Source organism: Streptomyces sp. NPDC036822, assembly GCF_055609145.1.
On record NZ_JBVJPY010000003.1, the window covers coordinates 1 to 55660 of the forward strand.

Consider the following 55660-nt stretch of genomic DNA (forward strand, 5'->3'; position numbering starts at 1 on the left):
TTTCCCTTTCCGGCGGTTCCGACTCTATCAGATCCTTTCGGGCCTGATTCCCAGTCAGAGGGGGTTGTCCTCGCGGCTGTTGGGCCGTTCCGACGCTCAAACTCTAGCGGATTTCCCGGGCGGCTCATAATCGAGTCGGTCGAAATGAATTTCGGCATGCCGAAATTCGTCCCGGTCGGGAGATCGTGCTGGGTTGAGTTGCCGCATCAGCGGCGGGAGTGGTTGTCGCAGAACCGTTCCGGCCCCGTGACAACTCGGAGAACACTACGGATACGGGCGGGGCGTGTCAACCCTCGCCCGGCGGGGCTCGGACAGCCCGTGCCAGGGGCCCCGTCAGTCCAGGTCGGTGAGCCGGCCGCCCGCGTCGGGCTGGGTGTGTTCCACGCGCCTGAGCAGGCGGATCAGCATCTCGCCGAGGAGGCCGCGCTCCTCGGTCGACAGGTCCTGGAGGAGCTCCTCCTCGAAGTCCGTCGCCATGCGCATCGCCTCGAGCCACTTCGAGCGGCCCTCGTCGGTGAGCTCCACGATCACCCGGACGCGGTTGTTCTCGTCGCGGTCGCGGGTGACCAGACCTTCTCCCGCCATGCGGTCGATGCGATGGGTCATCGCGGCCGGGGTGAGACCGAGGCGCTTGGCCAGCTCGCCGGGCCCGAGGCGGTACGGAGCGCCGGAGAGGACCAGGGTCTTCAGGACCTCCCATTCGGCGTTGCTGATGCCGAGGTCGGCGACCTGGCGGCCGTACGCGACGTTCATCCGGCGGTTCAGCCGGCCCAGGGCGGAGACGACCTTCTCGACCTGGGGGTCGAGGTCGCGGAACTCGCGCTGGTAGGCGGCGATCTGCTCGTCGAGGCTCGGCTCCTGGAGGGACCGCGCGCCGGACTGCTCGGGGGTGTCGGACATGCGGGGAGTATCCCACGGTCGACGTTGGCGTTGAAGTCCTTCGATGTGTACAGTTAAGCATCGAACTTTAGGGTTGAAGTCTTCAGGGTTCAGGCGTACATGCCTGAACCCTCTATCGAAGTGGGTGAGTGTGACCAAGGCGATGGGTGCAGCGATGCGCCGGATCCAGGCGGGGAGCGCGCTGAGCGCGTTCGGGCTCGGCTTCACCGTTCCGTACCTCTATGTGTATGTCGCTCAGGTGCGGGACCTGGGCGCGACCACGGCGGGCATCGTGCTCGCCGTCTTCGCCATGGCCGCACTCGTCGTCCTTCCGTTCAGCGGGCGCGCCATCGACCGGCGCGGGCCCGTCCCCGTCCTTCTGGTCGCCGCCGTGCTGGCCTCGCTCGGTGCGCTGGGCATGGGCCTGGCCGGCAGCGTTTCGGCGGTCGTGGGGGCGGCGGCGCTGCTCGGTGCCGGTACGGCCGTGATGCAGCCGGCGCTCGCGACGATGATCGTCTGGTGCTCGGACCCGGCCGGCCGGACCCGTTCCTTCGCCATGCAGTTCTTCCTGCAGAACCTCGGACTCGGTGTCGGTGGTCTGATCGGCGGCCAGCTCGTCGACGAGAGCAGGCCCGGCAGCTTCCTTCTTCTCTTCTCGATCGAAGCGGCGATGTTCCTGGTGCTCGCCGGGATCGTGCTGACCGTGCGCGTGCCGGGTTCGCCCGCCCTTCAGGGCAGCCGGCCGGCCGCGTCCAAGGGGGGCGGTGTCCGCGCGCTCCTGGGTCACAAGGCCATGGTCCGGCTGTGCGTCCTGGGCTTCGTGCTGTTCTTCGCCTGCTACGGGCAGTTCGAGTCGGGTCTGGCGGCGTACGGGACGGAGGCGGCCGGCATCGAGCCGTCGACGCTGGGGATCGCGCTGGCCGCCAACACGGCGGTCATCGTCGTCGCCCAGTTCGTGGTGCTGCGGTTCGTCGAGCGCCGCAGGCGCAGCCGGGTGATCGCGGCCGTCGGTCTGATCTGGACCGTGGCGTGGGTGATCGCCGGGTACGCGGGCCTCGGGCACGGCAGCCAGGCCATGGCGACCGCGGCGTTCGTCTCCACGTACGCCCTGTTCGGTCTCGGTGAGGCGATGCTGTCGCCGACGGTGGCGCCGCTGGTGGCGGACCTGGCGCCGGAGGCGATGGTCGGGCAGTACAACTCGGCCTTCGCCCTGGTCAAGCAGCTGGCGCTGGCCGTCGGTCCGGCCGTCGGCGGGCCCATGGGGGCCGCGCTGCACGGGCCGTACATCGTGACCTTCGTGCTCTTCTCGCTCGGGATCACCGTCCTGGCGCTGCGTCTGGGCCGGCGGCTCACGCCCGAGCAGGACCAGCCGTCGCTCGCCGCCAAGCCCTCGCGGGTGGTGGCGCGCCACCGGCCCGAGAAGGAGACGCTCGCCGCCTGACGGCTGTGCCGGCCCCCGGTGCGGTCGCGCTCCGCGGGCGGCTCAGTCCGGCAGAGCGAACTCGCACCAGACGGCCTTGCCGCCTCCCGGCGTGCGGCGGCTTCCCCAGGACGAGGCGATCGTCGCGATGATCGAGATTCCGCGGCCCGCCTCGTCCTCCGACTCCGCTCTGCGGCGGCGCGGCAGATGGTCGTCGCCGTCGGTGACCTCGATGATCAGCCGGCGGTCGGTGCGGCGCAGGCGCAGGCGCATCGGCGGGGTGCCGTGCTTCAGGGAGTTCGCCACCAGCTCGCTGGTGGCGAGGACGCCCAGGTCGCGCAGCTCGACGGGGAAGCGCCAGCTGGCGAGGACACCCGAGGCGAAGGCACGCGCGCGGGGAGCGGCCTCGACGCCGCCGAGGAGTTCCAGGCCGGCGTTGTGGAACAGCTCGGCGTCGGGCCCCTTGCGGGCGGGGTGCTGGACGACGAGGACAGCGACGTCGTCGTCGTGCTCGGCGGTGACGCCGAGCGAGCGCAGCAGCCGGTCGCAGACGACCTGCGGGGTGCCGGTGGCGCCGGAGAGGGCGCGCTCCAGGGCGGCGACGCCTTCGTCGATGTCCTCGCGCCGGCGCTCGACCAGACCGTCGGTGTAGAGGACGGCGCTGGAGCCGGGGGGCAGGGCGATGCTGCCGGAGGTGTGCAGCCAGCCGCCGGTGCCGAGCGGGGGCCCCGTGGGGTCCTCGGCGCGCCGGACGGAACCGTCCTCGTCGCGGACGAGGATCGGGAGGTGGCCGGCGGAGGCGTAGACGAGCTTGCCTTCGTTGGGGTCGTGCACGGCGTAGACGCAGGTGGCGATCTGGCTGGCGTCGATCTCGGCGGCGAGGCCGTCGAGGAGCTGGAGCACCTCGTGCGGGGGCAGGTCGAGCCGGGCGTAGGCGCGCACGGCGGTCCTGAGCTGGCCCATGACGGCGGCGGCGCGCACACCGCGCCCCATCACGTCGCCGATGACGAGGGCGGTGCGGCCCGCCCCGAGGGTGATGACGTCGTACCAGTCCCCGCCGACGGCCGCGTCCGTGCCGCCGGGCTGGTACGTGGCGGCGATGCGCAGGTCGTCGGGCTGCTCCAGCTCCTGGGGGAGCAGGGAGCGCTGGAGGGTGACGGCGGTCTCCCGGTGGCGGCGCTCGCTGGCGCGCAGCCGCTCGGCGGCTTCGGCGTGGTCGGTGACGTCGGCGGCGTGCACGAGGACGCCGCCGCCGGTGAAGCGCGGGGACTCGACGGGCAGGCAGGTGACCGTGTACGAGCCGCCGTCCTGGGTCTTGCGGGACTTGACGGTCCGGGGCTTGCCGCTGCGCAGGACCTGGTCCATCAGCGGGAGCAGGCCGAGTTCGTGGGCCTCGGGGCAGGCGTCGGCGACGGTCGCCCCGGCGGGCCGGGGGCCGAAGGCGGCGGCGTAGGCGTCGTTGACGTACGCGATGCGGTGCTCGGGGCCGTGCGCGAGTGCGACCAGGCCGGGGAGCCGGCCGATGACCTCGCGTACGGAGAAGTCCTCGAGCGCGGGCACGTCGGCGGCGTCGGCGGCGAGGTGCTCCAGCTGCGGCCCGTACTCACCGCGGGCCGCGGGCACGGAGCCTTCGGTCCCCCGAGCCGCCGTGCGGCGCTGCGTGCCGGGGAGCCGGGCGCTCCAACGGGTGAAGTTCACGGATCTGTATGCCTCGTGGTGTCGTTGGCCGTGCTGAGTCACTCTGTGCAGGTGTGAGCCCACCTATGGTCACACGTCCAGTGTGACCGACCGCACTGACATCGGTGTCAGCCGGGCTTCGGGCCGTTCTTCGGGGGCGGGGGTGCGGCGGCGAGTTCGAATTCGGCACGCGGGTGTTCGAGCGAGCCGAGCGAGACGATCTCGCGTTTGAACAGGCCGGAGAGGGTCCACTCGGCCAGGACGCGGGCCTTGCGGTTGAAGGTCGGGACGCGGCTCAGGTGGTAGGCGCGGTGCATGAACCATGCGGGGTAGCCCTTGAGCTTACGGCCGTAGATGTGGGCGACGCCTTTGTGGAGGCCGAGGGAGGCGACCGAGCCCGCGTAGGAGTGGGCGTACTCCTTGAGCGGCTGCCCGCGTAGGGAGGCGGCGATGTTCTCGGCCAGGACCTTGGTCTGGCGGACCGCGTGCTGGGCGTTGGGCGCGCATTGCCTGCCGGGTTCGCCGGCCGTGATGTCGGGGACGGCGGCCGCGTCGCCCGCCGCCCAGGCGTGTTCGACGCCCTCGACGGTGAGTTCGGCGGTGCACCTGAGCCGGCCCCGTTCGTCGAGGGGCAGGTCGGTGGCGGAGAGGACGGGGGCGGGTTTGACGCCTGCCGTCCACACGACGGTACGGGTGGGGATCCGGGCGCCGTCGCTGAGTACGGCCACGCGGTCCTCGCAGGATTCGAGCCGGGTGTCGAGGCGTACGTCGATGTTGCGGGCGCGCAGCTCGCGGATCGCGTACGTGCCCATCTCCTCGCCCACTTCGGGCAGGATCCGGTGCGTGGCCTCCACGAGCACCCAGCGAAGGTCCTCGGGCTTGATGTTGTGGTAGTACCGCGCGGTGTAGCGGGCCATGTCCTCCAGCTCGGCGAGGGCCTCGACCCCCGCGTAGCCGCCGCCGACGAAGACGAAGGTGAGGGCGGCGTCGCGCAGGCCCGGGTCCCGGGTGGAGGAGGCGATGTCCATCTGTTCGATGACGTGGTTGCGCAGCCCGATGGCCTCCTCGACGGTCTTGAAGCCGATGGCGTAGTCGGCGAGGCCGGGGACGGGGAGGGTGCGGGAGATCGAGCCGGGCGCGATGACCAGTTCGTCGTAGGAGAGCCGGTCGTGGCCGGTGCCCTCCTCCTCGGTGGCGAGGGTGGAGAGCGTCGCCGTCCGGTTGGCGTGGTCGACGGCGTGGACCTCGCCGATGACGATCCGGCACTTGTCGAGGACGCGCCGCAGCGGGACGACGACGTGGCGCGGCGAGATCGAACCGGCGGCCGCCTCGGGGAGGAACGGCTGGTACGTCATGTACGGGTCGGGAGTGACCACCACGATCTCGACGGCGCCGCTTCTCAGCTCGGCCTTGAGCTGCCGCTGCAGGCGCAGCGCGGTGTACATCCCGACGTAGCCACCGCCGACAACGAGAATGCGCGCAGGTTCGGTCACTGTCCCATGACGCACCGCCGTCCGGGGTTTGTCCACAGGCCCGGCAAATTGTGTGACCGCGGAAGTGCGGGGGCGTGGGGTGGCGCGTGAGGGGGGTACGGCGGGAAGTGTGCAGGTCAGGGCCGACGAGGGGGGTGCGGTGGGGGGTGGGAATCGGGAGAGTTCCGGTCCTTGCTCCGATCGGGGGGCGCACCGTACGGAACTCCCCCTTCTGAATTGACCCCGACTCAACTATGTTCGTACCTCGTCGGGGTATCGGACGGCCGCGCGCGGACCAGAGCGCGGACAGGGTCCGGGACCCCGTGTCAGGGCGGGGAGTCTCCGGGGGGAGACATCATGAGCGGGGGAACGCTTATGCACATGCAGGATGCGTACGGCCAGACCGTCGTCGCGGCGACGGACGGCCATGTCAACGGACGTCCGGGCACGTCGACGGGTATGTCGGGTGTCTCGGCGGCCATGTCGGCCGCCCCCACGGGGGTCGGCCGGGCGGCGCCGCTGCGCGTGGACGCGCAGCGGAACCTGGAGCACGTCCTGCGCGCGGCGCGCGAGGTGTTCGGCGAGCTGGGATACGGCGCGCCGATGGAGGACGTGGCGCGGCGCGCCCGGGTCGGCGTGGGCACGGTCTACCGCCGCTTCCCCAGCAAGGACGTGCTGGTGCGCCGGATAGCCGAGGAGGAGACGGCCCGGCTGACCGATCAGGCACGGACGGCGCTGGGGCAGGAGGACGAGCCGTGGTCCGCGCTCTCCCGGTTCCTGCGGACCTCGGTGGCCTCGGGCGCGGGGCGGCTGCTGCCTCCTCAGGTGCTGAGGGTCGGCGTGGACGAGGGGACCTCCGCCGAGGAGGAGCTCTCGGCGTCCGGCGCGCGGTCCTCGGAGGACGGCGCGCGGGTGCCTCACCAGCGGATCGTCGGGGACCTGCCGTCCCGGGTGATCGCGTCGCGCGCGGTGCCGGCCGCGGAGCAGGACGACGACGCCGGTGCGGCGGAGCTCCTGGAGGTCGTCGGGCGGCTGGTCGACCGGGCGCGCGAGGCGGGTGAGCTGCGGGCCGACGTGACCGTGGCGGACGTCCTCCTGGTGATAGCCACGGCGGCGCCCGCCCTGCCGGACGCGGCGCAGCAGGCGGCGGCCTCGACCCGCCTCCTGGACATCCTGCTGGAGGGTCTGCGGTCGCGGTAGCCGGAGGGGGGTGCGGTCGCGGGAGCGCGGCCCTTCACTCCCCCCTGCTCGCGGCCCGGTGCCGGCGCTCGCCTCGCCACGGACACGCGTGAACGGACGCGCACACGTGCGCGGTTACGCCTCGACGGGGGGAGTCACCCCGGACGAGTGGTAAGTGCGGTTGCGGCTCCGGGGCGCACGCGCTCTGTGTCACGCTTGGCCGGTGTTCGGGTCTGGGCGTGCGTACGGGGGCTTCCGCGATGAGCGGTGACGGACGGGACGAGCCGCTGGGCCAGGGCGGTGCCATGGGTACCGGCCACCCGTCCGTCCGGCAGGTGCCGGGCCAGGGCGGCCCGCAGGGCTCCTCCGGTCCGGCCAGGGGCCCGGCGGGTGCGGCGCCGGTGGACGCTCCGCCGAGCGTGCCGCAGCAGCGCGAACGCGGTGGGCCGGGCGGCGCCGTGGGCGGGCCGGGCGGTGTTCCCGGGGACGGGGGCCGCGAGGCCGAGGCCGCCTACGGCGACGATGCGGACGACGACGGTCTGCTGCCTCCGCCGGTCGAGCTGCCGCCCTCCGACGCCGAGTTGGTCCAGCTCGTGCGGAGCGGCGCCGACAGCGCGTACGAAGAGCTGTTCCGGCGGCACTCCGAGGCCGTGCGGCGCTACGCCCGGACGTGCTGCCGGGACGCGCACACCGCCGACGACCTGACGGCCGAGGTGTTCGCCAGGACGCTCCAGGCGGTACGGGGCGGGGCCGGCCCCGAGTACGCCGTGCGGGCCTATCTGCTGACGACCGTCCGGCGGGTCGCCGCCCACTGGACGAGGACGCAGCGGCGGGAGCACCTGGTCGAGGACTTCGCGGTGTTCGCGGCGCACGCCGCCCGCGGCTCCGAGGTCTCCGACCAGGACACGCTGGACCTGGGCGCGGACGTCCGGGCTATGCACGAGGCCGAGCAGTCCCTGGCCATGCAGGCGTTCAGGTCGCTGCCCGAGCGCTGGCAGGCCGTGCTGTGGCACACCACCGTCGAGGAGGAGTCACCGAGCGAGGTCGCACCGCTCTTCGGGCTGACCGCCAACGCCACGGCCGTCCTGGCCAGCCGGGCCCGGGAGGGCCTGAAGCAGGCCTACCTCCAGGCGCACGTCAGCGAGTCCCTCACCTCCGGCGGGGACTGCGCCCGCTACGCCGACCGGCTCGGCGCCCATGCCCGCGGGGGCTTGCGGACGCGGGCCGAGCGCGGGCTGCGCAAGCACCTGGACGAGTGCGCCAGGTGCCGGCTCGCGGCCGGTGAGCTGGAGCACGTCAACGCCGGGATCCCCGCGCTGCTCCCGGTCGCCGTCATCGGGTGGTTCGCCGCCGGGTACTCGCTCAAGGCCGCGGGCGTGGTGGCCGGCGGTGCGGCCGGTGCCGCCGGGGCCGGTGCGGCGGCCGCCGCCACGGGCGCCGGTTCGTCGGGTTCGGCCGGCACGTCGTCCGCCGCCGTGGCCGAAGGGCTCGGCGCACCCGCGAAGGCGGGGATCGCGGCCGCGGCGGCCGTCGCCGCGGCCGCCGGCCTGGTGTGGGCGCTGTCCGGCGACCCCCAGCCGGTCGCCGGACCCGTCCCCATCCCGCCGACGGTCGCCCCCGCCGTACCGCCGGAGCCCGCGCGCTCGCCGAGGCCGGCGCCCGAGCCACCGCCGCCGCCCGCCCCGGCCGAGACGACCCCGGAGCCGCGGCCGACCCCCGCCCCCACCCGGTCGGTAGCCCCGCCGCGCCCCCGGCCCGCGCCGGAACCCGCGCCGACCCCGACCCCGGCAGCGACCGTTTCGAAGACCGCGCCCCCGCCGCCCGCACCGCCGGTCCTCTACCCGGTCAGCCGACTGGAGTACGGCATCGCCGGCGACGGCACCAAGCCCGAGGTGCGGCTCGGGGACAGCAGCCCGATGTGGCAGCGCGACAGCCTGTGGATGGGCGGTACGCGGTACGCGCACGGGGTGAGCGTGCAAGCGCCCTCCTCGCTGACCATCGACCTCAACCGCCCGTGCGTCGGCTACGACGCGGTCGTCGGCATCGACGACCTGAGCGCCCCTCTCGGCGTCGGCGGTGTCCGCTTCTCCGTCTACGGGGACGGGGAACGGCTCTGGCGTTCCGCCGTGGTCCGGCCGGGCGATCCGGCGGTGCCGGTCCACGTCGGGATCGCCGGACGCGGCACGCTCCGCCTGGTGGTGGAGCCCCAGACGCCGTTCGGCCGGGTCGCGGTCGCGGACTGGGCCCGGTCGCAGATCACCTGCGCGTCATCGGGCGGCCCGGCCCCGTCGGGCGACGCCCCGCGCGACTGACGCCTCGCCCCGGCCTCCCCCACCCCGCCCTTCGTACGCGCCGCCCGCGCCTCACGCCAGGAGTGACCGCCGGGAGGACGGGACCAGGGGGCCCGGGACCGCGCGCTGGCGGGGGGCCGCCGTGCCCGTCCAGCAGGATCCGCGGCGAGCCAGGAGGCGGCGGAGCCAGAGTTCGGTGGAGACGAGGTCGGCGAGGCCGTCCAGCGGGACCGGCTCCCCGTCGGCGGCGGCGATCAGCGCCTCGCGGACCACGCGGGCCTCGATCAGGCCGGCGTCCGCGAGGAGGGGGGCGTCGAAGACGGCGAGGAGGCCGGGGAGCGCGGCCCGCAGGCCGGCGCGGGCGGCGGCGGCCGGGACCGCCGGATTCGGGGCGCCCCAGCCGGACGGCAGGTCGTGGACGCCCGCGCCGGCGAGGACCGTGCGCAGGACGTCCGCCCGGGCGCCGGGCTGGACCCGCAGCGATTCGGGGAGGGTACGGCAGGCCCGTACCACCTGGTTGTCGAGGAACGGCGCGTGCAGCCTCTGGCTGCGGATCTCGGCCGCCTGCTCCAAGACCCTGTGGTCGGCCGCGGCCCGTGCGAGCGCCGCACGCGCGCGTGCCTCCCCCGGGCGCTGCACCGAGGTCGGCAGGGTCGCCGCCCGTTGCAGGCGAACCGATACTTCGGCGAGGGCCTCCCCGGTCAGCCACCGGGCCGCCGGACCGGGCCGCGACCAGGTCAGGGCCGAGAGCGATGCCTCCAGGGGACCGAAGGCGCCCGGCGGGGTCCGGTTCGCCTCCAGGAGCCCGGTCGCCGCCGCCTCCAGGCCGGTGCGGTACGGCGTACGGGCCAGGCGGCGCGCCGCGCGGTAGACGGTCAGGGGGACGAGGAGCGAGCCCGCGGACGTGCCCGTCGCCTTCGCGAGCGCCGTCACCGGACGGACGAGGGATCTGCGCCGCCGGTCCATCAGCAGGTCGGCGAGGCGCGCCGGGTGGGCGTCGAGGACCTGCCGGGCGCCAAGGCCGGTGAAGTGGTCGGCGCTGCCGCCCGCGAGGCGCCGCCGGTGCCGGCCGGCCACCACCAGGGACGGGCCGGGCTCGTCCGTCAGCGGTCCGTCCAGCTCCGCGTACGGCAGCGCCTCCTCGCCCGCCGCGACGACCACGTGGTGCAGCCGCGGGTCGGCGGCGATGGCCCGGGCCCGCTCCAGCTCCTCCTCGCGATGCGCGCTGGTCCGGGTGGCCAGGTCGTTGAAGGTGACGGCGAGCAGCCGCTCCCCCGCGCCGGTGCCGTGGCCGAGGATCGTGCCGGGTACGCCCGGGAGGCCGGCGGCCAGCAGGGCGAGGGTGCCGGACGCGCTGCCTCCGGACAGGTCCGCGCCGATGCCGGGCGCCGGTCCGCCGCCTCGGGCGGCCCGTCGCTCGGCGGGACCCATGCCGGGGACGGGCCCGGGGTCCGGCAGCCGGGTCTCGGGCGCGTGCCGGGGTGCGGTGAGCCGGGCCCGTACCGCCTCGACCAGCGCGTCCCGTACCCCTTCCACCGCCTGCCGTGGCTCGGTCTCCGGCGCGGCGACGGCGAGCGAGGCCACCTGTTCGTAGCCGGTGACCTCGCGCGAGCCCTCGCGCAGGATCAGCGCGTGGCCGGGCGGGACCCGTTTCACGCCTTCGTACGGTGTGGAGTCGCGCAGCGCCTCCGGGGTCTCGGGGCAGGCGAGCAGCGCCGCGAGGTGCCCGATGTCGAGCTGTGCCTCGATGAGGTCGGCGAGCGGCAGGGCGGCGGTGGCGTACGCGGTGCCCTTGGCCCAGGGGGTGTGGAACACCGGCCGCGCGCCGGCCAGATCGCCGGTGACGGTGATCCGGCGGCCGACCTGGACGACGGCGGTGTAGCTGCCCGCCCAGGACGTGAGGTGGCGCAACGCCCCGCCGCGCGCGGCGAAGAGCCCGCTCCGCAGTTCCTCGTCGCTCGCCGCGCAGCACCCCAGGACGGCGAGGCGGCTGTGCGCGTCGACGCCGACGACCCGCACCTCGTCGGGGCGCCAGTCGCCGACCGCCCACAGCGGATCGGGGTCACCCCACAGGAGTTGTGCGCCCACCGGTTGCAGTGTGCGCCCCTCGGACGCCGTCCCGCCGTCCGCGGCGCCGGCCAGGCCGGGGGGACCCGCCGCTCCGGAGAGGCCGTCCGCTCCCGGGAAGCCCGCCGTTCCCGCCGTACCGAAGCTCGCGGCGACACTGCTCCAGCCCACCAGCCATCGCATCGGCGCCTCCACGTCCGTTCGGTGGAGGAACATGCTGCCACGACAACAGCGCACAGGACGGGCCGCGTGGCCGGGTGCGCGAAAGGCGAATGAGCCTCTGGCATTGGCCAGTTGCCCACCGTCGTCATTCGGCCATTCTCGGCGGCGTGTCGGGCCGTCGGCAGTCCGGGAGGCGCCCATCGCCTCCCGGAGCCGTCCGCCGCCCGCGGGGAGGGGGCGGCGGTATCCCCCAGCCCACCGGTTTCTGGCCGGGTGGGCCGACCCACGCAGCACTCATGGAAGCGCTCCCCCTCCGGCCGGGCGAGAGCGCACGGCCGGGCGCACGGCCACACACCCGGAGCACGCTCCCCGGCGGCGCCCCCGGCGCTCTCGGCACCGACCCCTCCGCGCCGTCCGCCCGTCCCGGGTCCGTCCACACAACAATCCCGCCATACGGCACTCCGCCCCTTAACGGTAGGGATGCGGCGAACTACGCTGTGTTTACGAATGCCGCACGCTTATGCCCGGTGTCGCGGCGGCCGTCTGGGTGGTCGAGGGGTGGCGTCATGTCCAGGGAGCAACGCGGGCCGAACGAAAAGCTCGGCACGGTTCTCGCCCTCGCGGGAATCAGCAACGCCGGGCTCGCCCGGCGCGTCAACGACCTCGGGGCGCAGCGGGGGCTGACGCTTCGTTACGACAAGACGTCGGTGGCGCGGTGGGTGTCGAAGGGGATGGTGCCCCAGGGCGCCGCCCCGCATCTGATCGCGGCCGCCATCGGCCAGAAGCTGGGCCGTCCGGTGCCGCTCCACGAGATCGGTCTCGCCGACGCCGACCCGGCGCCCGAAGTGGGCCTGGCCTTCCCCCGCGACGTGGGCGAGGCCGTCCGTTCGGCGACCGAGCTGTACCGGCTGGATCTGGCCGGTCGCCGGGCCGGCGGCGGCGGTATCTGGCAGTCGCTGGCCGGATCCTTCGCGGTGAGCGCGTACGCCACCCCCGCCTCCCGATGGCTGATAACCCCCGCCGACTCGTCCGTGGAGCGGCTGGTGCGCCGGTCGGGGGCCGGTGGGGCGGGCGGGCCCGGTGGGATCGAGGAGGCGCCCGACGCCCCCGAGAACGGGCTCCACGCGCGCGTGGGGCACAGCGATGTCGCCAAGCTCCGGGAGGCCGCGGAGGACGCGCGCCGCTGGGACTCCAAGTACGGCGGGGGCGACTGGCGTTCCTCCATGGTCCCGGAGTGCTTACGCGTCGACGCGGCTCCCCTGCTGCTCGGCTCGTACTCCGACGAGGTGGGCCGGGCCCTGTTCGGCGCCACAGCGGAGCTGACCCGGCTGGCCGGCTGGATGGCCTTCGACACCGGTCAGCAGGAGGCCGCCCAGCGCTACTACATCCAGGCCCTGCGCCTCGCCCGCGCCGCCGCCGACGTGCCCCTCGGGGGTTACGTCCTCGCCTCCATGTCGCTCCAGGCCACCTACCGCGGTTTCGCCGACGAGGGCGTGGACCTCGCCCAGGCCGCCCTCGAGCGCAACCGCGGGCTCGCCACGGCCCGCACCCTGTCCTTCTTCCGGCTCGTCGAGGCCCGGGCGCACGCGAAGGCGAACGACGGGGCGGCGGCCGCCGCGGCGCTCAAGGCGGCCGAGGGATGGCTGGAGCGCTCCCGGGAGGGCGACGCCGACCCGTCCTGGCTGGGCTTCTACTCGTACGACCGGTTCTGCGCCGACGCCGCCGAGTGCTACCGCGACCTCAAGGCCCCCCGTCAGGTCCGCCGCTTCACCGAGCAGGCGCTCTCGCGGCCGACGGAGGAGTACGTCCGTTCGCACGGGCTGCGGCTCGTGGTGTCGGCGGTCGCGGAGCTGGAGTCGGGCAATCTGGACGCCGCCTGCGCGGCGGGCACGCGCGCGGTGGAGGTGGCCGGGCGGATCTCGTCCGCCCGCACCACGGAGTACGTCCGCGATCTGCTGCACCGGCTCGAGCCGTACGGGGACGAGCCGAGGGTCATGGAGCTGCGCGAGCGGGCCCGGCCGCTGCTGATGACACCGGCGTGACGCGTGTCCCACCGGGTTTAGCCGCATTGTCAGTGGGCCAGTGCACTATCGGGGTGGGAGGTGGTGCAGGTGTCCGGGGCGCAGACGTCCGTACGGGACGCACGAGACCCGCGGGACGTCCGGTCCGAGCGGTCCGTGCGGGATGTACGGAATGTGCGGGACGTGGACTGCGACGTGCTCGTGATCGGCGGCGGAATCGTCGGCATGTCGACGGCGTACGCCCTGAGCCGCGCCGCCCCCGGCACCCGTGTCACCGTCCTGGAGAAGGAGCCCGGCCCGGCCCGCCACCAGACGGGACGCAACAGCGGCGTGATCCACAGCGGGATCTATTACCGCCCGGGTTCCCTGAAGGCACGGTTCGCGGTCGCGGGCGCGGCCGAGATGGTCAAGTTCTGCGCGGAGTACGACCTGCCGTACGAGGTCACGGGCAAGCTGATCGTCGCGACCGCGCGCGAGGAGCTGCCCCGCCTGCACGCGCTCGTGCAGCGCGGCCGGGAGAACGGCATCCCGGTGCGGGAGCTGGGCCCGGCGCAGATCTCCGCCTACGAGCCGAGGGTGCGGGGCCTCGCGGCGATCCACGTGGGCACGACGGGGATCTGCGACTACGGCGCGGTGACGGCGCAGCTCGCCGAGTCCTCGGGGGCCCGCGTCCTCTACGGCTCGGAGGTCACGGCGGTCGACCGGCGGCCCTGGGGGGTGGCCGTGCGCACGGCTGCCGGCACGGTGGTGCGCGGGCGGGTCCTGGTGAACTGCGCCGGGCTGCACTGTGACCGGGTGGCCCGGCTCGCGGGCGACGACCCCGAGATGCGGATCGTCCCCTTCCGGGGCGAGTACTACGAACTGGCCGACCCCTCGCTCGTCCGCGGCCTCGTGTATCCGGTTCCCGACCCCGCGTTCCCGTTCCTCGGCGTGCACCTGACCCGGGGGATCGGCGGAGGCGTCCATGTCGGCCCGAACGCCGTGCCGGCGCTCGCCCGGGAGGGGTACGGCTGGTCGGTCGTGCGCCCCGGGGACCTCGCGGGCACGCTCGCGTGGCCGGGCTCATGGGCGATCGCGCGGGAGCACTGGCGGTACGGAGCAGGGGAGCTGCGGCGCTCGCTGTCGAAGCGGGCGTTCACGGAGGCGGTGCGCAGACTGCTGCCGGTCGTGGAGGAGCGGGACCTGCGACGGACCGCCGCGGGCGTCCGCGCCCAGGCGGTGCTTCGGGACGGCACCCTGGTCGACGACTTCCTGATCCGGGAATCGGCGAGGACGGTGCACGTCCTGAACGCCCCCTCCCCGGCGGCGACGGCGTCCCTCCCGATCGGCAGGGAGGTCGCGCAGCGCGCTTTGGCGCTGCTGTAGCGGACGGATCTTCCGCAGCTGGGCGGAGGCGTGGCGCCTACGGGGGCGCCCTTACCGGGCCGCTGCCCTCCCCGGGACCGCTCACCCGGGCCGCTCTGCCGGGTCATCCCCCCGGCCGTTCCCCGCGCCGGGCCGTCGCCGCGGCCCGTCGCCGCGGGCCGCCGGCGAGCGCGGGCGGCCCCGTAGAATTGCCGCATTGTGTCTGAGACCCGTGAAACCGTTCCGCACCCCGCCGACGCGCCCGTCCTCGCCGAGCCGGCCGCCGTCGCGTCCGCCACCGAGCCCGTCGCCGAGGCCGTCGTCGCCCGCCGGGGCAGCCGGATGTTCGCCGCCGGGGAAGGGCCCCTGCCCGATCCCGCCGGGTCGCACCACGAGCGGCGCATCCGCAGCTTCCAGCCCCGGCGCAGCCGCGTCACCGCCGGTCAGGCCGAGGCCATGCTCAAGCGCTGGCCGGACTGGGGCCTGGACATCGACGGCAAGCGGGTCCTCGACCTGAGGGAGATGTTCGGCGGCCTTCCGGTGGTCCTGGAGATCGGCTTCGGCATGGGCGAGGCCACCGCGCGGATGGCCGCCGCCGACCCCGGCACCGGCATCCTCGCCGTGGACGTGCACACCCCCGGCCAGGGCAACCTCCTGGGACTGGCCGACCGGAACGGGCTCGAGAACGTCCGGGTGGCCAACGGCGACGCGATCATCCTCCTGCGCGAGATGCTCACCGCCGACGCCCTCGACGGCTGCCGCGTCTACTTCCCGGACCCATGGCCCAAGAAGCGCCACCACAAGCGGCGCCTCATCCAGCCCGAGTTCCTCACCCTGCTCGCGAGCCGGATGAAGCCCGGCGCCGTCCTGCACTGCGCCACGGACTGGGAGGAGTACGCCGAGCAGATGCTGGAGGTCCTCTCCGCCCACCCCGACTTCGCGAACACCCGGCCCGACGGCGGCTACGCCCCCCGCCCCGACTTCCGCCCCCTCACGCGCTTCGAGGGACAGGGCCTCGACAAGGGGCACGTGGTCCACGACCTGCTCTTCCGGCGCGTGTAGGACCGGGTTTTCCACAGGGCACGGAACTCCCGCGCACGTTGTCGGTGCGGCTCGTTAGGGTCGCTTACGTGTCGAACCCCGTTCCCTCCCCCGTACCCGCCAGGGACACCGAGGAGCCGGCCTTCGCCGGCGTCCCCGGCCGCGCCCAGTGGCGCTACCGGCCCCGGCGCGCCTTCTGGCGCAGCAAGGTCGTCCGGGCCGTCGCCGTGATCACGGTGCTCGCGCTGTGCGCCCTGGTGATCCTCGCGCTGGTGCGGGACGAGACCGGGACGGAGGGTTTCCTCGTCGGGCTCGGTCTGGCCGTGCTGCCCGTGCCGCTCCTGATGGCCGCGTTCCGCTGGCTCGACCGCGTGGAGCCGGGCCCGTGGAAGAACCAGCTGTTCGCCTTCGCCTGGGGCGCGTTCGCGGCCGCGCTCGTCGCGCTGACCGCCAACACCTTCGCGGTCCGCTGGATAGCGACCGCGACCGCCGACCCCACCTCTGCGGACACCCTCGGCGCGACCGTCGTCGCACCGGTCGTGGAGGAGAGCGCCAAGGCCGCCGCGGTCCTGCTGCTCTTCCTCTTCCGCCGGCGTGACTTCACCGGGCTGGTCGACGGGGTCGTCGTCGCGGGTTTCACCGCCACCGGTTTCGCCTTCACCGAGAACATCCTCTATCTCGGCAGGGCCTTCGGGGAGGACCAGGAGTTCGGCTCCTCGGGCCTCGGCTCGGTGACGGCCGGGACCTTCTTCGTGCGGATCGTGATGTCGCCGTTCGCGCATCCGCTGTTCACCGTGCTCACCGGCCTCGGCTTCGGCTTCGCGGCTCTCGCCGCGCGCCGGAGGCGGATCCGCCGGACGCTGCTCCCCCTGGCCGGCCTGCTCCTCGCCATGGGCATGCACGCCCTGTGGAACGGCTCGGCCGTCTTCGGCGGCTGGGGGTTCATCCTCGTGTACGGCATGTTCATGGTGCCGGCGTTCGCGTTGCTGACCTGGCTGGCGATATGGAGCCGGCAGCGGGAGCTGCGCACCATATCCGGGCAGCTCCCGGCCTACGCGGCGGCCGGCTGGCTCTCGCCCGCCGAGCCGCTCGCGCTCTCCTCCATGCGGGCCCGCTCGATGGCCCGCGCCTTCGCCGCACGGACGTACGGCAAGCCGGCGGCGCAGGCGGTCGGGGAGTACGAAGCCTTCGCGACGACTTTGGCGTTTCTACGCCACCAGGCCGAGAGGGGCGCGGCGGAACCGGACTTCGCCGCCCGCGAGCAGGAACTGCTGCACCACCTCTGGCAGCGCAAGGCGGTGGCCTCTCCCGCGCTCACGTACGCGGCGCGGGCCACGGGGCAGGTGTGGGCGCCGCCGCAGTACCTCGACTACAGCGGCTACAACCCCTACCGCAGCTGACGGACACCGGGCCCGCATCCGGCACGGCGGCGTCCGCCGCGCCGGCGAGGACCGACCTGCCGGGTCAGACGTTCAGGCCCTTGTCCCGGAGCCAGGCCGCCGGGTCCACGCCGGATCCGCCCGGGGTGTGGACCTCCAGGTGGAGGTGGGCTCCCGTGACGTTGCCGGTCGCGCCCACGCGGCCGATCGTCTCGCCGGTGCCCACCGACTGGCCGGCGGAGGCGGTCATGGAGGAGAGGTGGCAGTACCAGATCTCCGTACCGTCCTCCAGCTCCAGGACGATGCGGTAGCCGTACGCGCCGGACCAGCCGGCCGAGGTGATGGTGCCGCCGTGGACCGCCTTGACCGGCGTGCCCGTGGGGGCGGCGAGGTCGAGACCCGTGTGGTAGCCCGAGGACCACATCGAGCCGGACTCGCCGAAGGTGGAGGTGATGACGTACGAGGAGGTGGGCAGGGCGTAGCTCGCGGCGAGCTTCGCCAGGCGCTCCGCCTCGGCCTTGGCCGCCGCTTCGGCCTCGGCCTGCTTCTTCGCCTCGGCCGCCGCCTTCTCCGCGGCGCTCGCCTTGGCGGCCGCCTCGGCAGCGGCCTTCTCGGCCGCCGCCTTCTCCGCCGCGGCCTTCTCGGCGGCGTCGGCGGAGGCCTGCTGCTGCTCGGCCTGCTGGAGGATGCGGGCGCGCAGCGCCTCGCCCGCGTCGGCGGTGGACGCGGAGGCGGTCGTGACCTCGGCCGTCCCGGTGCCCTCGGCGGGCAGGGCGAGGGTGGCGGTGAGCGGCTGGAGGTTGCCCGTGCCGGAGCCGTCGGCCGTGTCGCCGGCTCCGTCGGTCCCGTCCGCCAGGAGTTCGCCGACGCCGGGCAGCCCGGAGGCGTCCGGGAGGTCGAGGTCGGGAAGGGATATGGAGACGGCGGGCTTCTCCTGCGCGGTGGCCAGGCCGCCCGCGCCGACGGCGGCGATGACGCCGACGCCGAGGACGGTGGAGGAGCGGGCGAAGCCGGAGCGCTGCTTGACGACGCGGTGACGGCCTCCGGAGCGGGCCTGCTGGCGGAGGGAGTCCTCGGTCGGGTTCCACTCCTCCCAGGTGCCCGCGTCGTGGTCCGTCCCGGCGGCACCCGAGGCACCGAACGCATCGAAGGGGGCTTCGGGGGCAGGGGTGTTGGACGCCACGGAGGCGTGCTCCTTTCCTTCCTTCTCGCCTACCGGGTTAGCTGACGGGTTCGGAGCAGGAAGGTCTCCTACGGGCACGGTCGCACAGGTGCGAAAGCGCCCGATTCACCCCAAGTAGTGGTTCCCCGGTTCCCTTTCAGGATTCGGCGCACGCGCACGGTGCCGTCTCTTGCGACGACTGGGACGACCGCGCTGCGTTATCGAACGTTAATAGACAGGGGGTCCTGATTCCAAGCTGTTCCTATTGATCGTTCACAGGATTGCGGCGTATTGGCCCGACTTGACCCCCCTTCCGTGAAAAGGCGGTGCGCAACTCGAAACTGATGTTAAGTCAACTGTTATCGGAGCGGGACCTTTCGATCACGGATGGTCACGACCGCCCACGTCACGGCACCACGGGCATCGTCCGCCGCCGCACCGGCTGCCCCGACGCCGGACGGCTCACCGCCAGCAGCGCCATGTCGTCCGTCGTCCCGCCGCCGGTGTACCGGCGCACATCGTCGACGAGCGCGTCGAGCAGCTCCTCCGGCCCCGGGAAGATCCTCCCGGCGAGACGCTCCGCGGGGTCGTAGAAGGCTCCTTGGGCGTCGCGCGCCTCCGAGAGGCCGTCCGTGAAGAGGAGCAGCGTGGCGCCCGGCGGGTACGGCGTCGCGTCGGCCCGGTCCGGCCACGCGGCCAGATCGCCCATTCCGAGGGGCAGCGCGGGCTCGGTCGGCGCCAGCATGGTCAGGCCGCCGTCGGCGTACAGCAGCAGCGGCTCCGGGTGCCCGCGGTTGACCACCCGGACGAGCCCGGCACCGCGCGGGATCTCGGCCAGGACGGCGGTGGTGAACCCCTCGGCGGCGTCCAGGCCGGCCCGCCGGGTGCCCTCACGGGCCAGCGCCCGCTCCAGACGCTGGGCGACGCCCTCCAGCGTCGACTCCTGCTCGGCGGCCTCCCGGAAGGCGCCGATGACGACGGCGACGGCCTCGACCGCGTCCAGGCCCTTGCCCCGTACGTCACCGACCACGAGCCGTACGCCGTAGGGGGTGTCCTGGACGGCGAACAGGTCGCCGCCGATGAAGGCGTCCGCCTGCGCGGCCTCGTAGCGGGCGGCGATCTGCAGCCCGCCGATCCGCTCGGCGGGCGTCGGCAGCACGGCCTTCTGCGCCGCCTCTGCGATCACCCGCGCCGACGCCAGTCGCTCGCCACTGCGCCGCACGACCCGGTTGATGAGCAAGGCGAGGGCGGAGACCGTGATGACCGTGAAGGTCTCGGTGAGCGCCGGGACGTCGGTGAGGGTGTCGTTGTAGACGTGCAGCCCGATGGAGGCCAGCACGGCGGCGATGCCGGTGAGCAGGGTCGTCAGCATCGAGAAGAGCGGGGCCGCGATGAGCGGGGCGGCGGAGAACAGCGGGGCGGCGGTGTAGGCGGGCGGTGTCGAGAGGTCGAAGACGATCCCGCCCGCGATGACCAGCGGAGGCAGGGCCCGGATGAACCGGCGGGCGCGCTCGCCACGCGGACGCGGATGCCCGGAGGTCCCGTTCCCCGCCGCTGGCTGCCCCACCTGTGCTCTCCTGCCGGGTCCGTACACGGCGACGGACGGTACCGTGCCCTCCCCAGCCTGCCGGGAGCCGCGCCGGGCGGCGACCTCCACTGCGCCGAGTGGGGGACGGGCGACCGGGAGGCGGGCCCGGGAGGCACGGGCCCGCAGGCGGTGGCCGGGAGCGCCGCCGCTCGACGGCCCCTCGCGGCACGGACCGGGACCGCCGGGCCGGGCGCTCAACCGCCCACCGGGCCGGTGCTTGGCCACCCGCCTGGCCGGTGCTCAGCCGGTCGCCGCCAGACGTCCGCCCCGGGACAGAGCCCTGACCGCCGCCGCGCAGGCGAGTCCGACCCCGCACAGGACCAGCCACAAGCCGGCCGACCGGCCCGTCACGGGGAGCTGGGCGGAGAGTTCGGCGGCGAGCCCGGCGTACGCCTCCGGGTTGTCGGGGTTGCCGTACTGGTTCGGCCACCAGGCCGGAGCGCCGTCGTCGCCGCGCAGTCGGAGGGCGGCGCGGTCCTTGATGCCGCCGAAGTTGAAGCCTTCGAGCTTGGCCCAGTAGCCGTCGTCCATCCACAGGACGGGGGTGTTGCCGACGGTCTGCTGGGCGACGGTGGGTGAGGTGCCGGGCAGGGCTTTGGTGGGCAGGGCTGTGCCGGGCAGAAGCTTGCTCATCAGGAATGCGTCCTTGGAGTGGTACGTGGTACGCCGGAGGGAACCTGGTCACGCGAAGGCGGGACCCGGCTCAGTTCCGGTCCACTCCGAGGGCGAGCAGCAGACTTCCCGGCGCTGGGCCGGGCCCCGCCCTGCCGCGGACACAGCGGGCATGCGGATCCGGCGGGAAGACCTCGTCGGACGCCAGGGGTACGGCTCCCCCCGCGTCCGGCGCCGCGAGCTGCGGGCCGGCGCTCTGCGCGGGCAGGTGGACGTCGATGGGTAACGGGGCAGGCGGGGATTCGGCCACCGTTGACACCCCTAGAGGTTCCGCTCGGCGTAGATCTCCATGGCGTCCCGGACGAGGACCGCCGTGCCCTCGCCGTGCTTGTCGTAGTGGACGGTGAAACGCGGGTCGTCGACGTACATCCGGCCGAGGCCGATCACGTACTCCTTCCCGGGCGTCGTCGTGTGTGACAGCCACTCCACCTGCCGCCGGGCCAGTTCCTGCACCTCGGCGCTGTCGGCGGCGAGGCCGTCCCTGGCCGCCTGCCCGAAGTCGCGGGCGATGCCGGCCTGCTCGTCCATGAACGCCTGCTTCCGCTCGGCGCTGAGCGAGCGCCACCAGCGGTCGCCCTTCTCGTACGCGTCGCGGCCCCAGCGTTCGCTGACCTCCGCCTCGTACCGCGTGTGATCGAATCCGTCGAACACTTCCTCGGCCATGAGTTCTTCTCCGTTCTCGGTCTTGTGGAGAGTGGTCCGCACCGAGGCGATCTGCCGCCCGATGCGTTCGCGCTCCTGCTCCAGCAGGGCGAGGTGGGTCCGCAGGGCGGCGGACGTGTCGCGCTGCCCCGCGAGGACCTCGGCGATGGCGGGGAGCGAGAGCCCCAGCTCGCGCAGCAGCAGAATGCGCTGCAGCCGCACGAGTGCCGCCTGGTCGTAGTACCGGTAACCGTTGGCGCCGATCCGGCTGGGCTCCAGCAGTCCGCGCTCTCCGTAGTGCCTGAGCGTGCGGCTGGTGGTGCCGGCCTTCCTGGCGATCTCTTGGATCGACCACTCCATGCCGAGAACGCTAGATCTTGACGTTGCGTAAAGGTCAAGGCACCACGGAGCGGGAGCCGGGGGACGCCAGCCGAAAAACGGGAAAGCCGGGAAGCAAGGAGCGGGGAAGCCGGAACAGGGAGGAAGCCGGAAAGCGGGGAAACACGACGAAGGCCCGGATCCATTGACTGGATCCGGGCCTTCGTTGCTACTGAGTAGCGGGGACAGGATTTGAACCTGCGACCTCTGGGTTATGAGCCCAGCGAGCTACCGAGCTGCTCCACCCCGCGTCGGTGAATATGACCTTACGGCATGGGTGGCCGATCCGGAAATCCGTTTCCTCAGCAGCCGCAGTCCTCGGCGTCCACGGGTGCCGTCAGCGGGTCCGCGTCCTTCTTCTCCGCGCCTTCCCACGTCTCGTACGCGAAGCCCTCGCGCACCCAGTACTCGAAGCCGCCGAGCATCTCCTTGACCTGGTAGCCGAGCTCGGCGAGGGCGAGGGCCGCGCGGGTGCCGCCGTTGCAGCCGGGGCCCCAGCAGTACGTGACCACGGGCACGGACCTGTCCAGGAGCCGCTCGGCCTGCTCGGGGATGAGGGCGGTCGGCAGGTGGACCGCGCCGGGGACATGGCCCTGGTCCCAGGAGGCGGTGGAGCGCGAGTCGACGACCACGAAGCCGGGGTCCGTGTCGGCGGTGAGGGCGGAGGCGACATCGGAGACGTCGGCGTGGAAGGCGAGACTGGCGGCGAAGTAGGCCGCCGCCACGGCGGGAGAGGCCGGCGGCGTGCGAAGAACCGAATTGACCTGCGTCGTTGTCGTCATGTGTGCAAACGTACGATCGAAGATCAACCGGCTGAAGTGGCGATTCCCGGGACCGACGGCGTTCCGCCGGGGAAAGACGGGCGTTCGCCGGGAGGCGGCGGGGATCTCACGCATCGGGACGGCGGCCACCGTCGCCGAGCGAACGCGGGGCACGCTCCAGGCAGGCTTCGCATGCCGCCGCGAACCGCCGCCGTCCTCCCGGGACGCCCTCCTCTCGGCACGCCGTCGGGAGACGCCGGGAGACGCCGGGAGACGCGGAGAAACGGCGGCGGGAAACGGCGGGAAACGACAAGGGAGACACGGGTGGACGAGACGGACCTCCTCGCACGGCGCTTCGACGCCGACCGCCCGCACCTGCGGGCGGTCGCGTACCGGATGCTCGGCTCGCTGAGCGAGGCGGAGGACGCGGTCCAGGAGGCGTGGTTCAAGCTCCACCGCTCCGACGTCACCGGTGTGCAGAACCTCAGCGGCTGGCTGACCACCGTCGTCGGCCGGGTCTGCCTCGACATGCTGCGCTCGCGCGCCGCCCGCCGCGAGGACCCGCTGGAGCACCACGTCCCCGACCCGGTCGTCGGCCGGGCCGAAGGCGGCGCCGCCGACCCCGAGCAGGCGGCGCTGCTCACCGACTCGGTCGGGCTCGCCCTCCTGGTGGTGCTGGAGACCCTGGCGCCGGCCGAACGGCTGGCGTTCGTCCTGCACGACATGTTCGCCGTCTCCTTCGACGAGATCGCCCCCATCGTGGGCCGCACCCCCGCCGCGACCCGGCAGCTCGCCAGCCGCGCCCGCCGCAGGGTGCGGTCCGCGGCCCCGGCGCCCGGCCCGGACGTGGCACGGCAGCGCGAGGTCGTCGACGCGTTCCTCGCGGCGTCGCGGAGCGGCGACTTCGACGGGCTGCTCGCTGTCCTCGACCCCGACGTGGTCCTGCGCGCGGACGGCGGCACCCTGCGCGCGGCGGCCTCGAAGCTCGTCCACGGCGCCGAGGCGGTCATCGGCCAGGCCCTCGCCTTCTCCCGCTTCCGCCACACCGCCCGGCCCGTCCTCGTCAACGGCGCTCCCGGCGTCGTCTCGATGGCCGACGGCCGCCCCGCCGCGCTCATGGCGTTCGCGATCGTCGGCGACCGGATCGTCGAGATCCACATCCTGGCGGACCCGGAGCGGCTGGAGCGGCTGGTCCTCGGGGACGCCGAGGACGCCTGAGGCCCCTCGGAGCCCCTCCCATGCCCCCGGGAGCCCCGCGAGCCGCCCCTCAGCGCGGGCCCGGCCCCCACCGCCTCCGCTGCCCGCCCGCGCCCAGGTCGCCCGGCGGCCTAGGCCACCTTCTCCAGGAATGCGAGCACCCGCTCGACGAGCAGCGCCGTCGCCGCCTCGTCGTACCCGGACAGGCTGCTGTCCGCGAACAGATGCCGGTCGCCCGGGTAGAGGAACAGCTCCGCGTCGACGACGCTCTCCACCAGGGCGCGGGCGGCGTCGAGGTCCCCCTCGGCGACGAAGAACCGGTCCGCGTCCATCCCGTGCACCTGGACGGGCACCCCCTCCGGCCAGGATTCCCCGAACTCGCCGACGGGGACGCACGCGTCGAACAACAGGGCTCCGGCCGCACCCGGCCGCGTCTGCGCCAGCTGCTGGGCGGGCAGCACGCCGAGCGAGAACCCGGCGTACACCACTCCCTCGGGCGTCCCCTCTGCTGCGCGCACTCCCCGCGCCACGATCTCCCCGAACCCGACCTCCTGGGCGTACCCGACACCGGCTTCGAGCGTGTCGAACGTCCTCCCGTCGTACATGTCGGGGACCCGCACGCCGTGTCCGGCCCGCCGCAGCTCCTCGGCGAAGGCGCGGACGCCCTCGGTCAGCCCCTGCGCGTGGTGGAACAACAGCACCTCGGCCATGGCCGTCCTCCTCCCGTCCGGCCCCCACGGCCCGGACACACCCCGATCATCGCGCGAGCCACTGACAACGGGCCGCCGGCGCCCCGGGGACGCGCTCCGGGCCGAAATCCCCGCGCAGGGAGCGGTGTTGCCCCTCCGGGACCCGTCCGCCCGTGCGAGGTGGCGCGGGCCGCACACGGGTTCCGTGCGTCGACCTCGCAGAGGTGACGCGCTCACGCCGGCCCGCGAACGCCGAAGCGCCCCGCCCGGTCGGAACCGGTCGGGGCGCTTCACAGCAGGTCAGGGGCCGAAGCCCTACCCGCCGTCGGTAGGCCGTGTGGGACTCGAACCCACAACCAACGGATTAAAAGTCCGCTGCTCTGCCAATTGAGCTAACGGCCCTCACCACAAGGGCACCCCCGCAGCATAGCCGGATCACGCCCCGCAGCCGATCGGGTATCGGTACGGGCGGGTCCCGGCCCACCGAAGTGGGCCGGGACACAGGAGGTCAGCCCGTGCGGTGACCGGCGAGTCGGCGATCAGGTCCAGCGAACCGGCGTGGTCGTAGAAAGTCACCTTGCCGTCCACGACCGGCACCACGAACAGGTTCGGCACCGTCCGACCGGCCGTGAAGTTCGGGTTCGCGGTGAACAGAGAGGCCCCCTTCCCACCCGTCACGCGGGTGGGAAGGGGGCCTTCACTCGGCGTCAGCCCGGCTCAGCGCCGGCCCGGCCTGCGGCCGGAGGCCGTGTCAGCCGTTGCGCTTCCAGCGCGGCTTGTCGTCACGGCGGCCGAAGGAGCCGCTGCTCGAACCGGTGCCGCGGTGGTCGCCGCCCCGGTGGTCGTCACGACGGCCCTGCGGACGGTCGCCGCCCGAACGGAAGCCGCCGGAGGGGCGGTCGTCGCGACGGTCGCGGTTGAAGGGACGGTCGCTGCCACGGTGGCCGCCCGCGGGGCGGTCGTCACGGCGGTCGAAGGAACGGCCGCCACGGTCGTCACGGTTGAAGCCGCCCGACGGACGGTCGTCACGGTTGAAGCCGCCCGACGGACGGTCGTCACGACGGAAGCCACCGGACGGACGGTCGTTGTCCCGACGGAAGCCGCCACGGTCGCCACCGCGGTCGTCACGGCGGTCGAAGGAACGGCCGCCACGGTCGTCACGGTTGAAGCCGCCCGACGGACGGTCGTCACGACGGAAGCCACCGGACGGACGGTCGTTGTCCCGACGGAAGCCACCGGACGGACGGTCGTTGTCCCGACGGAAACCGCCGGACGGACGGTCGTTGTCCCGACGGAAGCCACCGGAGGGGCGGTCGTTGTCCCGACGGAAGCCACCACGGTCACCGCCGCGGTCGTCACGGCGGTCGTCACGGCGGAACCCGCCACGGTCACCACCGCGGTCGCCACCACGGTCACGGCGCTCGTAGTTGCCCCGCTCGTCGCGGAAGGCCGGGCGCTCCTCGCGACGCTCCTCGGCGACCTGAGCGGCCGCCACTGCGGCGACCTCGGCCTCGGCGGCCTCCGTCACCTCGGCGACCGCGGCCTCCGGGTCCTCGCCCCGCTCGCGCGCGGAACGGGCGACCAGACGGTCGGCCTCCTCGCGGAGCTCGACGGCCCGGCGGGTCAGGCGCTCCAGCTGCTTGGTCAGCTCGGCGACCTCGCGCTCGGCCTGCTTGGCGGCGTTGTTCGCCGAGTCGGCCTGGACCTCGGTCAGCGAACGGGCGCCGGTGATCTCGGCGACCTCCGGGTCGAAGGCGCCGGCGCTCTGGATGATGTGGCGCGAGGCGTCGACGCCCGCGTCCTCCATCAGGCGGAAGATCTGGCGACGCTGGTGCGGCAGGGACAGCGACACGACGACGCCGGACTTGCCGGCGCGGGCGGTACGGCCCGAGCGGTGCAGGTAGTCCTTGTGGTCGCCGGCCGGGTCCACGTTCAGGACCAGGTCGATGCCGTCGACGTGGATGCCGCGGGCGGCCACGTCCGTGGCGACGAGCGCGTTGACGTAGCCCTTCTTGAAGTCCTCGAGGACTCGGGTACGCGCGCCCTGGGTCATGCCGCCGTGCAGCGCGTCGGCCTTGACGCCCGACTCGCACAGCTGCTCGGCGATGCGGTCGGCGCCCAGCTGGGTGCGGACGAAGATGATCGTGCGGCCCTTGCGGGCGGCGATGGCGGCCGTGACCGGCGCCTTGTCCTTCGGCTTCACGACGAGGACGTGGTGGGTCATGGTGGTGACGTTGCCCTGGGCGCTGTCGACCTCGTGCGTGACCGGGTTGTTCAGGTAGCGCTTGACCAGCGTGCCGATCTCGTTCTCCATGGTGGCGGAGAAGAGCATGCGCTGACCGCCGACCGGGATCTGGTCGAACAGCTCGGTGACCTCGGGCAGGAAGCCCAGGTCGGACATCTGGTCGGCCTCGTCGAGGACCGCGACCTGGACGTTCTCCAGGGAGCAGGCGCCACGGTTGATGATGTCGCGCAGCCGGCCCGGGGTGGCGACGAGGACGTCGACACCGCGCTCCAGGGCGTAGATCTGGTTGCCCATGGACGTACCGCCGCAGACGACCTTGATCTTCAGGCCGAGCACGTCGCCGTAGGGCTGGAGGGCGTCCGCGACCTGCATCGCGAGCTCACGGGTCGGGGTGAGGATGACCGCGCGGGGCTTCTTCTTCTCGGTGTGGCCGCCGGCCAGCTGCGCCAGGGTCGGCAGACCGAAGGAGAGGGTCTTGCCGGAGCCGGTGCGGCCGCGGCCGAGGATGTCCTTGCCGGCCAGGGCGTCCGGGATGGTCGCCGCCTGGATCGGGAAGGGGGTGGTCACGCCGTTCTGCGCGAGCTTGCGCACGACGCCCTCGGGGAGGCCGAGGTCGGCGAACGTGATGGTGGGCTCGGAGGACTCGGCCTCGGGGGACTCGAGCTCGGCAGCCTCGGTCACGACGGTCTCGGTGGTCTCGACGACCTCGAGGACCTCGACGATCTCGTCGTTCTCGGGCATGACGGCGTGGTCAGAACTGAAAATGGACATGCGAAATGCGAAACCTTCCGGAGTCTCGGCACGCGCCCGTCAACTCCGTGAATTCGCAAATCGACCGCCTCAATGCGGTCAGCCACGGCTAGGGAGAGTACGCGCCACGCGGCGCTCTTCTGTTTCGGCGCCGGGCAATGGGATCAAACGATCTATAACCATACGCACCCTCCCCGCCTTGACGCAAACCGGGTTCCGTCACACCGGTCCGACCTGCGGTGATGCCTCCGGCTCCACCGGTCCGCCGGGCCTGTCGGCGGCCCTCATGGCGCCCATGTGCGTGTCCGCGCCGGGCGTGGAGGTCGGCGGATCCGTCGGCTCCGGAGTCGGCTCCACGGTGGGCTCGGAGGTCGGCGGCGGCTCCTGCGTCTCCGACGGCGGCGGATCGACCGGAGGCGTGCTCTCCTCGCCCGGCGCGCTCGGCCCGCCGGCACCACCGGCCTCGCCGGCGCCACCCGCCCCACCCGGCTCCTGGGACGGCTTCGGCTTCCCTCCCGGCCCCGCGACCCCGCCCGCCGGGGGCTTGCCCGACGCCGAGGGCGATCCGCTCGGCACGGGGGACTCCTCGCCCGCCCCGTCGGCGTCCGCCCCGCCCCCGCCCGTCTCGGCGTACCCCTCCCCGGCGTAACCGCCCGGCCCCCCGGCGACGGCGTCCGACTCGGTCGCCACGCCCTGCTTTCCCGCGGACTTGCCGGGCGCCGGTTTCGCGCCCTCGTCACTCACACTCATACAGCCGCTCAGACCGGCACAGGCGGCGACCGCCAACGCGGTGGCGGCCCATCTCACACGGGTGGGCACATGGCGCACGGACGGCACCTCCAGGACACAAGGGACACACGACACAAGCCGGTCGATGACGACAGGACGGGAAAGCGTTTCGCTGCCCAACTCCTCTTGCGCCGCGAGGGACACGCCCCCGCACGACAAACCCCCGGCCCCGGAGTCGCCTCCGGGACCGGGGGCCGCCCGGCCGAGCGGGGACAGCTCAGCCCGTGAGGCCCAGGAGGGAGCCGACACGCCCGAGGCCCGCGGCCGCACCGGTGGTGGTGCCGGTGCCGGTGGCGGTGGACTGGGTGCTCGTGGTGGTGGTGTCGGCGCTGTCGGCGGTGCTCTCGCCGTTGAGGAGCGGGACGGTGCGCAGGACGTCGTCCAGAGTCAGGACCTCGCTGATGTCGATCAGGTCCCCGACGCCGTGGACGGTGTCGGTGTCGGCGTGGGCGGTGCCCGACATGCCGAGGACGGCCACGACGGCGATGGTGGCGCCCGCGAGGGTGCGCTTGAAGGTGTTGTTCATGCCTCGCAGAACACGCGGGCCCGGCCGGTGGTCACCGCCCGGCGGCGAGCGCCACTCCAATGCCACTCGTTTTCGCCCGGGAAGCAGTTCCGCGGGCGGTTCCGGGAGCAGTTCCGCCCGGCAGCCCGCAAAAGAGCGCCCGTCACCGACAATGGCGGTGTGCTGGAGATGACACGCGACACGTTCGAAGAGCTGGTGGCCCAGGCCCTGGACACGATCCCGCCGGAGCTCACGCGGGTCATGGACAACGTGGCCGTGTTCGTGGAGGACGAACCCGACCCGTCGGACCCGGAGCTCCTCGGCCTGTACGAGGGCACGCCCCTCACGGAGCGCGGCGAGTGGTACGCCGGCGTCCTGCCGGACCGCATCTCCATCTACATGGGCCCCACCCTGCGCTACTGCCGGACCGCGGAGGACGTGGTCCACGAGGTCGCCGTGACCGTGGTCCACGAGATCGCCCACCACTTCGGGATCGACGACGAGCGGCTCCACGCCCTCGGCTGGGGCTGACCCGAGCGGGCCCGCCGACGGCGCCGGGAAACCGTTTTGGCGATAGCCGCCGCCATCCCATATGCTTCTCACGTCCCCGACGCGCTGCGAAGCGCCCAGGTGGGCCCTTAGCCCTCATCGTCTAGTGGCCCAGGACGCCGCCCTTTCAAGGCGGTAGCACGGGTTCGAATCCCGTTGGGGGCACGCAACAACGTGTGCGAGACTTGTTCTCGCACATTGCAAGGTCCTGTGGAGCAGTTGGTTAGCTCGCCACCCTGTCAAGGTGGAGGTCGCGGGTTCAAGTCCCGTCAGGATCGCTGAGGTCGGAAACGACCTCGTGGCTGGGTAGCTCAGTTGGTACGAGCGATCGCCTGAAAAGCGATAGGTCGCCGGTTCGACCCCGGCCCCAGCCACAGAGAGAAGGCCCCGTTCGAAAGAACGGGGCCTTCTGCGTGTGCGGACGAAGGCCCGTACGGAGCGGGGCGCCGGCCCCCGTGGGGGCCCGGCCCGGGCCCCCGGCGCCCTCACGCCTCCGCGCCCCTCACGCCTTCTCCCGCTCGCCGCCGCGCGCCCCGCGCCGGCCCCGGACCGCGAGCACCACCGCCACCGCCGCGACCACCACCGCCAGCAGCGCCCAGTCCGGCACCGACCGGCCCACCGACGCCACCCGCTCCTCCACCGCGAACGAGTCGTCCACCGACAGCAGACCCGGGAGGGCCGTCGTCCCGTCGAAGACGAGGAAGAGCGCCCCGAGCAGCACGAAGAAGAGGCCCGACGCCAGGGACGTCGAGTGCGTCCGGAACCGGCCGACGCGGACCGGGCGGCCGCGCAGCCAGCGCCTGCGGCCCAGCTCGTACCGCTCCCAGCACAGCGCGAGCACGAACAGCGGCACCGCCATGCCCAGCGCGTACACCGCGAGCAGCAGGCCGCCGTACGCCGGGCTGCCGCTCAGCGCCGCCACCGTCAGGACGCTCCCGAGGATCGGGCCGGCGCAGAACCCGGCGAGCCCGTAGACCAGGCCCAGGGCGTAGACGGAGACCGCCGTCAGCGGCCGGATCCGGCCGCCGATCTCGGCGATGCGGCGGGAGGCGAACCCCATGCCGAGGAGCTGGACCACGCCGAGGCCGATGATCAGCCAGCCGCCGAGGGCCACGAGCAGGTCCCGGTGGCCGTAGAACAGCCGCCCGGCGAAGGACCCCGCCGCGCCCAGCGGGACGAGGGTGGTGGCCAGACCGGCGTAGAAGACGCCCGTACGGGCGAGCAGTCGCCTCGGCGAGTCGATCGAGTACGCGAAGAAGGCCGGGAGGAGCAGGGCGCTGCACGGGCTGAGGAGGGCCAGCAGTCCGCCGAGGAAGGCCGCCAGATAGCCGATGTCGCCGGTCACCGGGTCGCGCCGGGGTGCGGCCCGCCCGAAGGCGCCGGGGGCGCGGCCGGGGTGGTCGGCCTCGCCGTCCTCTCCGCCGTCGCCGTTCCCTCCGCCGTGACCCTCTTCGCCGACCGGGCGGCCGCGTCGATGGCGTCGGTGAAGGTCTCCATCGGCTGGGCGCCCGCGATCGGCCGCCCGTTGATCAGGAACGACGGCGTCGAGGTCGCGCCCAGGGAGTACCCCTGCTCCTGGTCCTCGGCCACCGCCGCACGGGCCGCCGCGCTGTCCGTGTCCCGGGCGAAGCGGGCCTGGTCCGGGACGCCGGCCTCCTTCGCCAGGGCAGCCAGCCGGTCCGGACCGAAGCCCTTCTCCTTGGCGCCCTCGGCGTAGGCCGCCCGGTGGAACTCCCAGAACCTGCCCTGCCGCCCCGCCGCCCACGAGGCGCGGGCCGCCGCCTCCGACTCCTCGCCGAAGATCGGGAAGTTGCGCCACTCGATGCGCAGGGTGCCGTTCGCGACGTACTTCCGCATCAGCTCTGGTTCGGTGTCCCGGGCGAACTTCCCGCAGTAGCCGCACTTGAAGTCGGCGTACTCGATCAGCACCACGCGCGCGTCGGCCCGCCCGAGGGCCAGCCGGTCGGCCGGGTCGCGGCGGGCGTACGCCTCCAGCTCGGGGTAGACGCCCGCGGTCGGGTCGGCGGAGACCTCGGCGACCGACGAGGAGCCGCCCGATCCCGGCGAGGAGGGCTTGGTCGCGGTGTACGAGACGAGTCCGAGCAGCGCGGCGGCGAGCGCGACCCCGGAGACGATCATGACCGGCCTGGCCGGGGAGGAGACCGCCTCGGACGACGGCCCGGACGGCCTGGAGGAGGCCCGGGACGGGGACTTCGGGGTGGACTTGGGCATGCGGAAACGCTCCTGGACGGAAGAGGGACGGGCGGCGGAGATGACCGGCCCGTCTAGACCCGCAGGATCGACAGCTCCATGGGAGACGGCGGTACGAGCTCCGGCGGCGCCGGGCCCGACGGCAGGTCCCGTGCGTCCTGGTCCGCGCACCAGCCGCCGTCGGCCGGCCGCGCCCGGGTCAGGGCGGGCAGCAGGTCACCGAACCCGGTCGGACGCGGCGGGGTGACGGGACGGGCGCTGCCGTCGGCCGAGGGCCCCTGGTCGCAGCCCGGCACTGAGGTCCCGGCGCCCACGGCCACGACGGCGGCCGCCCTGACCGCGTCCCCCGGCTCCGTACGCGCGCCGCCCCCGGACATCAGCATCCCCAGCACCACGCCCAGCAGCGCGGCGAACGCCGCCGACGCGCGGGCGGTGCGGAGCATCGGGGAACCTCTCGGATGCGGATGGGGGCGACGTGCCCGAAATATTACGCACCGGCCCGCGCCGCTCTGCCCGCCCGGCCCGGCCCGGTAAATCGGTTCGCCGGTTCTCGGCCACAGGTGCGATCCTGGAGTCCGTATGTCTACTTCCTTCGCCGCCCTCCAGTCCCTGCTGGCCGAGGTCTCGCTGCGGGACGCCCACCGGCTCGGCCGCCGCCTCGAGGGCGCCCGCCGCATCCGCAAGCCCGAGGCCCGTCAGGCCGTCCTGGACGAGATCGCCGCCGAGGCCGGCAAGGCCAAGGAGCGCGTCGACGGGCGGGCCGCCCGCGTGCCCGCGGTCACCTACCCCGAGCAGCTGCCCGTCTCGCAGAGGAAGGACGTGATCCTCGAGGCGATACGCGACCACCAGGTCGTGATCGTCGCCGGTGAGACGGGCTCCGGGAAGACCACGCAGATCCCGAAGATCTGTCTGGAACTCGGCCGCGGCGTCCGCGGGATGATCGGCCACACGCAGCCGCGCCGGATCGCCGCCCGCACGGTCGCCGAGCGGGTCGCCGAGGAGCTGCGGACCCCGCTGGGCGAGGCGGTCGGCTGGAAGGTCCGTTTCACCGATCAGGTGAACCCGGACGCGACCTTCGTGAAGCTGATGACCGACGGCATCCTGCTCGCCGAGATCCAGACGGACCGCGAGCTGCGCGCCTACGACACGATCATCATCGACGAGGCCCACGAGCGGTCCCTCAACATCGACTTCCTGCTCGGCTATCTGGCCCAGCTGCTGCCCAAGCGCCCCGACCTCAAGGTCGTCATCACCTCCGCCACCATCGACCCCGAGCGCTTCTCCCGCCACTTCGGCGACGCGCCGATCGTCGAGGTCAGCGGGCGGACGTATCCCGTCGAGGTCCGCTACCGGCCCCTGCTCGAAGAGGACTCCGAGGAGTCGGACCGGGACCAGATCACCGCCATCTGCGACGCCGTCGACGAGCTGCAGGCGGAGGGGCCGGGCGACGTGCTCGTCTTCCTCTCCGGCGAACGCGAGATCCGGGACACCGCGGACGCGCTGCTGAAGAAGCAGCTGCGCAACACCGAGGTCCTCCCCCTCTACGCCCGCCTGAGCCATGCCGAGCAGCACCGGGTCTTCCAGGCCCACTCCGGCCGCCGGATCGTCCTCGCCACCAACGTGGCCGAGACGTCCCTGACGGTCCCCGGCATCAAGTACGTGATCGACCCGGGCACCGCCCGCATCTCCCGCTACAGCCACCGCACCAAGGTCCAGCGGCTGCCCATCGAGCCGGTCAGCCAGGCCAGCGCCAACCAGCGCAAGGGCCGCTGCGGCCGTACGTCCGACGGCATCTGCATCCGGCTCTACTCCGAGGACGACTTCCTCTCCCGCCCGGAGTTCACGGACGCCGAGATCCTCCGGACGAACCTGGCCTCCGTCATCCTCCAGATGACCGCCGCCGGCCTCGGCGAGATCGAGAAGTTCCCCTTCATCGATCCCCCGGACCACCGCAACATCCGCGACGGCGTGCAGCTGCTCCAGGAGCTGGGCGCGCTGAACCCCGCGGAGAAGGACCCGAAGAAGCGCCTGACCCAGCAGGGCCGCAAGCTCTCCCAGCTCCCCGTCGACCCCCGCCTGGCGCGGATGGTCCTGGAGGCCGACAAGAACGGCTGCGTACGGGAGGTCATGGTGATCGCGGCCGCGCTCTCCATCCAGGACCCGCGCGAGCGCCCCGCCGAGAAGCAGGCGCAGGCCGACCAGCAGCACGCCCGCTTCAAGGACGAGACCAGCGACTTCCTCTCCTACCTCAACCTCTGGCGGTACATCCGCGAGCAGCAGAAGGAGCGCGGTTCGTCGTCGTTCCGCCGGATGTGCAAGCAGGAGTACCTCAACTTCCTGCGCATCCGCGAGTGGCAGGACATCTACGCACAGCTGCGTACGGTCGCCAAGCAGATGGGCCTGCACGTCGAGGAGCCCGCGGCGGACGCCGGCGTGCCCGAGCAGGCCGTCCACACCTCGCTGCTGGCCGGTCTGCTGTCCCACATCGGGCTGAAGGACGTGAAGGAGGGCGCGAAGAACGAGTACCTGGGCGCCCGCAGCGCCAAGTTCGCGATCTTCCCCGGCTCGGCACTCTTCAAGAAGCCCCCGCGCTTCGTGATGTCCGCCGAGCTGGTGGAGACCTCACGCCTGTGGGCCCGGGTCAACGCGAGGATCGAGCCCGAGTGGATCGAGCCGCTCGCCCAGCACCTGGTCAAGAGGACGTACAGCGAGCCGCACTGGGAGAAGGACCAGGCGGCGGTCATGGCGATCGAGAAGGTCACGCTCTACGGCGTGCCGATCGTGACGGACCGCAAGGTGAACTACGGGCGGATCGACCCCGAGGCCTCCCGCGACCTGTTCATCCGCAACGCGCTCGTCGAGGGCGACTGGCGCACCCACCACAAGTTCTTCGCCGACAACCGCCGTCTCCTCACCGAGGTGGAGGAGCTGGAGCACCGCGCCCGGCGCCGGGACATCCTCGTCGACGACGAGACGCTGTTCGACTTCTACGACCAGCGGGTGCCCGAACACGTGGTGTCCGGGGCGCACTTCGACTCCTGGTGGAAGCACAAGCGCCACGAGGAACCGGAGTTCCTCGACTTCGAGCGCGAGATGCTTATCAACGAGAAGGCCGCCGGGGTCACCAAGGACGACTACCCCGACTCCTGGCGGCAGGGTCCGCTGAAGTTCCGGGTGACGTACCAGTTCGAGCCGGGCGCGGACGCGGACGGTGTCACCGTGCACATTCCGCTCCACGTGCTCAACCAGGTGACGGACGAGGGCTTCGACTGGCAGATCCCGGGCCTGCGGGCCGAGGTGGTCACGGAGCTGATCCGGTCCCTCCCCAAGCCGATCCGCCGCAACTACGTCCCCGCGCCGAACTTCGCGACCCGTTTCCTGGACACCGCCGTCCCGCTCCAGGAGCCGCTGCCGGTCACCCTCGCCAGGGAGCTGCAGCGGATGGTCGGCGTCCCCGTCACGGCGGATGACTTCGACCTGTCGCGGATCCCCGACCACCTGAAGATCACCTTCCGGATCGTCGACGAGCGGCGGCGCAAGCTGGCCGAGAGCAAGGACCTGGAGTCCCTGAAGCTCCAGCTGCGCCCGAAGGCCCGCCAGGCGCTCTCCAAGGCCGCCGCGGCCGCAACGAGCGGCCCGGACGGCTCCGGGCAGTCCCTGGAGCGCACGGGGCTCACGGACTGGACGATCGGCACGCTTGCCAAGGTCTTCGAGACCCGGCGGGCCGGCCAGCCGGTCAAGGCGTACCCGGCGCTCGTGGACGAGGGCGACACCGTCGCCGTGCGCCTCTTCGACACAGAGGCGGAGCAGGCGCCGGCGATGTGGCGGGGGACGCGCAGGCTGATCCTGCTGAACATTCCGGTGAACCCGGCGAAGTTCGCCTCGGAGAGGCTGACCAACCAGCAGAAGCTGGCCCTGTCCCGGAACCCGCACGGCTCGATCCAGACGCTCTTCGACGACTGCGCGACCGCCGCCGCGGACCGGCTGATCGCGGACCACGGCGGGCCGGTCTGGGACGAGGAGTCCTTCCGGAAGCTGTACGACAAGGTCCGCGCGGACCTCGTCGACATGACGGTCCGGACGGTGGACCAGGTCCAGCAGATCCTGGCGGCCTGGCAGGCCTGCGAGCGGCGCCTGAAGGCCACGAACAGCCTGGCCCTGATGCGGAACCTGGCCGACGTGCGCGAGCAGCTGGCCTGGCTGGTGCCGGCGGGATTCGTCACGAAGACGGGCCTGCGGCGGCTGCCGGACCTGATGCGCTATCTGGTGGCGGTGGACCGCCGGCTCCAGCAGATGCCGACCGGCGTGCAGCGGGACACCACCCGCATGGAGAAGGTCCACGAGATGCAGGACGAGTACGCCTGGCTGCTCGAACAGCTCCCGCGGGGGCGGCCGGTGCCGCAGGAGGTCACGGACATCCGCTGGATGATCGAGGAGCTCCGGGTCAGCTACTTCGCGCACGCGCTGGGCACGGCCCACCCGGTCTCCGACAAGCGGATCGTGAAGGCGATCGACGCGGCGGCGCCGTGACGGGACGCTCGCCCGGCGTGAGTTCGACCTGACCCTCTGACCTGCTGTACAGTCTCTCTCGCAGCCCAAGCAGTACGGAGCTGCGAGCAAGGTCCTGTGGAGCAGTTTGGAGTGCTCGCCACCCTGTCAAGGTGGAGGCCGCGGGTTCAAATCCCGTCAGGACCGCCGTATTCGAGGCCCGAGTCGTCAGACTCGGGCCTCAGTCGTGCGTCCGGCGTATTGACGGCGTCACGTGTGCACGGGTACCCCAGACATCAGGGAATCGGGGGCCCACACCGGAGGTGGTCGCGCATGGCCGCGGCGTCCGCAGCACGTGAGTCGAGACACGAGACACGCGCGCTGCTGCGCGCCCATCTGGCGGCCGCGTCCCGCTACGGCCACATCACGCGCCACTGCCCCGTCTGCCATCGCCTCCTGCGGCTCGCCATGGACGCCCAGGAGCCCCTGGAGGGCCTGGAGGCCGAGCCGGCCACCGAGGACGAAAGTCCCACCACCCCGTGACGAACGGCGGGTTGAGCGTCCCTCAGGGAGTGGCAGGCTGTTCCTTGGCAAGAGTCGCCCCGTGTGACGGGTGTCACTGCATGAGTTTTCGAAACCCCTGCACTTACACCCTCCCTACACCCACCCGATTTTATATGTGCAATTGCACCACCTCTCGCCCACCCGGGCGCGGACACAAAAAAGATCGCGCTGGACCCGGCGGAGTCCAGCGCGATCGATGACGAAGAGCCTGTTGGGGCAGGCGCCAGTCGGCAGAGCTAGGGGTGGGCGGTCCAGGTTGGGGGACCCGGAAGTGCCCGGTGAAGCGGGGTGTTGCGGGTACCTCAGGCCTCGCTGCGCTGCTGCGGAATACCCGCCAGCAGTGCGCGGACCTCAGCCTCGCGGTACCGGCGGTGTCCACCCAGCGTGCGGATGGACGTGAGCTTGCCGGCCTTCGCCCAACGGGTAACCGTCTTCGGGTCCACACGGAACATCGTGGCAACCTCGGCGGGGGTCAGCAGCGGCTCGGCATCAGGGGTGCGAGCGGTCATGAGCGGCCTCCTCGGGAGAACCGAACCTTCTCGGTTCTTTCCTCTAAATTCTGCACCTTGACCCGCGTTGCCCGAAATGGCGGACGCGAGCCGAGTCGGTTATAGGACGAACGGCTTGTCCTCGGCACTACAACTACACCATCCGTCCAGCCACGTCGGCCAAACCGATGGAATTGCCCTCGCAGGTGTTCATCAGCGGCGGAAGTCGATGGACCATGCCATAACGGACAGTCACGCCACTGTGACGATCAGTCACAGAGCGATCAGGAGTCCTCAGACCCCCCATAGAGTGCAATGCTGAGCGTTCCGCCCATAGATGGACGGAAGGAACCCTCCCCGGACTCCTTGTCCTATTTTGGCACGAGGGTGGGCGATGGGCGCAAGGGCGCGGTAAGTGCTGTCCGTCACGCTTGAGCCAAAGGCCCGGATCGGGACCTACGTCCCGATGCCCGGCGAACCGGCACCCCGAGCCGCTTGAAGATCATTTACCAGGCGGGTGCCTCCTGTCGACGATCAGTTCGCGAACCGCAGGTTCCGGATCTCCCGCCACCGCTCCGCCAGCCGCCCGTACGCCTCGCTCGCACCCGCGCCGTCGCCGTCCCGCAGCGCCGCGATCCCCTCGGCGACGTCCGCCACCGACCGGTCGTCCGCCAGGCGCTCCGCCGGCACGGCGTGCACCAGGCCGCCGTAGTCCAGCTCGACCAGGGAGCGCGGGTGGAACTCCTCCAGCCAGCGGCCCACCTCGACCAGACCCTCGGCCAGCGGTCCCTCCTCGGCCGACTCCCGCAGCGCCCGCAGCGTCCGCGCGAGCCGGCGCCGCGCCTGCACCATCGGCGTGCGGTAGCGCAGGACGGGCGGCTCGGCCCCCGCCCCGTCCACCGCGCCCGGCCTCCCCGGCGCGTACTCCCGCTCCTCGTCGGCGAAGAGGGTGAACCAGCGCACCGGCACCTGCCACACCGCCGATCGGATCCACGGCCGCGCGTCCGGGTTCCGCTCCCGCCACCGCTCGTGGTCCGCCGCCACCTGCCCGCGCACCACCGGCGGCACCATCGCGTCCAGCACCGGCCCGGGCAGCTCCCAGCCCGCCGCCAGCGCCTCCAGGGCCAGCCAGCCCCGCAGCCGGGTGCGCCACGGGCAGATCACGACCACACCGTCCAGGAGCGCCACGAACGCGTCCCGGCTCTCGTGGACCGGCACGGGCACCGGCGGCACCGGCACCAGGTCCGCCAGCGAACGCCGCAGTTCGTCCTGTGCCGTCGGGACGTCCACCCGGCGCGCGTACCGCGCCCACTCCCCTCTCTCCGGCTCGGCGAAGGCCGCCAGCGGCTCGTACACGCGCAGATAGGAGGCGTACGGGACGAGGACCGAAGAAGCGACCGACATGTCGCAAATCCTTCCACGGAGGTACTCCGGGAGTGGGTGATCCTGAGCACTGCGCCCGATCTACGCATGCGTAGGACTTACTCTCTTGCCGAACCGGTCCTCCCCACCCACAGGAGGACCTCCCCATCGCCGCTTCTTACTTGGGAGTCACCACCGTGACCGATGTGACCGGCGTTCCTGACGTTCCCGCTGACGTGCTGCACACCCTGTTCCAGTCGGAGCAGGGCGGCCACGAGCAAGTCGTGCTGTGCCAGGACCGCGCCTCCGGCCTCAAGGCTGTCATCGCCATCCACTCCACCGCCCTGGGCCCGGCCCTCGGCGGCACCCGGTTCTACCCGTACGCCACCGAGGCGGAGGCCGTCGCCGACGCGCTCAACCTCTCCCGGGGGATGTCGTACAAGAACGCCATGGCCGGCCTCGACCACGGCGGCGGCAAGGCCGTGATCATCGGCGACCCGGAGAGGATCAAGACGGAGGAGCTGCTGCTCGCCTACGGGCGGATGGTGGCCTCCCTCGGCGGCCGGTACGTCACGGCCTGCGACGTCGGCACCTACGTCGCGGACATGGACGTCGTGGCCCGCGCCAACCGGTGGACCACCGGCCGCTCCCCCGAGAACGGCGGCGCCGGGGACTCCTCGGTCCTCACGGCCTTCGGCGTCTTCCAGGGCATGCGCGCCTCCGCGCAGACCCTGTGGGGCGACCCCACCCTGCGCGGCCGCAAGGTCGGCGTCGCGGGCGTCGGCAAGGTCGGCCACTACCTCGTCGAGCACCTCCTGCAGGACGGCGCCGAGGTCGTCGTCACGGACGTCCGCGAGGAGTCCGTGCGCCGCATCACCGACAAGTACCCGCAGGTCTCGGTCGTCGCCGACACCGACGCGCTGATCCGTCTCGAGGGCCTGGACATCTACGCCCCCTGCGCGCTCGGCGGCGCCCTGAACGACGACACCGTGCCGGTCCTGACCGCGAAGATCGTCTGCGGCGCGGCCAACAACCAGCTCGCGCACCCCGGTGTCGAGAAGGACGTCTCGGACCGCGGGATCCTCTACGCGCCCGACTACGTCGTGAACGCCGGCGGCGTGATCCAGGTCGCCGACGAGCTGCACGGCTTCGACTTCGACCGGTGCAAGGCGAAGGCCTCGAAGATCTTCGACACCACGCTGGCCATATTCGCACGTGCGAAGGCGGACGGCATCCCGCCGGCCGCGGCCGCCGACCGCATCGCCGAGCAGCGCATGGCCGAGGCTCGCCGCGGCTGATTCTTGACAGGGCCGGCCCGCCGACCGCTCTTTGGACGTTCGTCCAGAGCGAGACATGACTCACCCCGGTCGGCGGGTCGGCTCGCCAGAAGAGGTTAAAATCGCGATTGACCAGCGAGGACAGGGCACCTCGATGGTTCTGTACCGAGGCATGTGATGCGTGCGGCGTACCGTATGGCCACGGAAGCAGGTACCGTTGAAGCCCTACGGACCGGTCTCTCTTACGAGAGTCCGATCCGAACCATGAACGCGTGTCAAGACTCTGGGGCCGTCGAGCCCCGTCACCGAGGGGGTCGAGCCATGGGGCGCGGCCGGGCAAAGGCCAAGCAGACGAAGGTCGCCCGCCAGCTGAAGTACAGCAGCGGCGGGACTGACTTGTCGCGTCTGGCCAGCGAGCTGGGCGCTTCGACTTCGAGCCAGCCGCCGAATGGCGAGCCGTTCGAGGACGACGACGAAGAAGACGACCCGTACGCACAGTACGCGGATCTCTACAACACGGACGACGAGGACGAGGACGACCAGTCCGGTCCCGGCGCATCGTCCCAGCGTCGCGCTTGACCTCTTTAACGAGAGAAACCCGGTCCGGGATCACCCGGACCGGGTTTCTGTGCTGCGTGGACACATGAGCCGTACGGGGCCTCCCGTACGGGACACGCCCGGCCGGACAGCGGTACGGGCGGCCCGGAGACGACTCCGGACCGCCCGTGGCCGTTCTACTTGGCGTAGTCCCCGACCAGCTCGGCGCCCGCCGTGCGGTCGCCGCGCTCGGTGATCTCGCCCGCGACCCAGGCCTCGACGCCGCGGTCCTGGAGCGCGGTCAGGGCCACGTCCACGGACTCGGCCGGGACGACGGCCATCATGCCGACGCCCATGTTCAGCGTCTTCTCCAGCTCCAGGCGCTCCACCCCGCCGGCCTTGCCGACCAGGTCGAAGACGGCGCCCGGCGTCCAAGTCGAGCGGTCGACCGTGGCGTGCAGGCCGTCCGGGATCACCCGCGCCAGGTTGGCGGCCAGGCCGCCTCCGGTGATGTGGCTGAAGGCGTGCACCTCGGCGGTCCGGGTGAGCGCCAGGCAGTCCAGGGAGTAGATCTTCGTCGGCTCCAGGAGCTCCTCGCCCAGGGTCCGGCCGAGCTCGTCGACCCGCTGGTCCAGGGTCATCCCGGCGCGGTCGAAGACCACGTGGCGGACGAGCGAGTACCCGTTGGAGTGAAGGCCGGACGACGCCATGGCGATCACGGCGTCACCCGTACGGATGCGATCGGGGCCGAGCAGCCGGTCCGCCTCCACCACGCCCGTACCCGCGCCGGCGACGTCGAAGTCGTCCGGGCCGAGCAGGCCGGGGTGTTCGGCGGTCTCCCCGCCGACCAGGGCGCAGCCGGCCAGGACGCAGCCCTCGGCGATGCCCTTGACGATGGCGGCGACCCGCTCGGGGTGGACCTTGCCGACGCAGATGTAGTCGGTCATGAAGAGCGGCTCGGCGCCGCAGACGACGATGTCGTCCATGACCATCGCGACCAGGTCGTGCCCGATCGTGTCGTACACGCCGAGCTGGCGGGCGATGTCGACCTTCGTCCCGACGCCGTCGGTGGCGGAGGCGAGCAGCGGACGCTCGTAGCGCTTGAGGGCGGAGGCGTCGAAGAGGCCGGCGAAGCCGCCCAGGCCGCCGAGGACCTCGGGGCGCTGCGTCTTCTTCACCCACTCCTTCATGAGTTCGACGGCGCGGTCGCCCGCTTCGATGTCGACGCCCGCGCTCGCGTAGCTGGCACCGGTGGTCTGAGACATGGGTTCAGAGCTTTCGTGTCGTACTGCGGGGGTGTGCAGCGGGCCCTACGGGCGACGCAGCGCGTCGGCGGCCGCGGTGGCGGCGGGGCCGGCGGCCAGTTCGGTCTCCAGGAGCTGCTTGCCGAGCAGCTCCGGGTCCGGAAGCTCCATCGGGTACTCGCCGTCGAAGCAGGCACGGCAGAGATTCGGCTTCTGGATGGTGGTCGCCTCGATCATCCCGTCGAGGGAGATGTACGAGAGGGAGTCCGCGCCGAGCGACGTGCCGATCTCCTCGACCGACATGCCGTTGGCGATCAGCTCCGCACGGGTCGCGAAGTCGATGCCGAAGAAGCACGGCCACTTCACGGGCGGGGAGGAGATCCGGATGTGGACCTCGGCGGCGCCCGCCTCGCGGAGCATCCGGACCAGGGCGCGCTGGGTGTTGCCGCGGACGATCGAGTCGTCGACGACCACGAGCTTCTTCCCCTTGATGACTTCCTTGAGGGGGTTCAGCTTCAGCCGGATGCCCAGCTGGCGGATGGTCTGGGAGGGCTGGATGAAGGTGCGGCCGACGTAGGCGTTCTTCACCAGGCCCGCGCCGAAGGGGATGCCGCTGGCCTCGGCGTAGCCGATCGCGGCGGGAGTGCCGGATTCCGGCGTCGCTATGACGAGATCCGCCTCGACCGGGGCCTCCTTGGCGAGGCGCCGTCCCATCTCCACACGGGAGAGGTAGACGTTCCGTCCGGCGATGTCGGTGTCCGGGCGGGCGAGATAGACGTACTCGAAGACACAGCCCTTGGGCTTCGCTTCCGCGAATCGCGAGGTGCGGATGCCGTTCTCGTCGATCGCGATCATCTCGCCGGGCTCGACCTCGCGGACGTAGCTGGCGCCGCAGATGTCGAGGGCGGCGGACTCGGAGGCGACGACCCAGCCGCGCTCGAGACGGCCGAGGACCAGCGGGCGGATGCCCTGCGGGTCACGGGCCGCGTAGAGCGTGTGCTCGTCCATGTAGACGAGGGAGAAGGCGCCCCGGACCTCGGGAAGGATCTTCGCGGAGGCCTGCTCGATGGTGAGCGGCTTGCCGTCCTCGTCGACCTGGGCGGCGAGGAGCGCCGTGAGCAGGTCGGTGTCGTTGGTCGCCGCCACACGGGTGGTGCGGCCCTCCTGCTTCGGAAGGTCGGCGACCATCTCGGCGAGCTGCGCCGTGTTCACCAGGTTGCCGTTGTGGCCGAGCGCGATGGAGCCCCGGGCGGTCGCCCGGAACGTCGGCTGCGCGTTCTCCCACACGGAGGCACCGGTGGTCGAGTAGCGGGCGTGACCGACCGCGATGTGACCTTGGAGGGAACCGAGAGAGGTCTCGTCGAAGACCTGGGACACCAGGCCCATGTCCTTGAAGACGAGGATCTGGGAGCCGTTGCTTACCGCGATACCCGCGGATTCCTGGCCCCGATGCTGGAGGGCGTAGAGCCCGAAGTACGTGAGCTTTGCGACCTCTTCACCCGGAGCCCAGACACCGAAGACGCCGCAAGCGTCCTGGGGGCCCTTCTCGCCGGGAAGCAGATCGTGATTGAGTCGACCGTCACCACGTGGCACGTCTCCGAGTGTAGGCGAGATCGACCACTGGTCCGAATTGGCGAAATCCGCGGGGTGCGGTATTGGTGCGATCGCACGAGCTGATCCACAGGCTGGTGCGGTACGGGCGCGGACGGGGCCGGGGGCCAAGGGGCAGACGGGTTCGGCCCCCGTGGCGCGTACCGGCCAGCAGGGCCCTACCCGCCGGTAATGCGGATGCCGGAGCGGCCGGGATGTGACGCAGTTCGCAGTGGAGCTGCACCTTCGATGCGTCCCAGGGACCGGGACATCGTTGACAGGTGCACGAGCTCTGGGCCAGGCTCCTGCCCCATGCAGCCCCTGCGTGACCGCTCGGTCACCCTCGTCGCGCGCCGACACGTGGACCTCGTCCGTGTCGCCAGCGCGATCTGTCGCTGCCTCTGAACGACCTCCGCGCCTGAATCCCGCCTTCCGCCCGGTGTACCGACGTACCCCGTGACGCCCGCACGCCGCTCCTGAGTCGGCGCCGGGCCCTGCCCCGGTGTCCGCCGGGCCGGACGGGACGACTCGGCGCCCGCACCCGGCACAGGGCCGCCGGTCCTGGTCCCGCCCGCGCCCCCGCGGCGGGCCGTCTCCGCGCACCGGCACCCCCGCCGCGCCGGCTCCCCACCGTGCCCGCTTATCCGTACCCGCCGGGCTTCACGCAGCCGCCCCCTGCCCCCGGGCCCAGCGCTCCACCCAACCCCACCACCCTGCACACCCGCACCGCGCGCCCGCGCGCCTCCGAGGAGTCTCCATGCCCACTCCCCAGACCCCCTTCTCCCGCCGCGCCTTCGGCGGGGCCGCCGTCGGGGCCGCCACCGCCACCGCGATCGGAGCGGGGGCACCCGTCGCGGCCGCCGCCGGCGGCGAGGAGCGCCCCTTCAGGGCAGCGACCGGGCGGAAGCCCTCCAGACGGCCGAACATCCTCTTCATCCTGGGCGACGACCTCGGCTGGGCCGACCTCTCCTCGTACGGATCACCCCACATCCGCACCCCCCACCTCGACCGCCTCGCCCGCCAGGGCGTCCGCTTCACCGACTCCTACTCCGGATCCGCGACCTGCTCGCCGACCCGCTTCAGCCTCTACACCGGCCGCTACCCCGGCCGTACACGAGGCGGCCTCGCCGAGCCCATCGCCGACCGGTCCGTCGGCCTCGAACCCACCCACCCCACCCTCGCCTCCCGGCTGCGCGAGGCCGGCTACGCCACCGCCCTCATCGGCAAGTGGCACTGCGGCTACCTCCCCGACTACTCCCCCACCCGCTCCGGCTGGGACGAGTTCTTCGGCAACTTCGGCGGTGCCCTGGAGTACTACTCCAAGCTCGGCCTCGGCGGCGAGTACGACCTCTACGAAGGCGACGCCCCGTACAAGGACCTGCGCTACTACACCCGCGTCCTGACCGAGCGCGCCGCCGAGTACGTGACCCGCGACCACGGCGAGCGGCCCTGGCTGCTCAACCTGAACTACACCACCCCCCACTGGCCCTGGATCGCCGACGGCGACGAGGAGGCGAGCGCCGAGATCGTCCGGCGCATCAAGGCGGGCGACCGCAGCGCCCTGTGGCACCAGGACGGCGGCTCGATCGAGAAGTACAGGGAGATGGTCGAGGACCTCGACCGGTCGGTCGGGGAGGTCCTCAAGGCCCTGAAGCGGTCGGGGCAGGAGCGCGACACCCTCGTCTTCTTCGCCAGCGACAACGGCGGCGAGCGCTTCTCCTACAACTGGCCGCTCGCGGGGAACAAGGGCTCCCTCCAGGAGGGCGGCATCCGTGTGCCCTCGGTCCTCCGCTGGCCGGCCCGGATCGATGGCGGCCAGGTCAGCGACCTGCCCGTCTTCACCCCCGACTGGACCGCGACCCTCCTGGAGCTGGGCGGGGCCCGGCCCCACCCTGCCTACCCCCTGGACGGCACGAGCCTCGCCGGGCACCTGCTGAGGGGCGAGGAGATCGGCGAGCGCGACCTCTTCTGGCGGGTGCGGGGCGAGCGGGCCCTGCGCCGCGGCGAGTGGAAGTACTACCGCGGCAAGAACGGCCGCGACCAGCTCTTCCACCTCACCGAGGACGCCCGCGAACAGGCCGACCGGGCGCCGTACGAGAAGGAACTCCTCGCCGACCTCCGTGCCGCCTGGGAACGGACGGACGCCGGCCTGCTCCCGTACCAGGAGTAGAAGCCTCGGCCCGGGGCTCGGCGGACCTACGGCCGAGCGGGCGGCGCGGCGGGACTAGGACTTCGCGGGGGCGGCGGGCTTCGCCGTCGCCGCGAAGCCCTTGCCGTCGGCGGTGGTGAGGGTGAGCCCGCGGTGGCGCAGCTCGTACGTCGCCGAGCCGCCGAACACCTCGTACAGCTCGGTCTCCAGCTTCATCTGCGGGCCCGTGCACATCATGCGGGTGGTCGTGACGTCCCCGAACGTGACCGTCTTGCCGGAGATCTTCGCGGTCGTGGTGAACCGGTTGCAGCCCAGGCTGCCCCGGACCTTGCCGTCCTTGTCGATCACGAAGTGCGCCTTGCCCTCGGAGCCCTTGGGAACGGAGGACGCGGTGTCGCCGGCGAGGAGGGAGTCGACGGTCCAGGTCGTGCCGTTGAGGGCGGCGGGCGGCTCGGAGGTCAGCGTGAGGACGGTCCCGCCGTCCGACGAGCTGAGGGTGAGCCGGTCGCCGTCGAGCTTGGCCTTCAGCGGGCCGGCGAACGCCTTCTGGAGTCCTGCCTCGAAGGCTCCCCGCTCACCGGGACAGGCCATCTCGGTGCCCACGCCCTGCTTGACGGTGACCTTGTCGCCCTCGACCGCCACCTCGGCTCCGAAGCCGTTGCACCCGCTGTTCCCCTTGGCCTGGCCGTCCTTGGCGATCTCGACGTGGGCGCCGGCGGGGGCGCGGGTCTCCTTGCCCGCCACCGTCATGGAGTCGAAGGCCCAGTGGACGCCGGTGACCGGGACGTCGGGGGCGACCGTGCCGGCGCCGGGGTCCGAACCGGACTTCTCGGTGCCGCACGCCGAGAGCACGACGAGCGAGGCCAGAACGGCAGTGGCTGCGGTGGTACGTGTCTTCAGCATGGAGATGTGACGGACGGGCGGTAGGAACGGTTCCGCCCAGCGCGCCGCGCTGGGCCGTCCGGGTCTCCCCGGCGAGGAAGCGGGCGGGCCGGGCAGGCCGGCTCCCGGCAGCCACAGCCCCGGGCCGGCCGGTCCCCCACCTCCGCCGTCCGGCCGGCCCCGGCCCGTTCAGCCCAGGATCGGCAGCAGACCGGACAGGTCCGCCCGTTCGCCGCTCGCGGCGACCTTCCCCTCGTCCCGGGCCCGCGCCCAGGTCGTACGGCCGGTGGCCAGACGGATCCAGGTGAGCGGGTCCGTCTCCACCACGTTGGGCGGGGTGCCCCGGGTGTGCCGGGGGCCCTCCACGCACTGGACGACCGCGTGGGGCGGGACGCGCACCTCGACCGCGCCGCCCGGCGCCTTCACCGCCAGCGCGTCGGCGAGCAGACGCACGCAGGCGGCGAGCGCCTGCCGGTCGAACGGGACGGCGAGCCCGGTCGCCGCGTTCAGGTCGTCGGTGTGCACGACGAGTTCGAGGGCCCGGGTGACCAGGAAGTCCGCCAGCCGCATCGCCCCGAACCGCGTCGGGACGAGCCGCTCGTCGTCGGCCCCGGCGATCCGCTCCTCGTACAGCGCCTGTGTCCGCTCGTACAGCCCGGAAAGGTCGGCGGTGTCGACCGCCCGGGTGTCCTCGTCGATCCGCGCGGCGGCCGTCACCGTGACCGACGGCCAGTCGAGCAGGGCGAGTTCCCGCTTGGCCGGCTCAGGCTCGCCGAGGTACCGGGAGACGGAGCCGAGCACCATCGTGAGGTGGGCGGCCAGGTCGCGTACGGTCCACTCCCCCAGCCGGGTCGGCCCGTCGAGCCGCTCGGGCGGCAGCGCCGTCACCGCCTCGCGTACGTTCCGGAACTGCGCGAGCACGGCGGCCCGGGTCCTGGCGGAGTCGTAGCTGCGGGTGCGCTTTCTGGCCGGTGGCATGGGAGCGAGCCTAGTCGGAGACTTGGGAGGGAGGGCTTCCAGCACACCTACGCGTACGAGAGGGGTCGAACAGCCATGGCTGAACACCCTGACAGCGCCCTGGTCCGCCGGGGTTTCGAGGCGTGGTCCCGAGGAGACATGGAGACCGTCGGTTCGCTGATGACGTCGGACTGTACGCACCACTCGCCGGGCGAGAGCCAGATCTCCGGGCACTTCAAGGGCCGGGACAACGTCCTCGACATGTACCGGAAGATGTTCGAACTCACCGGCGGCAAGATGCGGGTGGAGGTGGACTGCGTCTCCGTCGACGGCCGCGGCCACGCCGTCGCGGCGAACAAGTTCTACGCCGAGCGCGGCGACCGGGGCATCGAGCTGAAGGGCGCGCTGATCTTCACCATCGTCGGCGGGAAGATCAGCGACATCGACGAGTGCGTCGAGGACATCGACGAGTCCGACGCCTTCTGGGGCCAGGCCGGATAGGTCGGTACGTCGGTACGTCGGTACGTCCGCCGGTACGCGACGGGAAAGCCCCCGCCCGGGACCCGAGGGTCCGGACGGGGGCTCCCGTGTCACGGGACTCGGGCGCCGCTAGGCGAGCAGGCCCGGGATCGTCGCCTCGTGCGCCGTGCGCAGCGCGCCCAGCGCGATGCTGAACTCGCCCTGCACGTCGATCTCGTCACCGTCCACGACACCGATCCGGGTGGCGGGCAGGCCCCGCGCGCCGCACATGTCGGTGAAGCGGAGCTCCTCGCTGCGCGGGACGGCGACGACCGCACGGCCCGCCGACTCGCTGAAGAGGAAGGTGAAGGCGTCCAGGCCGTCCGGGACGACCAGGCGCGCGCCGGTGCCGCCGCGCAGGCAGGACTCGACGACCGCCTGGACCAGTCCGCCGTCGGACAGGTCGTGCGCCGCGTCGATCATGCCGTCGCGGGAGGCGGAGATCAGGATCTCGCCGAGCAGCTTCTCCCGGTCGAGGTCCACGGCCGGGGGCAGACCGCCGAGGTGCTGGTGGACGACCTCGGACCAGGCCGAGCCGCCGAACTCCTCGCGCGTGTCGCCGAGCAGGTAGAGGAGCTGGCCCTCTTCCGCGAAGGCGATCGGCGTGCGGCGGTTGACGTCGTCGATCACACCGAGCACGGCCACGACCGGCGTCGGGTGGATGGCGATGTCACCGGTCTGGTTGTACAGCGAGACGTTGCCGCCGGTCACCGGGGTGCCCAGCTGCAGACAGCCGTCCGCGAGACCGCGGGTGGCCTCGGCGAACTGCCACATCACGGCCGGGTCCTCGGGCGAACCGAAGTTCAGGCAGTCCGAGATCGCCAGCGGCTTGGCGCCGGAGGCGGCGACGTTGCGGTACGCCTCCGCCAGCGCGAGCTGCGCGCCCGTGTACGGGTCGAGCTTGGCGTAGCGGCCGTTGCCGTCGGTCGCCATGGCGACACCGAGGTTGGTCTCGGCGTCGATCCGGACCATGCCCGCGTCCTCGGGCTGCGCCAGGACGGTGTTGCCCTGCACGAACCGGTCGTACTGGTCCGTGATCCACGACTTCGACGCCTGGTTCGGGGAGGAGACCAGCTTCAGGACCTGGTCCTTCAGCTCCTCACCGGTCTGCGGCCGGGGCAGCTTGCCCGCGTCGTCGGCCTGGAGCTCGTCCTGCCACTCCGGGCGCGCGTACGGCCGGTGGTAGGTCGGGCCCTCGTGGGCGACGGAGCGCGGCGGCACGTCGACGATCTGCTCGCCGTGCCAGAAGATCTCCAGGCGCTCGCCCTCGGTCACCTCACCGATGACGGTGGCGATGACGTCCCACTTCTCGCAGATCTCCAGGAAGCGGTCGACGTGCTCGGGCTCGACGATCGCGCACATGCGCTCCTGCGACTCGCTCATGAGGATCTCCTCGGGCGAGAGGGTCGCGTCGCGCAGGTGGACCCGGTCCAGCTCGACCCGCATGCCGCCGGAGCCGGCGCTCGCGAGTTCGCTGGTCGCGCAGGAGAGTCCGGCGCCACCCAGGTCCTGGATGCCGGCGACCAGCTTCTCCTTGAAGATCTCCAGGGTGCACTCGATGAGGAGCTTCTCCTGGAAGGGGTCGCCGACCTGGACGGCGGGGCGCTTCGTCGGCTTGGTGTCGTCGAAGGTCTCCGACGCGAGGACCGAGACACCGCCGATGCCGTCGCCGCCGGTACGGGCGCCGTAGAGGATCACCTTGTTGCCGGGGCCGGAAGCCTTGGCGAGGTGGATGTCCTCGTGCTTCATCACACCGATGCAGCCGGCGTTGACCAGTGGGTTGCCCTGGTAGCACGCGTCGAAGACGACCTCGCCGCCGATGTTCGGCAGTCCCAGGCAGTTGCCGTAGCCGCCGATGCCCGCGACGACCCCGGGGAGCACGCGCTTGGTGTCGGGGTGGTCGGCCGCACCGAAGCGCAGCGGGTCGACGACCGCGACCGGGCGGGCGCCCATGGCCAGGATGTCGCGGACGATGCCGCCGACGCCGGTGGCCGCGCCCTGGTAGGGCTCGATGTACGACGGGTGGTTGTGCGACTCGACCTTGAAGGTGACCGCATACCCCTGGCCGACGTCGACGACGCCCGCGTTCTCGCCGATGCCGACGAGCATGGCGTCGTTCTCGGGGGTCTTCTCGCCGAACTGCTTCAGGTGGACCTTGCTGCTCTTGTACGAGCAGTGCTCGGACCACATGACGGAGTACATGGCGAGCTCGGCACCGGTGGGACGGCGGCCGAGGATCTCGCGGATGCGCGCGTACTCGTCCTCCTTGAGGCCGAGCTCCTTCCACGGCTGCTCGCTGTCGGGCGTCTCGCCCGCGTGCTTGACGGTGTCGAGAGTCATGCGTTGACCAGCTTCTTCAAGATCGAGGTGAAGAATCCGAGGCCGTCGGTACGACCCGTACCCATCAGCGGCTCGACGGCGTGCTCGGGGTGCGGCATGAGGCCGACCACGTTGCCGGCGGCGTTCGTGACGCCCGCGATGTCACGGAGCGAGCCGTTGGGGTTCACGTCCAGGTAGCGGAAGGCGACCCGCCCCTCGGCCTCCAGCTCGTCGAGCACCCGTTCGTCGGCGACGTACCGGCCGTCCATGTTCTTGAGCGGGACCTGGATCTCCTGGCCCTGCTCGTAGTCCGCGGTCCAGGCGGTGTCCGCGTTCTCCACCCGCAGCCTCTGGTCGCGGCAGATGAAGTGCAGGTGGTTGTTGCGCAGCATCGCGCCCGGCAGCAGATGGGCCTCGGTGAGGATCTGGAAGCCGTTGCAGATACCGAGGACGGGCATGCCCGCCTTCGCCTGCTCGATGATCGTCTCCATGACCGGCGAGAAGCGGGAGATGGCTCCGGCCCGCAGGTAGTCGCCGTAGGAGAAGCCGCCGGCCAGGACCACGGCGTCGACCTGCTTGAGGTCCTTGTCGCGGTGCCAGAGCGAGACGGGCTCGGCGCCCGCCAGACGGGCGGCCCGCAGCGCGTCCTGGTCGTCGAGCGTTCCGGGGAACGTGACGACGCCGATGCGTGTGGTCACGACGTGACCTCGGCGGAGACCTCGGACTCGACCTTGACGACGAAGTCCTCGATCACGGTGTTGGCAAGGAAGGTTTCGGCCATCTCATGGATGCGGGCGAGGGCGGCGTCATCGACCGGCCCCTCCACCTCCAGCTCGAAGCGCTTCCCCTGGCGGACGTCGGCGATCCCGGCGAACCCGAGGCGGGGCAGTGCACGCTGCACCGCCTGTCCCTGCGGGTCGAGGATCTCCGGCTTGAGCATGACGTCGACTACGACGCGTGCCACTGGCACTCCCGGTGGTGTGTTGCGTGGGCGGTTCCCTCAGCGTACCTGCCTCCAAATTCTACGCGGGTAGAAAACTGGAGGACCCTACAAACGCCACAAAGACCTGCACCAAAAATTCAAGAGAAATATCGCCCCGCCCATTGCGCCGGGACACGCTGATGCAATTGCCTGGGCTTCACAATACGAGGCCCGGCGCTGTACAAAGGAATACAGAGGAAAGCAGCATTGCACCGGGGTAGCCGTTAAGTCGGTATCACCGCACGTCAGAGACGCCTCAGAGCCCTCTGACACCGCGGCGGACCGCAGGAAAGGACCGATATCCGTGGCTCAGCGAGTAGTGGTCACTCTCTCCGACGACATCGACGGCGGAGAAGCGGCGGAAACGGTTGCGTTCGGCCTGGACGGGAAGACGTACGAGATCGACCTGAATCCCGCCAATGCAAAGAAACTGCGCAAGGCGCTGGCTCCCTACCTCGCCGCGGGCCGGAAGCGGCCGGGGCGGGCGGCCGGCACGGGCACGGCGACCGTCACTTCGTACAAGCACACCGCGCTCGAGCCCGACCCGGCGGCGGTCCGCGCCTGGGCCCAGTCCAACAAGATGGACGTGCCCGCCCGCGGCCGGATTCCGAAGCGGGTCTACGAAGCCTTCCGCGAGGCCAGTTGAGCCGCCCCACTGACGCGCCGTCGGCCACCGAGTTGCACGGCACCCCCGCTGATCGGCTAGAGTCTGGAGCACGCCGAGGGGCGAGGCCGCAGGGCCGGACCTCACGCAGCGTGCGGGTGTAGTTCAGTAGTAGAACATCCCCCTTCCAGGGGGAAGGCGCAGTGTGCAATTCCTGTCACCCGCTCTGCATCGCTTGACCGATCACCTCGTTGGTCGTCGACCTGAAACGGGTCGAGAGCCGCGAGATGGATCAGGTAGAGTAGTGCTCGCACCGCCCGGTGAAAGCCGAGCGGCAGCAATGCGGACGTGGCTCAGTTGGTAGAGCATCACCTTGCCAAGGTGAGGGTCGCGAGTTCGAATCTCGTCGTCCGCTCCATACGAAGAAGCCCCCGGTCGAACCGACCGGGGGCTTCTTCGTGTTCCGGTGCCGGAGAGGCCGAGGGGCCGATCGGATGCGGAGGCCCGGTCAAGGGCGGGGGCCGACGGGGCCGGGAGCCGATCGAAGGCGGAGACCCGGTCAGGGGCAGGGCGGCGATCGGGTCCGGCGGCCCGGTCGGTGGCAGGGGTTACCCCGGTGCGGCGTCCCTGACATTTGTCATGGACGCCGGTGACACCCCGCACTGCCGACCGCCCCCGTCCGGCGGAAGGCTGGAGCCATGACCCACGTGATCGAGGCCGAGGACCTCCGCCGGACCTACTCCGGCGGCTTCGACGCCGTCAACGGCATCTCCTTCGCCGTCCACCAGGGCGAGGTCTTCGCCCTGCTCGGGACCAACGGAGCCGGCAAGACCTCCACCGTCGAGCTGCTGGAAGGACTCGCCGCACCCAGCGGCGGCACCGTCCGCGTCCTCGGCCACGACCCGTACCGCGAACGGACCGCCGTCCGCCCCCGGATCGGCGTCATGCTCCAGGAAGGCGGCTTCCCGTCCGACCTGACCGTGGCCGAAACCGTACGCATGTGGGCGGGCTGCACCACCGGCGCCCGGCCCACCGGCGAAGCCCTCGACATGGTCGGCCTCGGCGCCCGGGACCGGGTGCGGATCAAACAGCTCTCCGGCGGTGAACGGCGCCGCCTCGACCTGGCGCTCGCCCTCCTCGGCCGGCCCGAGGTCCTCTTCCTCGACGAGCCGACCACCGGCCTCGACGCCGAAGGCCGGCGCGACACCTGGCAGCTGGTGCGGGAGCTGCGGGACGGCGGTACGACCGTGGTCCTGACCACGCACTACCTCGAAGAGGCCGAGACCCTGGCCGACCGGCTCGCGATCATGCACCAGGGCCGGATCGTCCTCTCCGGCACCCCCGCCGAGGTCACCGCCGCCCGCCCCTCCCGCATCCGGTTCACCCTCCCCGAAGGCGTCCCGGCCGCGCGGCTGCCCCTCGGACTGCGGGCAGCCGCCGACGGCCGCCGGGTGGAGATCCGTACGCACGAACTCCAGGACGCGCTCACCGAGCTGCTGGCCTGGGCCCACGACGCCGACGTACGCCTGGAGGCGCTCGACGCCCGTTCCGCCTCGCTGGAGGAGGCGTTCCTGGAGATCGCCTCCGGCCACGCCGCCCCCGACACGACGACCGCCACGCACGCGACCGACCTGGAAGGTGCCCGATGACCGCCTCCGTCACCCGGCTCACCGCCCTCGGGCGCGCCGAACTCACCCTCCTCGGGCGGAACAAGAACAACCTCTTCATCGCCCTGCTGATGCCGCTGCTGATGATCTTCGTGCTGCGGTCGTCGGTCACGCAGCTGGGCGACGACCTGCCCATGGGCGTCGCCGGAGCCACCCTCGTCGGCGGTACCGGCCTCGTCCTGATGCTCGTCGTCTACATGGGCCTGGTCTCCGCCTACGTCGCCCGGCGCGAGGAACTGGTCCTCAAGCGGCTGCGCACCGGCGAGGCGAGCGACCGGGAGATCCTCGCCGGCGCCGCGCTCCCCTCCACCGCCATCGCGCTGGCCCAGTGCGCCGTGCTGACGGTCGGCGGGGTCGCCGTCCTCGACGTGGCGGCGCCCGAGCGGCCCGACCTGCTGCTCGTCGGGCTCCTCGCAGGCGTCGGGCTGCTCGCCGGACTGGCCGCCGCCACCACGGCCATCACCCGCAACGTCGAGAGCGCAGGCCTCACCACCCTGCCCTTCTTCCTCGTCTCGGCGATGGGCTCGGGGCTGATGGTCCCGCGCGAGGTCCTGCCCGACACGGTCGCCGACGTCTGCGCGCTGCTGCCGCTGAGCGGCGTCATGGAGTTCGTCCGCGCCGGCTGGTTCGGCGGCGTCGGCGCCGGGGACCTGTTGACCGCCGCCCTCACCACGCTGGCCTGGGGCGCCGTCACCGTGTTTGCTGTCCAGCGGTGGTTCCGCTGGGAACCGCGACGCTAGGAACGATCGCGAACGACGCGAGGAACGGGGGTCGGCCGGGTGTCCAGGCTGACGGGGTGGTGGGTCGGCCGCAGCAGCGCGGCCAAGGTCGAGCTCTACACACGGTGGACCTTCCACTTCTTCGCGCTGCTGGAGATCGCCGCCATCGGCGGCGTGCCGCTCGCGCAGAAGGAACGCAGCCCCCTCGGTCTGCCCCTGGCACTCGCCCTCGGGCTGCTGGTCTGCGTGCACGCCGTCCTGACCGCCGTGCTCAGCTCCCGGGCGCTCGACTGGATCGCGGGCCGGCGCGAGCGGCCCGTCCGGCTGGCGACGGCGGTCGTGGCCCTCACCGCGGCCGGTGCGCTGACGGCGATCGTGCTGCGCGCCACGGGTGTCCTCGCGGACGGATCGGTCGCCGCGAGCATCGTCACCGGGACGATCACCTTCAGCCTGGGCGCCCTGGTCCTGTGCATGGACCGGGTCCGGCACATGCTGTACGTGGCACCGCTCGCCGCGCTCACCACCGGCGCCGTGGTCGCCGTGACGGGCATCGGGCCGGCGGAGGCCGCCGGCTACGCGGTCGGCATCCTGTTCAGCGGCGGGGGGCTCGTGGCCGCCTGCGGATTCTCCGGCTGGCTGATGAAGGTGGTCTGGGAACTGGAGCGGTCCAGGGAGCTGAAGGCCCGGCTCGCCGTCGCCGAGGAGCGGCTCCGCTTCGGCCGCGACCTCCACGACGTCATGGGCCGCAACCTCTCGGTGATCGCGCTGAAGAGCGAACTCGCCGTCCAGCTCGCCCGCCGCGAACGCCCCGAGGCCGTCGACCAGATGATCGAGGTGCAGCGCATCGCCCGGGAGTCCCAGCGCGAGGTCCGCGATGTCGTGCGCGGCTACCGGGAGGCCGATCTGCGGGTCGAGCTGGAGGGCGCGCGCGGAGTGCTGAACGCCGCCGGGATCACCTGCGCGGTGGACTCGGTGGAGCTGGAGCTGCCGGCCGAGGTGCGGTCGGCACTCGGCTGGGTGGTCCGGGAGACCACGACGAACGTCCTGCGGCACGGCGACCCGTCGCGCTGCACGATCACCCTGCGGGGAGAGGAGGGTTCGGTGCTGCTCACCGTCGAGAACGACGGCGTGAAGGACGGTGTCGACGGTGGCGTGGACGGGGCGCGGGAGGTGCCGGGGCCACGGGTCGGCGGCTCCGGGCTCGCCGGGCTGCGGGAACGGCTCTCGGCGGTGGCCGGCTCCTTGGAGGCCGGTCCGGCGGGAGGCGGCACGTACCGCGTGCGGGCGCGGGTTCCGCTTCCCGGGGCCGGTCCGGTGTCCGGGACCCATGCTTCGGCGCCCGGGGACGGTTCGCTGTCCGGGGCCGGGGCCGGGGTCGATGGCGGGGCCGGTTCCGATGCCGGTCTCGTATCCGCACGCCCGCGGGCCGAGAGGGAGGCGTCGTGACCGTACGGGTCCTGCTCGCCGACGACGAGCATCTGATCCGGGGCGCGCTCGCCGCCCTGCTCGCCCTGGAGGACGACCTCGTCGTCGTCGCCCAGGCCGCCACCGGCCCCGAGGCCCTGGCGATGGTCCGCGCGCACCGGCCCGATGTCGCGGTCCTCGATCTGGAGATGCCGGGCGCCGACGGTGTGAAGGTCGCCACATCCGTACGGGACGAGGTCCCCGAGTGCCGGACCATGATCGTGACCGGTCACGGCCGCCCCGGGCACCTCAAGCGGGCCCTCGCCGCCGGGGTGCGGGGCTTCGTCCCGAAGACCGTCAGCGCCCAGCGGCTGGCGGAGATCATCCGTACCGTGCACGCCGGAAACCGTTACGTGGACCCGGAGTTGGCGGCCGACGCGATCTCCGCCGGGGACTCCCCGCTGACCGCGCGGGAGGCCGAGGTCCTGGAGCTCGCGGCGGACGGGGCGCCGGTCGCGGAGATCGCCGAGCGGGCCTCGCTCTCGCAGGGAACCGTCCGGAACTACCTCTCCTCGGCCGCCACGAAGCTGGGCGCCGAGAACCGTCATACGGCGGTGCGTCTCGCCCGGGAGAAAGGTTGGGTATAGTTGGCTCCGCGCTACGGCGCATGCGGACGTGGCTCAGTTGGTAGAGCATCACCTTGCCAAGGTGAGGGTCGCGAGTTCGAATCTCGTCGTCCGCTCCATACGAGGAAGCCCCCGGTCGATCCGACCGGGGGCTTCCTCGTGTTCCGGCACCGGCGTGCCGGTCAGTGCCAGGGGGTGCCGGTGAGCAGCTC

At 72.3% G+C, this 55660-nt stretch carries 47 protein-coding genes, 9 tRNA genes and 1 riboswitch (1 of these 57 cut by a window edge); of the genes, 28 read left to right on the plus strand and 28 right to left on the minus strand.

Translation table 11 applies throughout. The features are described 5' to 3' along the window. Positions 1 to 333: 333 nt before the first annotated feature. The gene (locus tag ACZ68P_RS07505; RefSeq protein ID WP_471003922.1) at positions 334 to 900 is read right to left on the minus strand and encodes a MarR family winged helix-turn-helix transcriptional regulator; all 567 of its coding nucleotides are present in this window, start codon (positions 898 to 900) and stop codon (positions 334 to 336) included. A 142-nt stretch (positions 901 to 1042) separates the two neighbouring features. Between ACZ68P_RS07505 and ACZ68P_RS07510 the strand changes: the two genes are divergently transcribed. Next, positions 1043 to 2320, plus strand: coding sequence for an MFS transporter (locus ACZ68P_RS07510; protein WP_471004871.1), 1278 nt, complete (start codon positions 1043 to 1045; stop codon positions 2318 to 2320). A 42-nt stretch (positions 2321 to 2362) separates the two neighbouring features. Here ACZ68P_RS07510 and ACZ68P_RS07515 read toward each other — a convergent pair whose 3' ends face one another. Beyond that, the gene (locus tag ACZ68P_RS07515) at positions 2363 to 3997 is read right to left on the minus strand and encodes an ATP-binding SpoIIE family protein phosphatase (protein WP_471003924.1); all 1635 of its coding nucleotides are present in this window, start codon (positions 3995 to 3997) and stop codon (positions 2363 to 2365) included. Positions 3998 to 4104: 107 nt separating this feature from the next. Beyond that, the gene (locus tag ACZ68P_RS07520) at positions 4105 to 5469 is read right to left on the minus strand and encodes an NAD(P)/FAD-dependent oxidoreductase (protein WP_471003927.1); all 1365 of its coding nucleotides are present in this window, start codon (positions 5467 to 5469) and stop codon (positions 4105 to 4107) included. Positions 5470 to 5823: 354 nt separating this feature from the next. Between ACZ68P_RS07520 and ACZ68P_RS07525 the strand changes: the two genes are divergently transcribed. After that, on the plus strand, positions 5824 to 6648 hold the full coding sequence (locus tag ACZ68P_RS07525) for a TetR/AcrR family transcriptional regulator (protein WP_471003929.1): 825 nt from the start codon (positions 5824 to 5826) through the stop codon (positions 6646 to 6648). A 239-nt stretch (positions 6649 to 6887) separates the two neighbouring features. Then, the gene (locus ACZ68P_RS07530) at positions 6888 to 8939 is read left to right on the plus strand and encodes a sigma-70 family RNA polymerase sigma factor (RefSeq protein ID WP_471003931.1); all 2052 of its coding nucleotides are present in this window, start codon (positions 6888 to 6890) and stop codon (positions 8937 to 8939) included. Between the two features lie 51 nt (positions 8940 to 8990). Here ACZ68P_RS07530 and ACZ68P_RS07535 read toward each other — a convergent pair whose 3' ends face one another. After that, a complete protein-coding gene (locus tag ACZ68P_RS07535; protein ID WP_471004873.1) occupies positions 8991 to 11168 on the minus strand; it encodes an asparagine synthase-related protein in 2178 nt (725 codons plus the stop codon). Between the two features lie 545 nt (positions 11169 to 11713). On the opposite strand from ACZ68P_RS07535, the gene ACZ68P_RS07540 reads away from it, so the two are divergent. The 4 genes from ACZ68P_RS07540 (at position 11714) to ACZ68P_RS07555 (ending at position 16953) form a co-directional block, all read left to right on the plus strand. Beyond that, entirely contained in the window at positions 11714 to 13189 is a 1476-nt protein-coding gene (locus tag ACZ68P_RS07540) for an MFS transporter (RefSeq protein ID WP_471003932.1), read from the plus strand. 204 nt (positions 13190 to 13393) lie between these two features. Next, positions 13394 to 14533 (plus strand): L-2-hydroxyglutarate oxidase, encoded by a 1140-nt coding sequence (gene lhgO, locus ACZ68P_RS07545; RefSeq protein WP_471004875.1) that lies wholly within the window; start codon positions 13394 to 13396, stop codon positions 14531 to 14533. Positions 14534 to 14854: 321 nt separating this feature from the next. Further along, positions 14855 to 15574, plus strand: coding sequence for a tRNA (guanosine(46)-N7)-methyltransferase TrmB (gene trmB / locus ACZ68P_RS07550; RefSeq protein WP_471004877.1), 720 nt, complete (start codon positions 14855 to 14857; stop codon positions 15572 to 15574). Between the two features lie 68 nt (positions 15575 to 15642). After that, on the plus strand, positions 15643 to 16953 hold the full coding sequence (locus ACZ68P_RS07555) for a PrsW family intramembrane metalloprotease (protein ID WP_471003934.1): 1311 nt from the start codon (positions 15643 to 15645) through the stop codon (positions 16951 to 16953). A gap of 64 nt (positions 16954 to 17017) precedes the next feature. Here the strand turns inward: ACZ68P_RS07555 and ACZ68P_RS07560 are convergent, their stop codons facing one another. From ACZ68P_RS07560 to ACZ68P_RS07585, 6 genes are all read right to left on the minus strand, one after another. After that, the gene (locus ACZ68P_RS07560) at positions 17018 to 18115 is read right to left on the minus strand and encodes a M23 family metallopeptidase (RefSeq protein ID WP_471003936.1); all 1098 of its coding nucleotides are present in this window, start codon (positions 18113 to 18115) and stop codon (positions 17018 to 17020) included. 11 nt (positions 18116 to 18126) lie between these two features. Next, positions 18127 to 18274, minus strand: a riboswitch (cyclic di-AMP (ydaO/yuaA leader). A gap of 226 nt (positions 18275 to 18500) precedes the next feature. Further along, positions 18501 to 19661 (minus strand): PP2C family protein-serine/threonine phosphatase, encoded by a 1161-nt coding sequence (locus ACZ68P_RS07565; RefSeq protein ID WP_471003938.1) that lies wholly within the window; start codon positions 19659 to 19661, stop codon positions 18501 to 18503. Positions 19662 to 19922: 261 nt separating this feature from the next. Continuing rightward, complete coding sequence (locus tag ACZ68P_RS07570; RefSeq protein ID WP_471003940.1) at positions 19923 to 20315, minus strand: hypothetical protein; 393 nt, start codon at positions 20313 to 20315, stop codon at positions 19923 to 19925. A gap of 300 nt (positions 20316 to 20615) precedes the next feature. Then, the gene (locus ACZ68P_RS07575; RefSeq protein ID WP_471003942.1) at positions 20616 to 21356 is read right to left on the minus strand and encodes a MerR family transcriptional regulator; all 741 of its coding nucleotides are present in this window, start codon (positions 21354 to 21356) and stop codon (positions 20616 to 20618) included. Between the two features lie 195 nt (positions 21357 to 21551). Beyond that, a tRNA-Met gene (locus ACZ68P_RS07580) sits at positions 21552 to 21625 on the minus strand. Between the two features lie 51 nt (positions 21626 to 21676). After that, on the minus strand, positions 21677 to 22156 hold the full coding sequence (locus ACZ68P_RS07585; protein WP_471003944.1) for a rhodanese-like domain-containing protein: 480 nt from the start codon (positions 22154 to 22156) through the stop codon (positions 21677 to 21679). A gap of 303 nt (positions 22157 to 22459) precedes the next feature. Between ACZ68P_RS07585 and sigJ the strand changes: the two genes are divergently transcribed. Next, a complete protein-coding gene (gene sigJ, locus ACZ68P_RS07590; RefSeq protein WP_471003946.1) occupies positions 22460 to 23353 on the plus strand; it encodes an RNA polymerase sigma factor SigJ in 894 nt (297 codons plus the stop codon). Between the two features lie 110 nt (positions 23354 to 23463). Here sigJ and ACZ68P_RS07595 read toward each other — a convergent pair whose 3' ends face one another. The 5 genes from ACZ68P_RS07595 to ACZ68P_RS07615 all read right to left on the minus strand — a co-directional run bounded on the left by ACZ68P_RS07595 (position 23464) and on the right by ACZ68P_RS07615 (position 28331). Beyond that, positions 23464 to 24042 (minus strand): dienelactone hydrolase family protein, encoded by a 579-nt coding sequence (locus ACZ68P_RS07595; protein ID WP_471003948.1) that lies wholly within the window; start codon positions 24040 to 24042, stop codon positions 23464 to 23466. A gap of 308 nt (positions 24043 to 24350) precedes the next feature. After that, a tRNA-Lys gene (locus tag ACZ68P_RS07600) sits at positions 24351 to 24423 on the minus strand. Positions 24424 to 24772: 349 nt separating this feature from the next. After that, the gene (locus ACZ68P_RS07605) at positions 24773 to 27037 is read right to left on the minus strand and encodes a DEAD/DEAH box helicase (protein WP_471003950.1); all 2265 of its coding nucleotides are present in this window, start codon (positions 27035 to 27037) and stop codon (positions 24773 to 24775) included. A 198-nt stretch (positions 27038 to 27235) separates the two neighbouring features. Then, a complete protein-coding gene (locus tag ACZ68P_RS07610) occupies positions 27236 to 27766 on the minus strand; it encodes a hypothetical protein (RefSeq protein ID WP_471003952.1) in 531 nt (176 codons plus the stop codon). A gap of 256 nt (positions 27767 to 28022) precedes the next feature. Further along, the gene (locus ACZ68P_RS07615) at positions 28023 to 28331 is read right to left on the minus strand and encodes a hypothetical protein (RefSeq protein ID WP_471003954.1); all 309 of its coding nucleotides are present in this window, start codon (positions 28329 to 28331) and stop codon (positions 28023 to 28025) included. Positions 28332 to 28490: 159 nt separating this feature from the next. Here ACZ68P_RS07615 and ACZ68P_RS07620 point away from each other — a divergent pair, with 159 nt between their 5' ends. From ACZ68P_RS07620 to ACZ68P_RS07635, 4 genes are all read left to right on the plus strand, one after another. Then, positions 28491 to 28841 (plus strand): metallopeptidase family protein, encoded by a 351-nt coding sequence (locus tag ACZ68P_RS07620; protein ID WP_471003956.1) that lies wholly within the window; start codon positions 28491 to 28493, stop codon positions 28839 to 28841. Positions 28842 to 28951: 110 nt separating this feature from the next. Then, positions 28952 to 29024 (plus strand) — tRNA-Glu (locus ACZ68P_RS07625). Positions 29025 to 29063: 39 nt separating this feature from the next. Then, positions 29064 to 29137 (plus strand) — tRNA-Asp (locus tag ACZ68P_RS07630). A gap of 22 nt (positions 29138 to 29159) precedes the next feature. After that, a tRNA-Phe gene (locus ACZ68P_RS07635) sits at positions 29160 to 29233 on the plus strand. A gap of 128 nt (positions 29234 to 29361) precedes the next feature. On the opposite strand, the gene ACZ68P_RS07640 is transcribed toward ACZ68P_RS07635, so the two are convergent. Genes ACZ68P_RS07640 through ACZ68P_RS07650 form a run of 3 tightly spaced genes read right to left on the minus strand, consistent with a single transcriptional unit; the run spans position 29362 to position 31513 of the window. After that, positions 29362 to 30204 (minus strand): cytochrome c biogenesis CcdA family protein, encoded by an 843-nt coding sequence (locus ACZ68P_RS07640; protein ID WP_471003958.1) that lies wholly within the window; start codon positions 30202 to 30204, stop codon positions 29362 to 29364. Next, positions 30201 to 31091 carry a DsbA family protein gene (locus tag ACZ68P_RS07645; protein ID WP_471003960.1) on the minus strand — a complete coding sequence of 297 codons (891 nt, stop codon included), beginning with the start codon at positions 31089 to 31091 and terminating at the stop codon, positions 30201 to 30203. The genes ACZ68P_RS07640 and ACZ68P_RS07645 overlap by 4 nt, the downstream gene beginning before the upstream one ends. 53 nt (positions 31092 to 31144) lie before the next feature. Continuing rightward, the gene (locus ACZ68P_RS07650) at positions 31145 to 31513 is read right to left on the minus strand and encodes a hypothetical protein (protein ID WP_471003962.1); all 369 of its coding nucleotides are present in this window, start codon (positions 31511 to 31513) and stop codon (positions 31145 to 31147) included. Positions 31514 to 31649: 136 nt separating this feature from the next. Here ACZ68P_RS07650 and hrpA point away from each other — a divergent pair, with 136 nt between their 5' ends. The 3 genes from hrpA (at position 31650) to ACZ68P_RS07665 (ending at position 36101) form a co-directional block, all read left to right on the plus strand. After that, positions 31650 to 35600, plus strand: coding sequence for an ATP-dependent RNA helicase HrpA (gene hrpA, locus ACZ68P_RS07655; protein ID WP_471003964.1), 3951 nt, complete (start codon positions 31650 to 31652; stop codon positions 35598 to 35600). A 90-nt stretch (positions 35601 to 35690) separates the two neighbouring features. Next, positions 35691 to 35765: transfer RNA gene (locus tag ACZ68P_RS07660), tRNA-Asp, on the plus strand. Between the two features lie 126 nt (positions 35766 to 35891). Then, positions 35892 to 36101, plus strand: a complete 210-nt coding sequence (locus ACZ68P_RS07665; protein WP_471003966.1) for a DUF6274 family protein — start codon at positions 35892 to 35894, stop codon at positions 36099 to 36101. A 323-nt stretch (positions 36102 to 36424) separates the two neighbouring features. Here the strand turns inward: ACZ68P_RS07665 and bldC are convergent, their stop codons facing one another. Together bldC and ACZ68P_RS07675 are read right to left on the minus strand one after the other, a co-directional pair. Next, positions 36425 to 36631: a developmental transcriptional regulator BldC gene (gene bldC, locus ACZ68P_RS07670; protein WP_003949541.1), complete on the minus strand. Its 207-nt coding sequence runs from the start codon at positions 36629 to 36631 to the stop codon at positions 36425 to 36427. A 513-nt stretch (positions 36632 to 37144) separates the two neighbouring features. Then, complete coding sequence (locus tag ACZ68P_RS07675; RefSeq protein ID WP_471003968.1) at positions 37145 to 38014, minus strand: DUF8083 family protein; 870 nt, start codon at positions 38012 to 38014, stop codon at positions 37145 to 37147. A gap of 155 nt (positions 38015 to 38169) precedes the next feature. On the opposite strand from ACZ68P_RS07675, the gene ACZ68P_RS07680 reads away from it, so the two are divergent. Both ACZ68P_RS07680 and ACZ68P_RS07685 read left to right on the plus strand, forming a co-directional pair. Next, positions 38170 to 39270 (plus strand): Leu/Phe/Val dehydrogenase, encoded by a 1101-nt coding sequence (locus ACZ68P_RS07680; RefSeq protein WP_471003969.1) that lies wholly within the window; start codon positions 38170 to 38172, stop codon positions 39268 to 39270. Positions 39271 to 39570: 300 nt separating this feature from the next. Then, the gene (locus tag ACZ68P_RS07685; RefSeq protein WP_365713569.1) at positions 39571 to 39828 is read left to right on the plus strand and encodes a DUF3073 domain-containing protein; all 258 of its coding nucleotides are present in this window, start codon (positions 39571 to 39573) and stop codon (positions 39826 to 39828) included. A 155-nt stretch (positions 39829 to 39983) separates the two neighbouring features. On the opposite strand, the gene purM is transcribed toward ACZ68P_RS07685, so the two are convergent. Together purM and purF are read right to left on the minus strand one after the other, a co-directional pair. After that, on the minus strand, positions 39984 to 41051 hold the full coding sequence (gene purM / locus ACZ68P_RS07690) for a phosphoribosylformylglycinamidine cyclo-ligase (RefSeq protein WP_471003971.1): 1068 nt from the start codon (positions 41049 to 41051) through the stop codon (positions 39984 to 39986). A 45-nt stretch (positions 41052 to 41096) separates the two neighbouring features. Continuing rightward, positions 41097 to 42623 (minus strand): amidophosphoribosyltransferase, encoded by a 1527-nt coding sequence (gene purF, locus ACZ68P_RS07695; RefSeq protein WP_471003973.1) that lies wholly within the window; start codon positions 42621 to 42623, stop codon positions 41097 to 41099. Positions 42624 to 42932: 309 nt separating this feature from the next. Here purF and ACZ68P_RS07700 point away from each other — a divergent pair, with 309 nt between their 5' ends. Together ACZ68P_RS07700 and ACZ68P_RS07705 are read left to right on the plus strand one after the other, a co-directional pair. Beyond that, complete coding sequence (locus ACZ68P_RS07700; RefSeq protein WP_365713563.1) at positions 42933 to 43025, plus strand: putative leader peptide; 93 nt, start codon at positions 42933 to 42935, stop codon at positions 43023 to 43025. 352 nt (positions 43026 to 43377) lie between these two features. Continuing rightward, the gene (locus ACZ68P_RS07705; protein ID WP_471003974.1) at positions 43378 to 44790 is read left to right on the plus strand and encodes a sulfatase family protein; all 1413 of its coding nucleotides are present in this window, start codon (positions 43378 to 43380) and stop codon (positions 44788 to 44790) included. A gap of 54 nt (positions 44791 to 44844) precedes the next feature. On the opposite strand, the gene ACZ68P_RS07710 is transcribed toward ACZ68P_RS07705, so the two are convergent. After that, complete coding sequence (locus ACZ68P_RS07710; protein ID WP_471003976.1) at positions 44845 to 45672, minus strand: META domain-containing protein; 828 nt, start codon at positions 45670 to 45672, stop codon at positions 44845 to 44847. Between the two features lie 168 nt (positions 45673 to 45840). Beyond that, a complete protein-coding gene (locus ACZ68P_RS07715) occupies positions 45841 to 46629 on the minus strand; it encodes a maleylpyruvate isomerase family mycothiol-dependent enzyme (protein ID WP_471003978.1) in 789 nt (262 codons plus the stop codon). Between the two features lie 75 nt (positions 46630 to 46704). Between ACZ68P_RS07715 and ACZ68P_RS07720 the strand changes: the two genes are divergently transcribed. Beyond that, positions 46705 to 47109, plus strand: a complete 405-nt coding sequence (locus ACZ68P_RS07720; RefSeq protein ID WP_471003980.1) for a nuclear transport factor 2 family protein — start codon at positions 46705 to 46707, stop codon at positions 47107 to 47109. 108 nt (positions 47110 to 47217) lie between these two features. Here ACZ68P_RS07720 and purL read toward each other — a convergent pair whose 3' ends face one another. The 3 genes from purL to purS are packed head-to-tail and all read right to left on the minus strand — an operon-like array spanning position 47218 to position 50410. After that, on the minus strand, positions 47218 to 49467 hold the full coding sequence (purL, locus tag ACZ68P_RS07725) for a phosphoribosylformylglycinamidine synthase subunit PurL (RefSeq protein WP_471003982.1): 2250 nt from the start codon (positions 49465 to 49467) through the stop codon (positions 47218 to 47220). Then, positions 49464 to 50144, minus strand: a complete 681-nt coding sequence (gene purQ, locus ACZ68P_RS07730) for a phosphoribosylformylglycinamidine synthase subunit PurQ (RefSeq protein WP_471003984.1) — start codon at positions 50142 to 50144, stop codon at positions 49464 to 49466. Before purQ ends, purL begins: the two co-directional genes overlap by 4 nt. Continuing rightward, positions 50141 to 50410 (minus strand): phosphoribosylformylglycinamidine synthase subunit PurS, encoded by a 270-nt coding sequence (gene purS, locus ACZ68P_RS07735; protein ID WP_365713549.1) that lies wholly within the window; start codon positions 50408 to 50410, stop codon positions 50141 to 50143. The genes purQ and purS overlap by 4 nt, the downstream gene beginning before the upstream one ends. Positions 50411 to 50732: 322 nt before the next feature. Here purS and ACZ68P_RS07740 point away from each other — a divergent pair, with 322 nt between their 5' ends. From ACZ68P_RS07740 to ACZ68P_RS07775, 8 genes are all read left to right on the plus strand, one after another. Beyond that, entirely contained in the window at positions 50733 to 51074 is a 342-nt protein-coding gene (locus tag ACZ68P_RS07740; RefSeq protein ID WP_471003986.1) for a histone-like nucleoid-structuring protein Lsr2, read from the plus strand. Between the two features lie 112 nt (positions 51075 to 51186). Then, a tRNA-Gly gene (locus tag ACZ68P_RS07745) sits at positions 51187 to 51258 on the plus strand. Between the two features lie 116 nt (positions 51259 to 51374). After that, positions 51375 to 51450 (plus strand) — tRNA-Gly (locus ACZ68P_RS07750). Positions 51451 to 51730: 280 nt separating this feature from the next. Continuing rightward, complete coding sequence (locus ACZ68P_RS07755) at positions 51731 to 52681, plus strand: ABC transporter ATP-binding protein (protein ID WP_471003988.1); 951 nt, start codon at positions 51731 to 51733, stop codon at positions 52679 to 52681. Next, on the plus strand, positions 52678 to 53439 hold the full coding sequence (locus ACZ68P_RS07760) for an ABC transporter permease (RefSeq protein ID WP_471003990.1): 762 nt from the start codon (positions 52678 to 52680) through the stop codon (positions 53437 to 53439). The genes ACZ68P_RS07755 and ACZ68P_RS07760 overlap by 4 nt, the downstream gene beginning before the upstream one ends. 39 nt (positions 53440 to 53478) lie before the next feature. Next, a complete protein-coding gene (locus tag ACZ68P_RS07765) occupies positions 53479 to 54864 on the plus strand; it encodes a sensor histidine kinase (RefSeq protein ID WP_471003992.1) in 1386 nt (461 codons plus the stop codon). Then, positions 54861 to 55469 (plus strand): response regulator, encoded by a 609-nt coding sequence (locus ACZ68P_RS07770; protein WP_471003994.1) that lies wholly within the window; start codon positions 54861 to 54863, stop codon positions 55467 to 55469. Before ACZ68P_RS07765 ends, ACZ68P_RS07770 begins: the two co-directional genes overlap by 4 nt. Before the next feature lie 22 nt (positions 55470 to 55491). Next, a tRNA-Gly gene (locus ACZ68P_RS07775) sits at positions 55492 to 55567 on the plus strand. A gap of 63 nt (positions 55568 to 55630) precedes the next feature. Here the strand turns inward: ACZ68P_RS07775 and ACZ68P_RS07780 are convergent. Continuing rightward, a protein-coding gene (locus tag ACZ68P_RS07780) for a phosphoribosylaminoimidazolesuccinocarboxamide synthase (protein WP_471003996.1) crosses the window boundary here: on the minus strand, positions 55631 to 55660 show its final stretch. It continues 882 nt past the right edge of the window; 30 of the gene's 912 nt are visible here — the last part of the coding sequence; its start codon lies off the right edge, out of view; the stop codon is at positions 55631 to 55633.

Excerpts from the sequence above, each read along its gene's own strand:
- ACZ68P_RS07505 (WP_471003922.1), bottom strand. The coding sequence starts at position 900 with ATGTCCGACACCCCCGAGCAGTCCGGCGCGCGGTCCCTCCAGGAGCCG.
- ACZ68P_RS07510 (WP_471004871.1), top strand. The coding sequence starts at position 1,043 with ATGGGTGCAGCGATGCGCCGGATCCAGGCGGGGAGCGCGCTGAGCGCG.
- ACZ68P_RS07525 (WP_471003929.1), top strand. The coding sequence starts at position 5,824 with ATGCACATGCAGGATGCGTACGGCCAGACCGTCGTCGCGGCGACGGAC.
- ACZ68P_RS07530 (WP_471003931.1), top strand. The coding sequence starts at position 6,888 with ATGAGCGGTGACGGACGGGACGAGCCGCTGGGCCAGGGCGGTGCCATG.
- ACZ68P_RS07535 (WP_471004873.1), bottom strand. The coding sequence starts at position 11,168 with ATGCGATGGCTGGTGGGCTGGAGCAGTGTCGCCGCGAGCTTCGGTACG.
- ACZ68P_RS07540 (WP_471003932.1), top strand. The coding sequence starts at position 11,714 with ATGTCCAGGGAGCAACGCGGGCCGAACGAAAAGCTCGGCACGGTTCTC.
- lhgO (WP_471004875.1), top strand. The coding sequence starts at position 13,394 with ATGTCGACGGCGTACGCCCTGAGCCGCGCCGCCCCCGGCACCCGTGTC.
- trmB (WP_471004877.1), top strand. The coding sequence starts at position 14,855 with ATGTTCGCCGCCGGGGAAGGGCCCCTGCCCGATCCCGCCGGGTCGCAC.
- ACZ68P_RS07570 (WP_471003940.1), bottom strand. The coding sequence starts at position 20,315 with ATGAGCAAGCTTCTGCCCGGCACAGCCCTGCCCACCAAAGCCCTGCCC.
- ACZ68P_RS07575 (WP_471003942.1), bottom strand. The coding sequence starts at position 21,356 with ATGGAGTGGTCGATCCAAGAGATCGCCAGGAAGGCCGGCACCACCAGC.
- ACZ68P_RS07585 (WP_471003944.1), bottom strand. The coding sequence starts at position 22,156 with ATGACGACAACGACGCAGGTCAATTCGGTTCTTCGCACGCCGCCGGCC.
- ACZ68P_RS07595 (WP_471003948.1), bottom strand. The coding sequence starts at position 24,042 with ATGGCCGAGGTGCTGTTGTTCCACCACGCGCAGGGGCTGACCGAGGGC.
- ACZ68P_RS07605 (WP_471003950.1), bottom strand. The coding sequence starts at position 27,037 with ATGTCCATTTTCAGTTCTGACCACGCCGTCATGCCCGAGAACGACGAG.
- ACZ68P_RS07610 (WP_471003952.1), bottom strand. The coding sequence starts at position 27,766 with ATGAGTGTGAGTGACGAGGGCGCGAAACCGGCGCCCGGCAAGTCCGCG.
- ACZ68P_RS07615 (WP_471003954.1), bottom strand. The coding sequence starts at position 28,331 with ATGAACAACACCTTCAAGCGCACCCTCGCGGGCGCCACCATCGCCGTC.
- ACZ68P_RS07645 (WP_471003960.1), bottom strand. The coding sequence starts at position 31,091 with ATGCCCAAGTCCACCCCGAAGTCCCCGTCCCGGGCCTCCTCCAGGCCG.
- ACZ68P_RS07650 (WP_471003962.1), bottom strand. The coding sequence starts at position 31,513 with ATGCTCCGCACCGCCCGCGCGTCGGCGGCGTTCGCCGCGCTGCTGGGC.
- hrpA (WP_471003964.1), top strand. The coding sequence starts at position 31,650 with ATGTCTACTTCCTTCGCCGCCCTCCAGTCCCTGCTGGCCGAGGTCTCG.
- ACZ68P_RS07665 (WP_471003966.1), top strand. The coding sequence starts at position 35,892 with ATGGCCGCGGCGTCCGCAGCACGTGAGTCGAGACACGAGACACGCGCG.
- bldC (WP_003949541.1), bottom strand. The coding sequence starts at position 36,631 with ATGACCGCTCGCACCCCTGATGCCGAGCCGCTGCTGACCCCCGCCGAG.
- ACZ68P_RS07675 (WP_471003968.1), bottom strand. The coding sequence starts at position 38,014 with ATGTCGGTCGCTTCTTCGGTCCTCGTCCCGTACGCCTCCTATCTGCGC.
- ACZ68P_RS07685 (WP_365713569.1), top strand. The coding sequence starts at position 39,571 with ATGGGGCGCGGCCGGGCAAAGGCCAAGCAGACGAAGGTCGCCCGCCAG.
- purM (WP_471003971.1), bottom strand. The coding sequence starts at position 41,051 with ATGTCTCAGACCACCGGTGCCAGCTACGCGAGCGCGGGCGTCGACATC.
- ACZ68P_RS07700 (WP_365713563.1), top strand. The coding sequence starts at position 42,933 with ATGCAGCCCCTGCGTGACCGCTCGGTCACCCTCGTCGCGCGCCGACAC.
- ACZ68P_RS07705 (WP_471003974.1), top strand. The coding sequence starts at position 43,378 with ATGCCCACTCCCCAGACCCCCTTCTCCCGCCGCGCCTTCGGCGGGGCC.
- ACZ68P_RS07710 (WP_471003976.1), bottom strand. The coding sequence starts at position 45,672 with ATGCTGAAGACACGTACCACCGCAGCCACTGCCGTTCTGGCCTCGCTC.
- ACZ68P_RS07715 (WP_471003978.1), bottom strand. The coding sequence starts at position 46,629 with ATGCCACCGGCCAGAAAGCGCACCCGCAGCTACGACTCCGCCAGGACC.
- ACZ68P_RS07720 (WP_471003980.1), top strand. The coding sequence starts at position 46,705 with ATGGCTGAACACCCTGACAGCGCCCTGGTCCGCCGGGGTTTCGAGGCG.
- purL (WP_471003982.1), bottom strand. The coding sequence starts at position 49,467 with ATGACTCTCGACACCGTCAAGCACGCGGGCGAGACGCCCGACAGCGAG.
- ACZ68P_RS07755 (WP_471003988.1), top strand. The coding sequence starts at position 51,731 with ATGACCCACGTGATCGAGGCCGAGGACCTCCGCCGGACCTACTCCGGC.
- ACZ68P_RS07760 (WP_471003990.1), top strand. The coding sequence starts at position 52,678 with ATGACCGCCTCCGTCACCCGGCTCACCGCCCTCGGGCGCGCCGAACTC.